Origin of the sequence: Flavobacterium sp. (genome assembly GCF_044341265.1) — a bacterium.
In the GTDB taxonomy this organism is placed as follows: domain Bacteria; phylum Bacteroidota; class Bacteroidia; order Flavobacteriales; family Flavobacteriaceae; genus Flavobacterium.
The window spans coordinates 115,343-161,730 of sequence record NZ_JBIISA010000003.1 but is presented as its reverse complement, the minus strand read 5'-3'; the positions used below and the strand labels follow the sequence as shown (position 1 = coordinate 161,730).

General features: G+C 34.0%; 39 protein-coding genes (1 of these 39 cut by a window edge). 22 read left to right on the top strand and 17 right to left on the bottom strand.

From position 1 onward, the window contains the following. The first annotated feature begins 91 nt into the window (after window positions 1–91). The 3 genes from ACIQ06_RS02525 to ACIQ06_RS02515 all read left to right on the top strand — a co-directional run bounded on the left by ACIQ06_RS02525 (window position 92) and on the right by ACIQ06_RS02515 (window position 3,717). Window positions 92–985: an LD-carboxypeptidase gene (locus tag ACIQ06_RS02525; RefSeq protein ID WP_396143730.1), complete on the top strand. Its 894-nt coding sequence runs from the start codon at window positions 92–94 to the stop codon at window positions 983–985. 91 nt (window positions 986–1,076) lie between these two features. After that, a complete protein-coding gene (locus tag ACIQ06_RS02520) occupies window positions 1,077–1,436 on the top strand; it encodes a YraN family protein (protein ID WP_344815918.1) in 360 nt (119 codons plus the stop codon). A 97-nt stretch (window positions 1,437–1,533) separates the two neighbouring features. After that, window positions 1,534–3,717, top strand: a complete 2,184-nt coding sequence (locus tag ACIQ06_RS02515) for a M12 family metallo-peptidase (protein ID WP_396143727.1) — start codon at window positions 1,534–1,536, stop codon at window positions 3,715–3,717. A 51-nt stretch (window positions 3,718–3,768) separates the two neighbouring features. Here ACIQ06_RS02515 and mfd read toward each other — a convergent pair whose 3' ends face one another. Continuing rightward, window positions 3,769–7,107: a transcription-repair coupling factor gene (mfd, locus tag ACIQ06_RS02510; protein WP_396143729.1), complete on the bottom strand. Its 3,339-nt coding sequence runs from the start codon at window positions 7,105–7,107 to the stop codon at window positions 3,769–3,771. Window positions 7,108–7,127: 20 nt separating this feature from the next. Next, window positions 7,128–7,721: a hypothetical protein gene (locus ACIQ06_RS02505; RefSeq protein WP_344815921.1), complete on the bottom strand. Its 594-nt coding sequence runs from the start codon at window positions 7,719–7,721 to the stop codon at window positions 7,128–7,130. 159 nt (window positions 7,722–7,880) lie between these two features. Between ACIQ06_RS02505 and ACIQ06_RS02500 the strand changes: the two genes are divergently transcribed. Further along, window positions 7,881–8,828: an L-threonine 3-dehydrogenase gene (locus ACIQ06_RS02500; RefSeq protein ID WP_396143726.1), complete on the top strand. Its 948-nt coding sequence runs from the start codon at window positions 7,881–7,883 to the stop codon at window positions 8,826–8,828. Between the two features lie 59 nt (window positions 8,829–8,887). Here ACIQ06_RS02500 and ACIQ06_RS02495 read toward each other — a convergent pair whose 3' ends face one another. The 3 genes from ACIQ06_RS02495 to ACIQ06_RS02485 all read right to left on the bottom strand — a co-directional run bounded on the left by ACIQ06_RS02495 (window position 8,888) and on the right by ACIQ06_RS02485 (window position 10,496). Further along, window positions 8,888–9,478 carry a hypothetical protein gene (locus tag ACIQ06_RS02495; RefSeq protein WP_396143725.1) on the bottom strand — a complete coding sequence of 197 codons (591 nt, stop codon included), beginning with the start codon at window positions 9,476–9,478 and terminating at the stop codon, window positions 8,888–8,890. A 22-nt stretch (window positions 9,479–9,500) separates the two neighbouring features. Then, window positions 9,501–9,926: a hypothetical protein gene (locus tag ACIQ06_RS02490; protein ID WP_396143724.1), complete on the bottom strand. Its 426-nt coding sequence runs from the start codon at window positions 9,924–9,926 to the stop codon at window positions 9,501–9,503. A gap of 78 nt (window positions 9,927–10,004) precedes the next feature. Continuing rightward, window positions 10,005–10,496: a nuclear transport factor 2 family protein gene (locus ACIQ06_RS02485; RefSeq protein WP_396143723.1), complete on the bottom strand. Its 492-nt coding sequence runs from the start codon at window positions 10,494–10,496 to the stop codon at window positions 10,005–10,007. Between the two features lie 429 nt (window positions 10,497–10,925). Here ACIQ06_RS02485 and ACIQ06_RS02480 point away from each other — a divergent pair, with 429 nt between their 5' ends. Beyond that, window positions 10,926–11,222 carry a GIY-YIG nuclease family protein gene (locus ACIQ06_RS02480; protein WP_396143722.1) on the top strand — a complete coding sequence of 99 codons (297 nt, stop codon included), beginning with the start codon at window positions 10,926–10,928 and terminating at the stop codon, window positions 11,220–11,222. 178 nt (window positions 11,223–11,400) lie between these two features. Here ACIQ06_RS02480 and ACIQ06_RS02475 read toward each other — a convergent pair whose 3' ends face one another. Next, a complete protein-coding gene (locus ACIQ06_RS02475; protein WP_396143721.1) occupies window positions 11,401–12,732 on the bottom strand; it encodes an ammonium transporter in 1,332 nt (443 codons plus the stop codon). A gap of 533 nt (window positions 12,733–13,265) precedes the next feature. Here ACIQ06_RS02475 and ACIQ06_RS02470 point away from each other — a divergent pair. Continuing rightward, complete coding sequence (locus ACIQ06_RS02470) at window positions 13,266–13,859, top strand: 2OG-Fe(II) oxygenase (protein ID WP_396143720.1); 594 nt, start codon at window positions 13,266–13,268, stop codon at window positions 13,857–13,859. Window positions 13,860–13,875: 16 nt separating this feature from the next. Here ACIQ06_RS02470 and ACIQ06_RS02465 read toward each other — a convergent pair whose 3' ends face one another. The 9 genes from ACIQ06_RS02465 to ACIQ06_RS02425 all read right to left on the bottom strand — a co-directional run bounded on the left by ACIQ06_RS02465 (window position 13,876) and on the right by ACIQ06_RS02425 (window position 27,826). After that, window positions 13,876–16,263, bottom strand: a complete 2,388-nt coding sequence (locus tag ACIQ06_RS02465) for an AIPR family protein (RefSeq protein ID WP_396143719.1) — start codon at window positions 16,261–16,263, stop codon at window positions 13,876–13,878. Further along, window positions 16,263–17,234 carry a PD-(D/E)XK motif protein gene (locus ACIQ06_RS02460; protein ID WP_396143718.1) on the bottom strand — a complete coding sequence of 324 codons (972 nt, stop codon included), beginning with the start codon at window positions 17,232–17,234 and terminating at the stop codon, window positions 16,263–16,265. Before ACIQ06_RS02460 ends, ACIQ06_RS02465 begins: the two co-directional genes overlap by 1 nt. A gap of 7 nt (window positions 17,235–17,241) precedes the next feature. Then, window positions 17,242–20,070 carry a Z1 domain-containing protein gene (locus ACIQ06_RS02455; protein WP_396143717.1) on the bottom strand — a complete coding sequence of 943 codons (2,829 nt, stop codon included), beginning with the start codon at window positions 20,068–20,070 and terminating at the stop codon, window positions 17,242–17,244. Next, complete coding sequence (locus ACIQ06_RS02450) at window positions 20,067–21,536, bottom strand: ATP-binding protein (protein ID WP_396143716.1); 1,470 nt, start codon at window positions 21,534–21,536, stop codon at window positions 20,067–20,069. Before ACIQ06_RS02450 ends, ACIQ06_RS02455 begins: the two co-directional genes overlap by 4 nt. A gap of 1 nt (window position 21,537) precedes the next feature. Next, window positions 21,538–22,050 carry a hypothetical protein gene (locus ACIQ06_RS02445; protein WP_396143715.1) on the bottom strand — a complete coding sequence of 171 codons (513 nt, stop codon included), beginning with the start codon at window positions 22,048–22,050 and terminating at the stop codon, window positions 21,538–21,540. Then, the gene (locus tag ACIQ06_RS02440; RefSeq protein ID WP_396143714.1) at window positions 22,047–23,282 is read right to left on the bottom strand and encodes a DNA cytosine methyltransferase; all 1,236 of its coding nucleotides are present in this window, start codon (window positions 23,280–23,282) and stop codon (window positions 22,047–22,049) included. Before ACIQ06_RS02440 ends, ACIQ06_RS02445 begins: the two co-directional genes overlap by 4 nt. Then, window positions 23,275–23,484 (bottom strand): helix-turn-helix domain-containing protein, encoded by a 210-nt coding sequence (locus ACIQ06_RS02435; protein ID WP_396143713.1) that lies wholly within the window; start codon window positions 23,482–23,484, stop codon window positions 23,275–23,277. Before ACIQ06_RS02435 ends, ACIQ06_RS02440 begins: the two co-directional genes overlap by 8 nt. Window positions 23,485–23,609: 125 nt before the next feature. Then, entirely contained in the window at window positions 23,610–26,648 is a 3,039-nt protein-coding gene (locus ACIQ06_RS02430; RefSeq protein ID WP_396143712.1) for a choice-of-anchor I family protein, read from the bottom strand. A 167-nt stretch (window positions 26,649–26,815) separates the two neighbouring features. Beyond that, entirely contained in the window at window positions 26,816–27,826 is a 1,011-nt protein-coding gene (locus ACIQ06_RS02425; RefSeq protein WP_396143711.1) for a hypothetical protein, read from the bottom strand. A gap of 135 nt (window positions 27,827–27,961) precedes the next feature. On the opposite strand from ACIQ06_RS02425, the gene ACIQ06_RS02420 reads away from it, so the two are divergent. Next, the gene (locus tag ACIQ06_RS02420; protein ID WP_396143710.1) at window positions 27,962–28,504 is read left to right on the top strand and encodes a hypothetical protein; all 543 of its coding nucleotides are present in this window, start codon (window positions 27,962–27,964) and stop codon (window positions 28,502–28,504) included. Window positions 28,505–28,782: 278 nt separating this feature from the next. Here ACIQ06_RS02420 and ACIQ06_RS02415 read toward each other — a convergent pair whose 3' ends face one another. After that, a complete protein-coding gene (locus ACIQ06_RS02415) occupies window positions 28,783–30,885 on the bottom strand; it encodes a prolyl oligopeptidase family protein (protein WP_396143709.1) in 2,103 nt (700 codons plus the stop codon). 141 nt (window positions 30,886–31,026) lie between these two features. Beyond that, the gene (locus tag ACIQ06_RS02410) at window positions 31,027–33,045 is read right to left on the bottom strand and encodes a M13 family metallopeptidase (RefSeq protein WP_396143707.1); all 2,019 of its coding nucleotides are present in this window, start codon (window positions 33,043–33,045) and stop codon (window positions 31,027–31,029) included. A 352-nt stretch (window positions 33,046–33,397) separates the two neighbouring features. On the opposite strand from ACIQ06_RS02410, the gene hisG reads away from it, so the two are divergent. The 15 genes from hisG to trpA form a co-directional block, all read left to right on the top strand. Beyond that, window positions 33,398–34,255: an ATP phosphoribosyltransferase gene (hisG, locus tag ACIQ06_RS02405; RefSeq protein ID WP_396143705.1), complete on the top strand. Its 858-nt coding sequence runs from the start codon at window positions 33,398–33,400 to the stop codon at window positions 34,253–34,255. A gap of 15 nt (window positions 34,256–34,270) precedes the next feature. After that, the gene (gene hisD / locus ACIQ06_RS02400; protein ID WP_396143703.1) at window positions 34,271–35,560 is read left to right on the top strand and encodes a histidinol dehydrogenase; all 1,290 of its coding nucleotides are present in this window, start codon (window positions 34,271–34,273) and stop codon (window positions 35,558–35,560) included. Then, window positions 35,553–36,566, top strand: a complete 1,014-nt coding sequence (hisC, locus tag ACIQ06_RS02395) for a histidinol-phosphate transaminase (protein WP_396143701.1) — start codon at window positions 35,553–35,555, stop codon at window positions 36,564–36,566. The genes hisD and hisC overlap by 8 nt, the downstream gene beginning before the upstream one ends. After that, window positions 36,563–37,654 carry a bifunctional histidinol-phosphatase/imidazoleglycerol-phosphate dehydratase HisB gene (hisB, locus tag ACIQ06_RS02390; RefSeq protein WP_396143699.1) on the top strand — a complete coding sequence of 364 codons (1,092 nt, stop codon included), beginning with the start codon at window positions 36,563–36,565 and terminating at the stop codon, window positions 37,652–37,654. Before hisC ends, hisB begins: the two co-directional genes overlap by 4 nt. Beyond that, a complete protein-coding gene (gene hisH, locus ACIQ06_RS02385; protein ID WP_396143697.1) occupies window positions 37,651–38,229 on the top strand; it encodes an imidazole glycerol phosphate synthase subunit HisH in 579 nt (192 codons plus the stop codon). The genes hisB and hisH overlap by 4 nt, the downstream gene beginning before the upstream one ends. A gap of 109 nt (window positions 38,230–38,338) precedes the next feature. Next, on the top strand, window positions 38,339–39,052 hold the full coding sequence (gene hisA / locus ACIQ06_RS02380) for a 1-(5-phosphoribosyl)-5-[(5-phosphoribosylamino)methylideneamino]imidazole-4-carboxamide isomerase (protein ID WP_396143695.1): 714 nt from the start codon (window positions 38,339–38,341) through the stop codon (window positions 39,050–39,052). Continuing rightward, a complete protein-coding gene (gene hisF / locus ACIQ06_RS02375) occupies window positions 39,046–39,798 on the top strand; it encodes an imidazole glycerol phosphate synthase subunit HisF (RefSeq protein WP_396143693.1) in 753 nt (250 codons plus the stop codon). The genes hisA and hisF overlap by 7 nt, the downstream gene beginning before the upstream one ends. Next, window positions 39,795–40,385, top strand: coding sequence for a bifunctional phosphoribosyl-AMP cyclohydrolase/phosphoribosyl-ATP diphosphatase HisIE (hisIE, locus tag ACIQ06_RS02370; protein WP_396143691.1), 591 nt, complete (start codon window positions 39,795–39,797; stop codon window positions 40,383–40,385). The genes hisF and hisIE overlap by 4 nt, the downstream gene beginning before the upstream one ends. Window positions 40,386–40,618: 233 nt before the next feature. Then, window positions 40,619–42,010, top strand: coding sequence for an anthranilate synthase component I family protein (locus ACIQ06_RS02365; protein ID WP_396143689.1), 1,392 nt, complete (start codon window positions 40,619–40,621; stop codon window positions 42,008–42,010). Between the two features lie 3 nt (window positions 42,011–42,013). Further along, window positions 42,014–42,577, top strand: coding sequence for an anthranilate synthase component II (locus ACIQ06_RS02360; protein WP_396143687.1), 564 nt, complete (start codon window positions 42,014–42,016; stop codon window positions 42,575–42,577). Between the two features lies 1 nt (window position 42,578). After that, window positions 42,579–43,571, top strand: a complete 993-nt coding sequence (trpD, locus tag ACIQ06_RS02355; protein ID WP_396143684.1) for an anthranilate phosphoribosyltransferase — start codon at window positions 42,579–42,581, stop codon at window positions 43,569–43,571. Then, complete coding sequence (locus tag ACIQ06_RS02350; RefSeq protein ID WP_396143682.1) at window positions 43,568–44,353, top strand: indole-3-glycerol-phosphate synthase; 786 nt, start codon at window positions 43,568–43,570, stop codon at window positions 44,351–44,353. Before trpD ends, ACIQ06_RS02350 begins: the two co-directional genes overlap by 4 nt. Next, window positions 44,350–44,976 (top strand): phosphoribosylanthranilate isomerase, encoded by a 627-nt coding sequence (locus tag ACIQ06_RS02345; protein ID WP_396143680.1) that lies wholly within the window; start codon window positions 44,350–44,352, stop codon window positions 44,974–44,976. Before ACIQ06_RS02350 ends, ACIQ06_RS02345 begins: the two co-directional genes overlap by 4 nt. Next, entirely contained in the window at window positions 44,973–46,166 is a 1,194-nt protein-coding gene (trpB, locus tag ACIQ06_RS02340; RefSeq protein ID WP_396143678.1) for a tryptophan synthase subunit beta, read from the top strand. Before ACIQ06_RS02345 ends, trpB begins: the two co-directional genes overlap by 4 nt. Then, on the top strand, window positions 46,156–46,388 hold the 5' portion of the coding sequence (gene trpA, locus ACIQ06_RS02335) for a tryptophan synthase subunit alpha (protein ID WP_396143676.1). 541 nt of this gene lie beyond the right edge of the window; only the first 233 of its 774 coding nucleotides appear in the window; the start codon lies at window positions 46,156–46,158; the stop codon falls past the right edge of the window. The genes trpB and trpA overlap by 11 nt, the downstream gene beginning before the upstream one ends.

Below are 46,388 nucleotides of genomic sequence, written 5' to 3'. Positions count from 1 at the left end.
TGCCTAAAGATTTTAAACTTTAATGAAGAAAGTAATTAGTATTTTAATCGTTACAATTTTATTTGTTTCAAACATTCAAGCTCAAAAAAAGATGATATTTCCACCTAATTTAAAAAAAGGCGATACGGTTGCAATTGTAGCAACAGCTCGTAAAAACATTGAAGACAATCTAAAACCAGCCATTTCGTGGTTGAAAAATTGGGGTTTAGAAGTGGTTGTTGGCTCTACAATTGGTTTAGACAATAACCAATTAGCTGGAACTGATGAGCAAAGAGCGGCCGATTTTCAAGAACAATTAGACAATCCAAACATCAAAGCCATTTGGTGTGTTCGTGGCGGTTATGGAACTGTGAGAATGATCGATTTATTAGATTTCACAAAATTTAAGCAATCTCCAAAATGGATAGTTGGCTTTAGTGATGTTACCGTTTTACACAGTCATTTGAATACTATGGGTTATGCATCAATTCACGGAATTATGCCTGTAAGTTCTAAAGCGAGTGAAGAAGCAAAAGAGACTTTAAGAAAAGCTTTGTTTGGTGAACCTATTGAATATACTGTCCCATGTGAATTTATGAATAAATACGGAACAGCCAAAGGTGAATTAGTTGGAGGAAATCTATCTATTTTATACAGTTTATTTGGTTCGCCATCGGCTATAGATTGTTCTGATAAAATTCTTTTTATTGAAGATTTAGATGAATATTTATATCATATCGATAGAATGATGATGAATTTAAAACGCAATGGTTGTTTAGAAAGTTTGAAAGGAATCATTGTTGGCGGAATGACTAAAATGAAAGACAACGAAATTCCTTGGGGAAAAAATGCACTAGAAATTATTCAGGATGTGACTAAAAATTACAATATTCCTGTCATTTATAATTTTCCTGCTGGCCACATGGCAGATAATCGTGCTCTGATTTTTGGAAAGCAAGTTACAATGGAAGTGAACGATATAGAGAGTAAAGTGGTTTTTGAATAGATGGTTAGATTTTTGGATTATTAGATTTTTAGAAAAAGCATTCAAAGAAATTCAACAATCCAATAGTCTAAAAAATCCAACAATCTGAAAAATGGCAGAACACAACGATTTAGGAAAACTAGGAGAAGAATTAGCTGTAGACTTTCTGCAACAGAATGGCTACGATATTCTTGAAACTAATTGGACGTTCCAAAAAGCCGAAATCGACATCATTGCTCAAAAAGAAAACACCCTTGCCATTGTTGAGGTTAAAACACGCTCGTCTCTAGAATTTGGTTTGCCTCAAGATTTTGTGAAGCCTAAAAAAATCCAACTTTTGGTCAAAGCCGTAAATGAATATTTGATTTCCAATGATTTAGATTTAGAAGTTCGATTTGATATTATTTCGGTTTATAAAGAAGACAACGAGTTGAAGATAGAACATTTGGAAGACGCTTTTTTTTACTTCTAAGATTAAACAATTTATAAAAAACACATATTTATTTTGTCGTAATTAGATACTAATTACATTTTTATTAACTTTACCATATGACTTTACCATAAATACTATGAAAAAAATCTTTACAATTGCCTCATTGTTTAGTTTTGTTTTCTTGTTTGCACAGAATGAAGTTGCAAAAAAGATTCAAGAATTAGAAGCATCTAGAGTTGTTTTTAGACCTTTTACGGTTTTAACAGCCTCAAATGACAAGCCAGATGGAAACATAAATAAAGTTGTCACGGATGCCACATTAGCAACAATTAAAACTACTGTTGTTAACGATATTGTTGCTAATAAATATGAATTTATAGAATTGTCTTTTCCTTACAATGGGTCAATTGTAAAATTAGATTTATACAAAGTAAATTTATTTGCAGAAGGTTTTCATGTTGATACCGATAAAGCAAAAAATATAGCTTATGAAAAAGGAGTTCACTATCGTGGAATTGTCAAAGGTGATTACAATTCTGTTGCATCTTTCAATTTCTTTCCCAATGAACTAAATGGAGTTGCATCCAATATTGAATTAAATAATTTAGTAATTGGAAAACTAGACAAAATTAATAATGTTAATGACTATATCGTTTATTCCGATTCCAAAATGCAGATAGGGAGTGGTTTTGAATGTTCCTATAAAGATGATGAATCACTTCATAACGATGAACCAACAATTGCAAATAGAGAAGTAAATAGTTTAAAATGTGTTACCATGTATTTTGAAATTGATTACAATTTATTTCAGTTAAATGGTAGTGATACTGCAACAACTACTAATTGGATGACTTCGGTTTTTAATAATGTTCAATCGTTGTATAATGCAGATGACATTACAATATCATTGAAATCAATGTTTATTTGGACAACTCAAGATCCTTATGAAGGAATAGGTACATCCTCAGTGGATTATTTGTATAAGTTTAATGAAGTTCGGCCAGTTTTTGATGGAGATTTAGGACAATTATTAGGAAATGACCCAGGTGGTTTAGGTGGAGTTGCAGTTGGCATAAATGGGTTATGTTCTCAAAATAATTTTAGTTATTCAGATATAGATACTATTACTGTTGAGAATATTCCAACTTACTCTTGGACCATTCAAGTAATTAGTCATGAGTTTGGTCACTTATTAGGTTCAAGACATACCCATGCTTGCGCATGGAATGGAAATAATACAGCTATCGACGGTTGCGGTCAGCAAGCAGGTTTTAGTGAAGGCAATTGTCCGCAAGCACCTATTCCATCAACAACAGTAAAAGGAACTGTAATGAGCTATTGCCATTTGATAAGTGGCGTTGGAGTAAATTTTAGTAACGGATTTGGGTTACAACCACGAAATGCTATTTTAAACGCTATAAATAATGGTCCTTGTTTAAGTACAGATTGTATAAACACTTGTATCAACACTATTTCATCTGTTTCTATTAATAATATTGGAATGGATACAGCAACAATAAGTTGGATTGATTCTGGAACTTTTACAGCCTGGAAAGTTAGAGTGTATCCTTTTGGAGCAACTCCAGGTAGTTGGATTACTGTAACCACAAATAATTATGTAGTAAATGGTTTAAACCCTAATTCATACTATGTAGCAGAAATAAGCCCAAGTTGCACAGCTGGTCTTGAAATCGGAGGAAGACGATTAATTTTTGTAACTGCTGCCAATTTCTGTAATGGAATACAATTTACAGATTCTGGCGGTCCAACAGGTAATTATACCAATATGGAAACTGTTGTTAGAACCATTATTCCAGATGTTGCTAATAACAATATAGTACTGACATTCTCAGCATTTTCACTTGAGGTAGATTATGATTATTTATATGTTTATGATGGAAATTCAACCGCGGCACCATTAATGAATCCTGGTGGTTCTACAGGAACAACTATTCCTGGTCCGTTTGTTTCTTCTGCAACAGATGGTTCTTTAACCGTTAGGTTTTATTCTGACCAAGGTGTAATTGATACAGGATTTATTGCGACAATATCTTGTTCACCAAATTTAAATACAAATAGCAACAACTATATTGATTTCAATTATTATCCAAATCCATCTAATGGAAAGGTTACAATCAATTCAAAAACAGCTATCAATCAAATTCAAGTTTATAATGTTACTGGACAATTATTGCTAGATAAAAACTTGAATGAAACTACAACTAATGTCGATATTTCAGCTTTTGCTCAAGGAACTTATTTCTTCAAGTTGAAGTTTGATGGCGATAAAGAAGCTAATTTCAAAGTACTAAGAAGATAACAATATCTTTAGAATAAATAAAAAGCCATCTAATTTAGATGGCTTTTTATTTTATATTCTATTCATTAATTCAAGTGCCTTATTTATGCTTTTTACATTTTCAAAAGTCAACAATAAACGCAGTCCGTTTTTGGTCTCTTTTTCTTTCATTTTGCATAGGCTGCTGTTCATTTGAACAAACTGAACCATTTTCATAAAACGATTTGATTGGTAGAAATCACTTTGTTGGTCGCCTACAAAATAACCTACCATTTTTCCTTGTTTCATTACTAATTTTTCGATTCCGATAGCAGTTGCTTTCCATTTAATTCGGATGCTGTTTAGTAAGGCATTAGCTTCTTTTGGCAAGGCTCCAAATCGGTCAATTAATTTTTGTTCGAATACTTGTAATGCTTCTTCGTTTTTAATCAAACTCAATTCGTTGTATAAGTTCAAACGTTCTGTAATGTTATTGATATATTCATCAGGGAAAAGCAATTCAAAATCGGTGTCGATTTGTAAATCTTTTACGTATTCTTTGGTTTCGATGTCGTTTTCTGTTGGATACAAATCTTTGAATTCGTTTTCTTTCAACTCCTCAATGGCTTCGTTCATGATTTTTTGATAGGTATCAAATCCGATGTCGTTGATGAATCCACTTTGTTCGCCACCTAATAAATCTCCAGCACCACGAATTTCTAAATCTTTCATGGCAATGTTAAATCCACTTCCTAATTCTGAAAATTGTTCTAAAGCATGAATACGTTTTCTAGCATCATCGGTCATGGCAGAATAGGGTGGCGTGATGAAATAACAAAACGCTTTTTTATTACTTCTTCCCACACGACCACGCATTTGATGCAAATCGGATAAACCAAAATTATTCGCATTATTAATGAAAATCGTATTCGCATTGGGTACATCCAATCCACTTTCTATAATCGTTGTGGCTACTAAAACATCAAATTCGCCATTCATGAAAGCCAACATTAATTCTTCTAGTTTTTTACCGTCTAATTGTCCGTGACCAATTCCAACTCTTGCATCTGGAACTAATCGCTGAATCATTCCGGCAACTTCTTTGATGTTTTCAATTCTGTTGTTGATAAAGAACACTTGACCGTTTCTTTGAATTTCATACGAAATAGCATCGCGAATTAACTCTTCGTGAAAACGAACCACATGCGTTTCAATAGGATATCTGTTTGGTGGAGGCGTTGTAATGACCGATAAATCACGAGCAGCCATCAATGAAAACTGCAACGTTCTCGGAATTGGAGTCGCCGTTAAAGTCAACGTATCCACATTGGCCGAAATCGTTTTGAGTTTATCTTTTACGTTTACTCCAAATTTTTGTTCTTCGTCAATAATCAGTAATCCTAAATCTTTGAATTTTACATCTTTGTTTACCAATTGATGTGTTCCAATGATGATGTCAACTCTTCCTTCACCTAGATTTTTAATGGTTTCGGTTCTTTCTTTGGCGGTTCTAAAACGATTTAAATAATTTACAGAAACCGGCATGTCTTTCAATCGTTCAGAAAAAGTTCTATAATGTTGGTAAGCCAAAATTGTTGTTGGAACCAAAACAGCCACTTGTTTTCCGTTGTCAACCGCCTTAAATGCAGCTCTAATGGCAACTTCAGTTTTACCAAAACCAACATCACCACAGACTAATCTATCCATTGGTCTGTCGGTTTCCATGTCGGCTTTTACGTCTTGAGTTGCTGTAATTTGGTCGGGTGTATCTTCATAAATGAACGAACTTTCCAACTCTTTTTGTAAATAACTATCTGGTGCGCAAGCAAATCCTTTTTCTAATCTTCGCTTTGCATAAAGCTGAATTAAATTGAAGGCAATATGTTTTACTCGTGCTTTTGTTTTTTGTTTTAAGGCTTTCCAAGCGCCACTTCCTAGTTTGTAAATCTTTGGTGGTGCGCCGTCTTTTCCGTTGTATTTAGAGATTTTATGCAGCGAATGAATACTTACATAAACGATGTCATTATCGGCGTAAACTAATTTTATAGCTTCTTGTGTTTTACCTTCTACCTGAATTTTTTGCAATCCACCAAACTTTCCAATTCCGTGATCGATGTGCGTTACATAATCGCCTACCGTCAAGGAAGTCAGTTCTTTTAGAGTTATGGTTTGCTTTTTAGAATAACCATTTTTAATATTGAATTTGTGGTAACGTTCAAATATTTGATGGTCGGTGTAACATGCTATTTGGTTTTCTTCATCAATAAATCCTTGAAATAATGGAAAAACAACGGTTTTGTATTGCTTGCGAACGCTTTCATGATTTTCTTCATCAATGTCTTCAAAAATATCATGAAAACGATTGGCTTGATTTTCATTGGAACAAAACAAATAATTCTTAATTCCGTTGAAATGATTTTCTGCCAAGTTGTTCATCAATAAATCAAATTGCTTATTGAAGGAAGGTTGCGGTTGAATATGGAATTCAATCGTTTTATCAATTTTATACGTTGGCGCATTGCTCAATTCTACTACAGAAAAGTTCAAAGCTTTCTTTAAAAATTGCTCTTGATTAAGAAATAAATCTTTAGGTTCAAGATGTTTTATGGTTGCATCTAATTTGGCAAATACTTCTGTTGCTTTCGCAAAAAGTTTGTCTAATTGATGGCAAAGCAAATCAGTATTCTGAATGAAAAGCACCGTTTTCTGGTCGATGTAGTCTAAGAAACTTTCTCTGTTTTCTTCGAAGAATTTGTTTTCTACATTGGGAATAATGGAGATTTTCTTCAGTTTTTCAATAGACAATTGTGTTTCAACATCAAAACTTCTGATGGAATCTACTTCGTTTCCGAAAAACTCTATTCTGTACGGATTATCATTTGAAAAAGAAAAAACATCTACAATTCCACCACGAACAGAGAATTCTCCTGGTTCTGTGACAAAATCTACTCTTTTGAAATTGTATTCAAAAAGTACTTCATTAATGAAATCAATTGCAATTTTATCGTTTACCGAAATTTTTAAGGTGTTTTTATCAAGGTCTTTTTTGGTAACTACTTTTTCAAAAATGGCTTCGGCGTAGGAAACAATTATAGCTGGTTTTTTACGCGAATTGATTCTGTTTAAAACTTCAGCTCTAAGCAGAATATTGGCATTATCAGTTTCGTCAATTTGATAAGGACGACGATAAGAACCTGGATAAAACAAAACATCTCGATCGTTGATGAGTTGCTCTAAATCGTTGAGGTAATAAGCCGCTTCTTCTTTATCACTAAATAACAAAAGAAAAGGTAATTCTGCTTTTTCAAAAGTAGATTGAATTACAAAAGACAACGCCGAACCCAATAAACCTTTTGCGTTTATTTTGGAATCACGTTGCTCTAAAGCATTAGATAAAAGTTGGACTTTTGCCGACTTTTGATAGACAGAAATGACGTTATTTTTACTCAAAATTATTCTAAATCGGGATCAATGTTTGTCGATGGAACAGCTCTTGTTGAGTCTTTCATACTCAAAATATCTGGTTCGCCATCTTCTCTTGGTATAAGACTTCTTTTTACAATTTCTTCCATTTGTAATTGAAGGTATTCTACTTCCATATTTATTTCACCAACAAGCTTTACAACTTTTGCGTCTGGAATTTGGTTTAGGTGAATGAATAAATCCAACGATTTTATTTTGGTTGTTACAACTGCGATTCTGGCTTTAACTTGTGGCTTATTGAATTCTAATGGAATATTGTTGTTTAAGTCCATAACTTTTACAGAAAGAGCTTTCGATTTTTTCTGAAAAGCGCCAATGGTACTTTTTGGTTTTTGATTGATTTCTGTTAGAAAGTTACGCCATTCCATCCAACTATTGATGCGGCTTTGCGTTATAGGTTCTACAGGTGCAATATTGAAAACCCATCCGCGGTTGATGTTGTTGAAAATAACTTCTTTTTTCTTAGCTTCTTTCTGTTGTTCAATAATTAGTGTAGTGTTATCGTTTTGACACGATGCCAATACTAACATAAAGAAAACTAGATATATCGATGATAACTTCATTAGAAGAATAATGGGTTTGATTACAAAAGTACAAAAGTAGGAGTTTTGTTTTAGAGATTTTGTGAAAGGTTTTATAAATGTTTAGTAATTGTTTTTCAAATAAAATGTTATTCATGATTCTAACGAAAACGTTATCTTTGTAGTACAAACAAACAAACTATGACTACTAAAATATTAATAATCGGCGCTTGTGGACAAATAGGTACCGAGTTAACCACCAAATTAAGAAGTATTTACGGAAATGACAACGTGATTGCTTCGGATATTCGAAAATTGAATAATGATATTGTCAACAATGGCATTTTTGAAGTTGTTAATGCTTTAGATTATAATCAGATTGAGCATTTGATTGAGCAATATCAGATTACCGATGTTTATTTAATGGCGGCTTTACTTTCTGCTACAGCTGAGAAGAATCCTGCTTTTGCTTGGGATTTGAATATGAACTCACTATTTCACGTATTGAATTTGGCGAAAGCTGGAAAAATAAAGAAGATATTTTGGCCTTCAAGTATTGCGGTTTTCGGACCAACTACTCCAAGAAATAATACGCCACAATATACCATCATGGAACCAACAACGGTTTACGGAATTTCTAAACAAACTGGCGAGCGTTGGTGTGAATATTACCACCATCAATATGGCGTTGATGTAAGAAGTATTCGTTATCCAGGATTAATAAGTTGGACAACTGAACCAGGTGGTGGAACTACAGATTATGCGGTAGATATTTATCACAAAGCCATTGAAAAAGGTTCTTTCACTTCGTTTCTTTCAGAAGATACTGCTTTGCCTATGATGTATATGGATGATGCTATTAAAGCAACTGTTAGCATTATGCAAGCCGATGCTGAAAAGATTAAAATTCGTTCTTCTTATAATTTATCGGCGATGAGTTTTACTCCAAAAGAGATTGCTGAAGAGATTAAAAAACACTATCCAAATTTTACTATAGATTACAATCCAGATTTCCGTCAGAAGATTGCTGACAGTTGGCCTGCTTCTATTGATGATACTTCTGCAAGAGAAGATTGGGGTTGGAGTAACGATTTCAACATAGAGAACATGACAGTTGAAATGTTGGAAAACTTGAAAAAGCAAAAATAATAGATAAAAAAAGCGCTACCCCAAGAACAAGGTAGCGCTCAACTCTAAACAAAAAAATCCTATTGTTGAACAATCGGAGCTCTTAGAGATTCTAATACAACAACAACATCAGCGAATAATTCTGAGTTAGCCGGCACACCGTTGGCAACGGCAGCTGCTCCTACATAACCAACAAATTTGTCGTAGTTTGCATTAGTAGATTTTACACCCATTCTTGGATTGGTTGCTGGATTATGAGCATTAACCATGTCAAGACCTGAATAAGTATTTACTGGGTTTGTTCCTCCTGTGTTGAACGAGAAGAAATCGGTTAAGTTGTCTACTAGAATGGCTAAATTAGTTGTGTTTCCTGCACCAACTTCTGTTAATACTGGAGAAAAATGCGCTCCTAAGTTACCAGAAGCACCACTTTGAACATCAGCAACGATTAGTCCAACTGTTGAATTTACCACTTTTCTGTAGCTCAAACGACCTTGCTCAATCATTTGTCCGGGATTGTCTGGATCGGCTACCATTGTTGTTCCACCTAATCTAGCGTAGATTGATGGTTTTTCTGGAGCTGCTGGTGTTTCATCATCATCACTACAAGATGTGAACACTGATGCTCCAATTACCAATGCACAAAGTGCAAGTTTTGAAAATTTAGTCATAGCATTTATATTTAAAGATTAATTAAAAAATTGATTGTACTAATTTGGTAAACTTATAACTCAAACCGTCTTTCTTGATTACTGGACACACTTGCTTGTTGGTAAGATTGGCTGGTAAAACAAAACGTTCTGCTTTATAATTTCCTTTGCTCATTAATTCGTTGTACACCTTTTCTGAGTTGGCTATGGTGTTGTCGTGAAAGTAGACCACTACATTATTTTTAACAATAATGTCACTTTTTACACCTTTAATAGCGTGTAGTTTTTCTTTTATTTCAACTGTTCCGATGGAATCAAATGGTTTGTCAAAATCGATTCGACTGATTTGGATGGTTGCATTTTCAATAGGTCTAGCATTAGCTATGTGATAGACTAATATTGCAAAAAATAATAGTCCGATTCCCAGAAGACTGAGTAGAGCGATTTTTACTTTCTTGTTAATTTTCATGACGTTCTTGATTTGTTTATAGAGTCATGTACGAGAATAAAAAAGCTTTGGTTTTGTTGGGCATAAAAAAAGTTCCAATTAAGGAACTTTAGTTTTTAGTTTTTCAATCAGCGCATCTTCTATTGGCGCCTTTGTTTTTGTGACTTCATCTGAGTTGTCGTTTGGAATCGTCATGGACAAAACATAGTGCTTTATTTTCCAAGTGTTTTTTACTTTTACTAATACACCAGAACCTCTGCAGATTTTCATTTGGGTGTTTAAAAGTTCGTCAAACCATGCCATTTTTCCATCTTTTGAGAAGTAGATGTTTCTTTCTAATGCTGTGAAACTCCAAGCGCTACCTTTATCAAAATAAGGCTTTGCGAAAGCCTGAAATTGTTTTTTATTCCAGTTTTCTGTGGCATCGGTTCCTATGTAGATGGCATCGTCAGTTAGGTAACTGAAGTAGTTGTCAAACTGAACGTCGGCCGCTGCTTTGTGCCAATTGTCTAGCATGGTGTTGATAGCTTGTTTGTCTTGTGCAAAGGACAACTGTGTTATAAGTGCTAGTGTGAAGAGTAGTTTTTTCATCGGATTTGTTTTTATAAAAATAAGAATTTTTAAACACAAAAGGCATAAAAGTTTTTTTAACCACATAGAAACATAGATTTGTTTAGAAACACTTAAACGTCTAGCTACAACTATCGTCACTTCGAGTGTTTTTTAGAAAATTGCGACTGAGCTATTTTGTAAAAAATGTATCGAGAACTTGGTTTACGTAAATCGTTTTTTCATAGGTTCTCGATACAATTTTGCTCCATTGCATTGCACAAAATCACTCGAAGTGACGGAAGTTTAAGTTAGGGATTTAGTGCTTTTGGGAATTATGAGTTTGTTTAGAAACACTTAAACTTTTAGCTACAACTATCGTCACTTCGAGTGTTTTTTAGAAAATTGCGACTGAGCTATTTTGTAAAAAATGTATCGAGAACTTAGAAGGAATTTTCATATTTTTGTTAGATGCAACAATCTTACGTTTATATATTAAAATGTTCTGATAATTCCTATTATACTGGAGTTACGAGTAAACTTGAACAAAGATTGTTTCAGCACAATACTGCTTTTTACCCTGATTGTTACACTGCGTCAAGAAGACCTTTAGAGTTGGTTTTTTATGCTGAATTTACAGATATTAATTTAGCAATTGAGAAAGAAAAACAAATTAAGAAATGGTCAAGGGCTAAAAAAGAAGCTTTGATAAATGACGATTATGAAGCTCTTCCAAATTTAGCAAAGAAAAAGTTTAGGAAGTTATAGTTTTTCATAGGTTCTCGATACAATTTTGCTCCATTTCATTGCACAAAATCACTCGAAGTGACGCAGGTTTAAGTTACGGATTTAGTGCTTATGGGAATTATGAGTTTGTTTAGAAACCCTTAAACTTCAAGATTTTAAAAATTTCTTTAATCTGTGTTGCTATCTTTTAAATATAGAATTAAAACTTCTCACCATGCTGAGACAAATCTAACCCTAAATCTTCTGATTCTTCTGTGACGCGGATTGGGATGATGAGGTTGGTTAGTTTGAAAAGTAAATAAGCTCCGCCAAAAGTGAACGCAGAAACTAAAACCAATGCCATCATGTGGTGACCAAAAACACTCCAACCGCCGTGAAGTAAGCTGGCGTTTTCTCCTTGAGCGAAGATGGCTGTTAGAATCATACCCATAATTCCGCCTACGCCGTGACAGGCGAAAACGTCTAAAGTGTCGTCTATTTGCTTTAGCTTTTTCCAATGGACCATTTTGTTGGAAACTATGGCGCCTATGAATCCGAAGAAGATGCTTTGTGGAATGGTTATGAAGCCTGCTGATGGTGTGATTACTACTAAACCAACTACTGCACCAATACAAGCTCCGAGTGCGGAAACTTTTCTTCCGTTTAGTCTGTCAAAAAATACCCACGTCATCATGGCTGATGCTGAGGCAATTGTTGTTGTTGCAAATGCCATGGCTGCTGTTGCGTTGGCTGCAAGTGCCGAACCTGCATTGAAACCAAACCAGCCAAACCATAGCAATCCTGTTCCTAGAAGAACGAAAGGAATGTTGGTTGGAATGTGTTCGCTGTTTTTTCTTTTGCCCAAAACAATGACTCCTGCTAATGCTGCGAAACCTGCGCTCATGTGCACCACTGTACCTCCTGCGAAATCCTTTACACCGAAATAGCTACCTAATAGGCCGTGAGGATGCCAAATCATGTGGCATAACGGTGCGTAAATACAAACTGTAAACAAACAAATAAACAAGAGGAAAGAGATAAAGCGAATACGCTCGGCTAAAGCGCCGGTTATGATTGCAGGCGTAATCACAGCAAATTTCATTTGAAAAAGGGCAAACAATATGAAAGGAATACTAGAACCTAAAGCCTTGTGAGGCAAAAGTTCTACTTGATCGAAGAAGGCAAAATCTAGTGGATTGCCTATAATTCCATAATACGTTCCGTTGAGGTTGATTCCTATTGGGCTTCCGAAGGAGAGACTGAATCCTATGGTTACCCATAGCAAACTTACTACTCCAAGACAGATGAAACTTTTGAGCATAGTAGAAATAACGTTTTTCTTACCTACCATACCGCCATAGAAAAAAGATAATCCTGGTGTCATTAGTAAAACCAAGCACGATGCTGTAAGCAACCAAGCTACATCGGCAAAGTTGATGGTGTTGGCGTCATTAAAATTCGTAGTTGGTGCTTGGTGTTGCCAAAACAAACCTGTTACTGCAACTACAGTAATAATTACAAAAGCCGATATCCAACGTTTTTCTAAACCCATTTTATTTATTTTTACAAAATACCCTAAAAATAATAGGGTAAAATTATAAAAATAGTAGTATTTTGAGTTTAATTTGAATGAAAAAATAGGGTTGCAGTTTGATTTTTATCAATTATGATGCTAAACCTATATTTTTTTAAAATTATGAAAATTATATTGGATTATTTTATTGATGTAGCAATAATCTTAATGGATACTTCTGAGTAACCTCTTCTATACTTCATCCATACTTCTAGCATACACTCGGCATACATAAATGATACACTCGCCATACACTACTCATACATTAAGGTATTAGTTTTGAGTGTTGGGTTTTAGAATGAATTTATAATTTTTGTGGTTTTTAATTGAACATAGGATGCGCTTCGCTTGTATAGAACGCGGATTTTACGGATGCTTTGCAACACGGATTGGGACGGATTTTTAAAATGGAGTGATATTTTAATTCTTGTACTAAACGTTAAATAAAGACTTTACTGGTTTTTATAGCACTACCTTTCGGCATCTTGTCTAATCAAGTGTGGGAATGTAGTATGGATGCGAATTTTGAAACCTTGATTGCGAGTTATATGGAACATAAAGTGGGCATTGCCGACCATTTTTTGAGTGACGATTTGTGTTATCATTTAAAAGCGAATATGCTTGCTTTGAACAACGACCAACAGTTGATTACTGGCGGCGTTGGCAATGACGGCATTATGGTTTTTGACGATTTGATTAGAAACGACAAGATTTATTGGCTAGACAAAGCCCACAACAACCGCCACGAAACAGAATTTCTAGAAAAGATTGAAGCGTTTATTGAGTACCTAAACGAGACGTGTTTTACCAACATAAAAAGCTATGAGTTTCACTACTCATTGTATGAAATTGGAAGTTTTTACCGAGCGCATTTAGATCAATTTGAAGACGACAACAAACGCCAATTCTCGATGGTGAGTTACCTAAACCCACATTGGAACACCCAAGATGGTGGCGAACTTTTTATACACCAAAAGCCCAAAAACCAAGCCATTGCACCGATGCAAGGCAAAACCGTTTTCTTTAAAAGCGACGAACTCCAACATGAAGTTTTAGTTACCAATGAAAGAAGGTTTAGTGTGACTGGTTGGTTGAAGAGAGGTTAGATATTGATTAATTAAATCAAATGTCTACACCAAATTTAGCTAACTTTTTAATTGATTTTAATGCATTTACAACGTTAACCTCTTTTACTGTTTCACTTTTTGAAATTGACTTTTGAACAGATTTTAAATTAGCTAGTTCAAGATTATCAAATATTTTGGTTTGCTCTCCTAAGTCAAATATTTTAGACCAATCATTTTTGGAAATTAACTTTAATCTGTCATAGATGGCTTTAACATCAATAACTTCAACCTCAATTTCATTTGATAATGATTTTATGGTGTTAACATCTGTGTTATTTTGTTCTATGTAAGAGAGTAATTTATTGCCTACTGAAATATCTCTACTATTAAGATTTTTGGCTTTTTTAATTTTATTTGCAATTTCCCATATATCAGTTGAATATTCTTTAAATTCTTCAATATCCATTGACCATTTTGAAACACCATCCCAGAACTTATTACCGAAACCTAAAATTTTATTGATACTCATCAAATTGTTTTCTGATTTGTTATCAATTTCTTCTGTTTCTATTTCCCTTGCTAAGACTTGTTCTTTTGTTATGAAGCAATCAGAATATTGTTCAAAATTGAATTTATAATTTTCATCTTTTAATAACTTCCAACTTGATTCTCTTTTAGCATATTCAGAAATAAGTGAATTATTTGAAGATTTAACCAATTGATGGTAAACAAAAACAATTAATTTTTGCAATTCATTTACTATTCTTGCGTCAACTCGTTGCTCTTCATAAATTTTCCATAAATCAATTCGGTTGTCTGTCAGAAAATAAAAATACGAAAGTGTATAAGCAACTGTGAATGATTTTAAATTGGTATCACCAATGGCATCAATGTTTTTTCTACCAAAAAGTTTGTCTACCACTTTAAAAAGAATAGCATTAGCAATTAATTTTTTATAAAAATTTTCACCAGGAAATCTATTTTTCTTAACTAATTCATTAATCTTTTTGGTGTAATGAATAAAGTTTTTCTGAGCACCTTGTGATACATAATGTGGTTCTAATTCCCAAATATTTATATACTTAGCAACATCAGATTTAACAAATTTCTGATTGGTAGGATTTTGTTCCTTGAATTTTCTTTGCTGAGCTGGAGTAGTTAATTTATTTAAAGATTCTTTGTACTGACCATTAACACGTTCAAAATACCACAAGGTTGACATGTTTCTATTGACTGGATCAATAACATATTTTTTTCTTGATAGAGATTCAATTTGAACAAAATATGGATTATTAGAAGACAAATCTAATTCTGATACTTTGTTTTGACTGTTAGCAAATCTAGCAATGTTTGGAACTTCAATGTTTTTTTGTTCAACATCTTTGATTACCGTTAATTTCATCTGAACAAAAACATTACTCAAATCGGCATCTTTAAACTTCTTTTGAGTATGAAACAATGATGCAGTAGTTTGACCACCATTTACAATTTGAAAATCAAGTAGTTTTGTTAAGTATAATTGATTATCGTTAAGTATAGTTTCTACGTTTTCTGCTGTTGCAGTAATACCATTATTATACGGTAGAAACATTTGCGGTTTTTCTCTTATTGTATCTCTTATCCCTTTATTAAATTTACCAGTTTGACCTAAAAAAGCCCTAACATTACTTTCAAGTAATTCATTTGAATATTCTTTGTAAAGTTTAGATAATACTTCACCTGGTAAAATTGCCAAATAACATTCATACAACTCATTAATGTTAGGCATTTTCAAACATTGAATACCATGCTGATTATTTGATATTAATTCTTTAAAATCAATTTCAATTGGCTCTCTATTGCTTGATGATTCACTTAATTTATAAAATCTAGGAATATCCCAAACATGAACAAAAATATCCAAATCATCAAATCCTTTAATTGTGATTTTCTCTAAATCGTGATTTGAATTTCCGTTTATTAAAAAATAAATATTTATTCTATCGAAATTTGATTTCTGCTTTAAAATGATTTTTAATAACTGATTCAACTCTGTTTGAGCTGGGTCAATATAATCAATATGCCCTTTTAGAGCTGCATTTAAAAACTTCTTAATTTGATTAATACTTTTATTAAAGTCATCTTTAGTAATGTTATAATCGTAGGAAGTTTTATTGAAATAGGTTATGAATAAATCTAACGTTTCAAAGTAAACCTTGTTAAAATCGTCTTTGAATTCATCTTTAAGACAATATCCGTTTATTTTCCAGTCAACTCTTCCTTGAGAATCAGGATTTATATAAGACAATACTCTGGCGCCTTCTGACTTGCCTATGTTATCCAATATTTCAATGCAATACTCTGTAAATTTATCTTCAAAACTTGCACCTTCACCATCAGAATACACTAATGCTGAAACATCGGACTGAATGGCTTCAATATAATTTTTTAATCCTCTCTCCATTATTTTATTAATTCAAGAATTGATTCATTACTTACTAAAAATTGTTCTATTGCTGACAATTCAATATTATACTTTGTATCAAATAAACCAATAGGTAAATCTGAAGCTACTAATCTTGGAAAATCATTTATAACTTCATAGAAATTTCTCTTTCTAAATGCATATTGACGGTTGTAATTTTCAAAATCTTCATCAAAATAGCCAACTAATAAAAGTCTTTCATTGAAAAATTTTAAGGCATTCTGATTATTATTAATTTTAGTTCTGATTTGCTCAATAATAGAGTTTAGGGAAAACCCTTTGTCTTTTACTTCTTCAACAACATACAATACTAAATACAGCTTAGTTAGATTCTCATTATCTAACTGTCTTTCACTTGAAATTTTAACTTTTGGAACTTTTGATGAAGTTAACTTTACTTCAATGCCAAATGAACCAAAACGAAAGTCTTTATCATTAAAATCTGGACCAGTCCAACTTTCTAATAAAGCATCAATTGAATATTCTTCATCCAGCAATGAATTGAATAACAAAAGTTCTCCAATTAATCCTTTTTGTCTTTCAATTGTTAGCCCTTGAAAATTTATTTTATCAAATAATTTCTTCCATTTTAAAACAACATTAGAAGTTTCAACAAGTGCTTCATTCTCTGTGGTACATATTAAAACACTATCAATGATATCCTCAATAAATAAGCTGAAAACATCTTTAAGTTGATTGTCTAAAAGGTATATATTAAATTCTTTGTAAGTGCTATAGTCTAAAACTTCAATCCTTAATCCTTTAAATTTAAAGTTTTTAAATTCTGGGACTAAAGTTGAATGGGCAATTTCCATTATATAAATATGATTTCCTGTGATATGGTTTGTTGCAGCAAAACACTTGAATTGATTAACTTCATCAATTCTTGTCTTTATAATTAAACTACCATCAGGTTTTTGATTATCCCATATTGATTTAATATTAACCATAATTAATCTATTCGTTTTCTGGATTATCATCATCATCCATAGGTTCTTCATCAAAACCGTTAAATAATGTTGCAGTGTATGAAGTTTTCTTTTCGTTATCTATTTCAGGAAAGTGAATACTAAATCCTATTATAGGTTTATCAAAATCTGCATTAGGTGTTCCTCTATTATCTAAAGCATAAACTAATAGCAGCCCTTTTTTCTCTTGTTTGCGTTGGTTCTTTATCTCTTGATTGCTTTTTAAATTTTGAATTGTTAAATCAACTTGTCTATCTGTAGTATCGTCGATTTGGTTTTTAGAAATAAAATAGTGTGAATTATGTCGAGTTGATTTGGGTTGATTACGAACGCTGCATCCTAATGTAATTTTTTCTTGATTCCAATTCAAAAGATAAGTAAAAAGCTTTTCATTTTTACTTCTTTCGCCTCTTGGGGTATTTCCTTTCCAATCAATAAATACCTTATCATCAGTATTAGAAACAAGAACTACATTCCATTCTTTTATTTCTGTTTGATTTTTAATATACTCACTAAGATTGGCATTTTTAACAGAAGGTGTTTCTGTTTTGAATTTATCCAAAAATTCACAAAGCAATTCGATATTAATGTTTCTATAAATTAAGTACCTTGGAATAATATCTGTTACTTTATGTTTTTTAATTTCTTTTGGATATCCTAATCCTACAAATAAAGATTGAAAAGCATCGAAATTATTTGATATTACATTCTCGGTTTTGGTTAATTGATAAGTTTGAGGGTTTGTACCTGAAAAAGAAACAGTAATATTCTCTGCCCAATTTAATTTTGCGACACTTGTTATTGTTAATAAACCATGATGGTTTCTGACTTTTAATCTAAAATCTTTTGGTTTCTGAAAGGTTGCTGTAAGAATATCAAAATCGTTACGCATTTCCTCTGTAGCCATCGTTATATGATTAAACCATTCAAAGATTGTATCAGTTGTAAACAATCTGCATAAATCTACATAACCAGGTCTATATCCAAACCATCTACCCATCTGCATAAGAGAATCATACATTTTAGTAGTTCTTAAATAATAACTTATTGAGAGTCCTTCTAATGTAATTCCTCTAGCTAATCTACTACCTCCTACAGCTATAATAGATAGTCCATTTTCATATCTACCATAGTCAATTTCTTCAATGTTATGATATTCAAGATTTGTTGTAGAACGAGTTCCGTGTACAGACCTAACATCAATCTTACCTACAGCATTTTTAAGTTCAGTCCTAACTTCATCCCAAGAGTGTACTTTTATTCTTATATCTGTGTAATCTAGATTTTCAAGTACATTTTCAGTTGTTGGTGCAAAATCATTTAAATAAATATCTTTTAACTCCTCAATGAATTTAGTATCATTTCCAATTATGTAATTTTTGTATTCTCTAATCTTATCATTTACTAAATAAGCAACTCTATCAATCCATTTCACATATAATGCAACATGAATTAACATAGAATTATGCTTCTTTTCATGACCTCTTAATCTTCTTATAGTACAAGTAAGTATAAAAGTTTTTAACGCTAATTCTAGACTTTTAGGTAAATACTCGGGTAATTCATCTTTATTATTTTTGTTAATTGTTCTAAAAAAAGGAGGATCATAATCGCTAATGGATCTAAAAATATCTAATGGTTCATTGCTTTCTCCTGTGATAGGATTTTCAAGTCCAAATATTTTTGAAGCACCAATATAATTAGATGGAGCTTTAATGTTTACAATAAAATCTCTTGGAAATAAGTCTTCACCGATAAAATAATCCTTTCCTTTGACCGTTGTCTTTTGGTCTTTATTAAAGTCTTGTGAAATAAATAAATTTGCATAAGGTGTTGCTGTGTAACCAATAAATGTATTTTGGTCAAAAACATTTAATAATGTTCTTATTAGCCTATTTATTGTTTTTATTTCTTCAATGTCTCTTGATGCATTTACTGACGCTGCATCAGCTTCATCATCAATTATTAATGCTGGTACATCAAATAATTTTGGTTGTCCGTCTTTAAATACAATATTAGTGTCTTTAGATAACCAATCAATTAAGTTTTCAAGAATACTTTTATTTTTCTTAATTACAAATACAATAGGGTTTTTTCCAATAGGTATATTGAGCCTATTAGCAATGGCCTGATTAAAATCTCCTTCATCACCAGTTTTATAATATGATGAAGTTAAAGAATAAATATCTGTTTCAACTTTTTGATGACCAACTCCTATTATTTTATTTTCACCTCTGTTATTAATGTAAGCAGAACTACTTCTCCCTATAAATCCCTCATCAATTCTTTCTTGTGTCTGTCTTCTTAATGAGCTAATTGTTCCAGCAATAACAATTATAATTTTATATCCAGCATCAGAAGCCTTGTTAATAAGACCTACATAATTTGATGTTTTGCCTGACTGAACATGACCTACTACCATTCCTCTTCTATCCCAAGAACCATTTTGATTAGGATTGACACATTTGTCAAGGATTTTGTTAGTAAAATCATCTAAATCATTAATTGGGAAAGACGGGTCTTTTTGTTGCAAGAAAGATTTATATCTTTTCCAAAGTTCCCATTTGTTTTCAAAGTTATATAGCCAGGGGTCAATATCGTCAGTTAGCATTGATATTGAACCCTTTCCTATACTTAAATCCGCTTTTAATATTTCAAATAGCTCATTCTTGTCTAATACTTGTCCCGGAATTATATCAATCGCAGAAACTTTTTCAATAACTTCCAATAAAGTATCTTCCGTTATTTCTCCAATGGATTTATAGTAATTTAGAAAAGAGTGCGCAAAATTACGCGCTAGTTCAATTATTTGGCTCATACTAAGTAGTTGTTAATTAACGGAAATAAATTAAATGGTGTTGAATTCATTATTTGTTGTTTAGCCAAGTTTTCAGGCACACCTTGAATAATATAAATTTTATATAATTCTAATGCTAGATTGATTAAATCATCACTAGGGATTTCAGGAATGCTTTCTAATTCATGAAAAGATGGATTCTCATTTTGATTGTATAAGATTAATTCTAAAGGGATATTTTCTTCAATAAGTTTTAAAGCTTTTGAAAAAAGTTTGTTTTCTTTTTCAGAATCAAGCAATTGCTTAATAATAGGATGCTTCTTATTTATTTTATATTTTTTTATTCCTTCTCTGTTTGTTTCATCTTTCCATAAACTCTCAAAAGATTGACTATTATAATCTGAAGACACTGTTTTTTGTCCTCTCCAATTATATATTTTTGCAGACTTCATTACAGCCATCTTAGCTATTCTGGCTAATTCTTTTCTTATTTCAATTGGTGGTGTTGCCGTTGATTTTTTTATATCAAGATTCCAATCAAAATCGTTTGCATTAGGAAAATTAATAGCTATCCTAGCTAACTTTGAGTACTCTCTCTTCTTTTCAATCCCTAACCAATCACCAGATACTAATAATCTGTCACCACGATATATATAAAAACCTTGTTGTTGATACCATCCTAAAGGTCCACCTGATTTTTCATAATCTTCATTACTAATTTTTGACATATGAGGCAAAATAAAATATGTTACTTCAACATTGTTGATTAACACTTCTAATTGTCCCATTTCAGGCTTCGGAGTAAGATTTAAAAGGAAAGGATTCCATGGTTCAATTTCATAGGTATTTGTAAAAAGTTTAATTTTTTTACTTTCAATAAAACGATGAAAAACTAAACTTAAATGCTCATTTACGGTAGTCATTTCTTGATAGAAGGCATTTTTAACAGCTTCATTTTCAACCTCAGAATTACCTACGATACGGTCTAATAATTCCCAAACAATAAAAGTTCCGCTTTTTAATTTATCAACTTTATCTAAGTAAGATTCATCAGAAACATAATCTAATAAAGTCCATTCTTCTTCACTGTTAATAAAATCAATATCCCAACAACGTTTGATAGTTGCAAAACCTTCTTTCTTTGTAATAACTGTAAGCCTTTTACATTGCGAAAAAGAAGCCGTTTTTAGTCCCATACCAAATCTACCCAAGTCTTTCTCATCTCTAGTATCTTCAGGGTTTTTACTTCCAGGAGTCATAGCTATAATTAACTCATCTAAATTCATTCCTTTCCCATCATCAAGAATGGAAATAACAGAATCTTTACCTTTCCATAAAAAATCAATTTCAATAGTATTTGCGTTAGCAGAAATACTATTATCAATAATATCTGCAATTGCAGTTGAAAGGTTATAACCAAAACTACGATAAGAATTTATTGTTGATTTTGGATTTGGCTTGGCATTTTCGGCTTTGTATTGTTGCATATTAATATCCAATTATTAATATTCCTTCAAGTGGTAATCTTAATCTGCCTGATGAGTATAGTGTGTCAAAAAAAGTAATTACCTTTTTAAAATCTTGACTCTTTTTATAGGTTTTCCTTACAGCAATTACTAAGTAATCAACTTCATGCATCATACATGCTTGAAACAGATCTTTTAAGAATTGATAGTTTGTAACTCCTCTTCCTGCTTCGACTTCAATTACAGTTTTAGATTTTTCATTATAACCATCTGCATCAAAGTATTTTTCTAGTTTTCCGTTAGGACCAAATAAAACAGGAACTTTTATTTTATCATTACTTTTTTTACTCTTTTCAACTTTGTAATTAATTTTTTCAAGAGGTAAAGCAACTTTTTCAAGAACCTCATTACTTGAATAGGTAAATAAATCAGAACTTATTTCGTTTGAATTGTTTTCAAAAACTTCTAAAACATCTTTAAGATGTTCTGGGATAATTTTACTTTTCGGAAAGAATTGCCATTGAATTTCATTCATATCATTTCCTTTATTTTTTTTGCAATTCCTTCAGCCATCAATACAGGGACAGCATTACCAATTTGCTTAAAAGCAGTTGTTCTGCTAGATTCAAAGAAATAATCGTCAGGAAATGATTGAATTCTTGCGGCCTCTCTAACAGTTATTGAACGATTTTGATTAATGTCTGGGTGAATATAATAATGTCCATCTGCGCAAATGTGAGCAACTACGGTATGAGCAAGACCTTTATGGTTTACAACTTGAAATCTATTGGTAAAAGACTTAGTATTATTGTGTTTTATTAATCTTTCTGGCAATTCAGCATAGTTTAACCTTTTACCCTCATTTACCCATTTGTCAACAGCTATGCGATAAATCTCTAAATCATTTTCGTTGTTTTTTCTTGAAATATGTTGAGTAGTAAAATCTATTCCATTTCTTATTCCAGTGGATTCAAGATAATTGTTTGTTTTCTTGGAGTATTTTGTTGATTTCCATTCACCTTGTCCGCTTTTGATTTTTGGCAAGTCAGAAAATAAATCTTTTAAAACTTCATATTGATTAACTTTATCTTGAAAATCAGGATATTTCAAATTTAATTCTTGCTTCCATCCAATTATAATTACTCTTTTTCTGTCCTGAAGAACTCCAAAGTTTTTTGCATTTAGGACTTTTTTATCCAAGTCATAACCAGCATCTTTTACAGCTTTAAAAATCAATTCTAAATATTGACCATTATTAGCTGAAAGTATACCAGGAACATTTTCAAATACAAACATGTTTGGTTTATATCTTTCTAGAAATTCAACATAATATTTATATAAATGATTTCTTGGGTCATCTGTCATGCCTTTAGGATCTCTTGCTCTTCCTGCAATAGAATAAGCTTGGCAAGGTGGTCCGCCAATAACTAAATCCACGTTTTCTTTCCCAAGCTCATTGTCAATTATTTCAAAAATTGATGGTAAGGTTTCAGGAGAAATTTCTTTATTTATTACGGACTTAATTAGGTGAGTAGGTACTTTTCCCCACAATTCGTCTCTATTTATTTTGCCTTTTAAATAATCGTAGTATTCTTTAATTCTATTGTTTTCTTTAAGAAAATGGTAAGCAGTTCTTGTTTTTAAAGTATCACAAGCATCCTTATTCATTTCAACGTGAGCAATAGGGTTAAATCCAGCTCTTATAAAACCTTCAGAGAGACCACCTGCACCAGCAAATAAATCTATAAAGTTTAGTTTACTATTCATAATCAAATAAATCTTGAATTCTTGCATTTAGAGCTTTAGCAAGTTTTTCAATTATTAGTAATGAAACATTTCTTGTTCCTTTTTCAATGTCAGAAATATAGGTTCTGTCTATGTTTGCAATGTTGGCTAAGTATTCTATAGAGTAATTTTTTTCTTCTCTAAGAGATTTAATTTTCTTTCCAAATTTTTCTTTCAAATCCATATCTTGTAAATTTAGCTTTGTGAGGACAATTGACCTGATGACAATCGTCCTTTTTTTAGATTAAATCAAACAAAAAAAAACCTCCAACTTTCGTTAGAGGTCTTTTACAAATAAAAAAAACTACACTACTTTACTATTAATTTTTTAACGATGCCTTCGCTGGTTTTTACTAAGTAAATTCCGGTAGACAAGGTTTTTGTGTTTAGGGTTTGAGCGTCTTTTTGAGAGAACAATAATTTTCCAGAAAGGTCATACAGTTCGATGTCGGCTGCGCGGTTAAAGTAAACTATGCCATCTGCATTAGATGGGTTTGGGAAAAGTGTAAATGTTTTGGTTGTGTTAGCAAACTCATTGTTGGCTAAGGTATTCGTATCAACTTCAAAGATTGTAATCGTTCCGCTTATTTCGTTGGCTACTAAAATATAAGGCGTTCCTGTTGGGCTGTTGGCTGCGCTTACATAAGTTATGCCTTCTGGTCCGTGGTCGCCTGCGAAAGCTGAAGTGCTTCGGCTGTTTTTGTAATCTACAAATACGGCGTTGTTTGGGTTGGTAATGTTGTATACCATAACGCCACCAACACGCTCTAATGAAACGAAAGCAAAAGTTTCCGTTCCTATTTGCGCTACAGTTACGCCTTCTGGCTCTGGACCTTTAGCACGACTTCTTCCTTTAGGAGTATTGCTCTCGTGGTCGGCATTGAAAATCGTAGGATAATTGGCAGCTGTATATCTTTCGAAAGCATCGCCACTATCATAAACAATTTGTTTTGTAGTAGTATTGAAGATAGAAAACGAACGTGTTCCAACAGCATTGATGGTTTCAAATTCGGCATCGGCATCGGTATTTCCGTTTAAGTTGGTTACTCTAAAACGTCCCATGTTGTAAGATTGTTTCAAAACACTAGCATTTGGAAAATTGGTTGCATCCAAAGTGTAAGTTGAAGCTCCAACGGTAGTTCTTTCGGTAAAACCAGTGTATTCTTTTTCGTCACCTTCATTGGCAGTAACGATGTAATTGGTTCCGGCAACGTTATAATTTGCCACAGCATCAGGAATATAAAACGCTTGAATTGGCCAGTTGGCAATCAATACTTGTCCGTTATTATCTGAAATGTCCATTCCGTTTCCTGGTTGGCTAACGTCTTTAGTACCCAATGCCCAAATATCTGCAATGGTAGTTGTTGCCAAATTGATTTCGACAATAGCATTATTTTCTTGAAGTGTTACCCAAGCTTTTTGAGAATCGGCACTTATAGTAATGTATTCTGGTTCAAAATCTTGCGACATTGTGCTTGTAGCTTTCAATTTACGAACACCAGAAGCGATTAAAGTAGCTTCTTGCGAATTGTAAGCAGTGAACAATAAAGTAGTTACGTTAGCTTGAGTTAGCGAAGCAATTCCACCAGCAATATTAATTACACTTACTGAACCTTCTGGGTCGATAGAATAGTCAGAATTTGGTTGACCTTCATTAGCAGTCATTACTTTAGTTCCGTCTGGCGAAAACGTAATCATATCAGGTAACGCACCAACGGTTACCTGATTTAGGTATGTTCCGTTGGTATCGAAAAATACTACTGAACCGTTTAAAGTTTCGTCATTATTTGGAGAAGCTACGGCTACAATTCCGTTTTTAACCGCTACAGAAGTAACACCACCATAAGGATTCATGTTCACCGAACTGATAACGGTTGGCGCTGTAGGATTAGAGAAATTAATAATATCTAGAAATCCTGCTACTGCACTTGTAGTAAATAAACGTTGTGATGCTGGATCGTGAACCACAATTTCGCAAGTACTTGTGTTGGTTCCAGAAGGATCAAAACTACCGATGTAATTTAGTTCGATTTGATTGTTTGGAATTGGAGCCACATTGTCGTTATCGATGATATAAATTGTAGCTGTTGAAGTTCCTGTAATTGATAAACCTACAGGATTTTCTAAACTTAATACGAAATATTCTGCTTGTTGTTCAGCAGTAGCATCATCAATAATAGGAATGGTGATGGTTTGTGTCAAAGCACTTGAAGAAGTGAAGTTTAATGTTTGAGTAGCAAGTGTAAAATCGCTTGCATTTGCTGTACTAAAAGGAGCTGTCTTAACCACTAAATTAACCGAACTCGTTGCAGGATTTGTCAAATTGATAGTAAATGAAAGTGTTCCAACAGCTTCATTAACTGTAACAAAATTGGAAGCCAAACTCGCCGTTGGATTTCCGGTTGTAAAACTTGCTGATGTTGTTGTAGTAATAGCATTGTTGCTTGCATCTTCAACAACATTTGGAAGTAAAGCCACATAATAAACTTGACTGATTGCCAAAGTAGCATTTGGAACAATTGAAATAATATTTCCAGAAATGGTAGCGTCAAATGGCACTAGAGTTCCTGAAGCGTTGTTTAAACGTAATTCTACTAATGCATCAACATTGGTATTAGTAATTGCCGAATCATCAATCAATCGAATAGCTTCGTTGAAAGCGATAGTTGGATTGATAGTAACTGATACATTAGTTGCTCCATTTGCAGGAGTTATTGTAGTCACTGGAGCAACAGTATCGCCACCACCAGCAGTTGTTCCTTGAACCGTAAAATTATCGAATCGGTTGTTACCTTCAATTCCACCTGAACCTTGAGTGAATTCCACTTTTAATTTAAAATTTGGATTGTTAGTAACACCTGCAGTTGATGAAAAATCTAAAGTTACTAAGGCTGGATCGCCGTTATTAGGAAGTACTGTTGTAAATAAAGTATAAGTTGTACCGTCGATAGAGTAGGACCAAGTTTGTGAACCAGCACCATTGTTCGAGCGACGTGTGGCAAATTTTACAATAATATTTTCGTAACCTGAGGTTGGAAGTGCAAATTCTAAAGCACCACCAATAGGATTGTCAAAACGTAAATGGGTTCCAGATACATCGCTATTTTGCGCATTCAGGTTAAGGACATTAAAATTCTGACCCGTTCCGCTAGCAAAATTAATGGTGCTACTTCCACCAGGAATGGCATTTAATGCAGCGCCACCAAGTGTTTGAGCTGGAGATGTGATTGATGCAACAGAAGCATTGTTGTTGAAGTTCCAATAGTGCAATAGCGTTTGTCCCCAAGAAAAGGAAGAAGCAAAAAGCATCAGAACAAATAGGGTTTTTGTAGTGTAATTTTTTGACATATTCGTGTAGTTTTAATTGTGCTACAAAACTCTATCGAACGTGTTAAAGTAGTATTAATCTAAAAATAAAGAATTGTCAAAAGTTGAGGTTGGAATCTTTAGTAAAGGTTATGAATAGGTTGGTTTGGGTTTGGGAGTTTACAATTTGTTTATTTTGGAGGTGAGTGTTATTGATATTGAATATAAATCGGTTTTGGTGTGAATTGAAGTAACTCTTGTGGTGTGTACATTGTTGCGTTGCCTTCATTGTCGTTTTTGTAGAAGAGTTTGAAGCCAGTGAATTGTACTGGTTCTGGGTAGATGGTTCGCATCCAAGTGGCTTTTTTTAGTTCTTTGCTTCCAAAGCCGTCCATGTCAATTACTACTTGTACTTGTGCAGTTGGTTTTATTTGGTTGTAGTCGGTTATCATTTTTTTGGTAAAGCGGTGTACTACCAATACTTTTGGTGGTAGGTTGTTTTCTGTAACCAAAGTAGTAAGAAAATCTATAGCATCATTGATATCAGTTGCCGACATGGTTCCAATCTTGGCACCAGGAACTTCGCCACCTTTCATAGAAAATTCAGGATCAATACCTAAGTGAACGTTGGGAAGTTTTAAATAATCGGTTAGTGTTGCAATTTCTTCTTTTACGGTGCTGTGTCCCACTTGAACATCTAGAAAAACTAAGGCGTCAATTTCTTTTGCCCAAGCCATCACGGTATCAATTTGTTTGAATGGCATTCTTAGTCGGTAGTTGCTACCGCTACCATTTTTGCCTTGAGCGGTAACAGCAATATAATGCAACGCAGGTACAGTTTCTATAGTAGAATCGGCTGCTTTCCAAAGCGCTACTTCTTCTTTTAGTTTGTTGAGCATTTCTGTTTTAGGAAGTTCGCCTAATATTCCCATTCGTTTAGAATAGAGGTTTCCGTAAAAAGCGATGATGCGTTTGTAAGGCAAAAGTGCTCCAGGCAAAGGATGTACGGTTTTTACTGGCCATTTTCCTGTGGTGTCGCCATTGCTTAATGCTACCATTCTTTTTTGATAATCGACGGTATCTAAAGTGATGACTTTGGCTACTTTGACAGTATCTACTTTGACTTTTGATGGCTTATTTTCCTTAGATTGCGATTGGTTGCAACTTGAGGTAAGTACAAGTAATGACAAAAGCAGCAGCGTATATTTGGCGACAGACATAGTATTATTTTAAGTGGTATAAATGTAGTGATTTTTTAGTTGGAGTAACGATTAGAATTTTTTAAAATGACAGCTAGTTTGTTGTTTTGTTTTATAAAACTTGTATATTTGATGTTATCAAAAAAAAGAATTGTTATGAAGAAGTTAATATCATGTATAGTTTTAGTGGCTTTAGGATTTGTTTCTTGTAAGCAGGAAGAGGAAACTAATGTAGTTTCAACTAATCCAGAAACCTCTGCCTTTTCGGATGATTTTAAAGGACCAACTGCCGAGCCTACAACGCCATCAACTGCTGCTGCACAACCTGGTGCGCCTATGATGACTACACCAAATGGCATGGTAGCGCCAACAACGGCTCAACCTGTAAAAGTTGGAAAAGGAATGAATCCGGCGCATGGTCAGCCAGGACATCGTTGTGATGTTGCTGTTGGTGCTCCATTGAATTCGGCTCCTGCCAAAACTACAACAGCTTCAACGCAATCGGCAACTATTACTTCGGCAGGTTCAACACCTGGTACAGTAACTCAAAATGGTGCTACAATTACAACTACAAATAATAACATACCTGCAACCATTGCAGCTCCTGTAGAAACGGCTCCAGGAATGAATCCACCACACGGTCAAGAAGGACATGTTTGTTCTGTTGCTGTTGGCGCGCCTTTGCCTAAGAAGGAGTAGGGTTTAGTGTTCAGTGTTCAGTGTTCAGTGTTCAGTGTTGAGTGTTGAGTGTTGAGTGTTCAGTGTTCAGTGTTCAGTGTTCAGTGTTCAGTGTTGAGCACTAAGTTAGTGTAATTAATTTCATTTTTAGTGCTTTATCTAAGAAAATCAAAAGCCACCTCGGCTTTCAGCCACTCCTCCAGAGGAGGAGAATTCTAAAAAAGACATTTAGTTTTATCAGTGCTCAGTGTTCAGTATTTATGTTAACTGAACACTGAGCACTGATTACTGAATACTAACTACGGAAGTTTTGTTATTCCCATATTGTATAGTGTGAAGGCCATAATATCTACACTTTCTTGAATGGATGCTGCTACTGATTTTCCAGCTCCGTGTCCTGCATTTATGTCTATTCTTATTAATGTTGGGTTGTCACCAGCTTGTTTTTCTTGTAATTCGGCAGCAAATTTGAAACTGTGTGCCGGAACTACTCTGTCATCATGGTCACCAGTGGTTACCATAGTTGCAGGATATTTGGTGTTTGGTTTTACGTTGTGTACTGGTGAATAGCCTTTAATGTATTCGAACATTTCTTTACTGTCTTCTGCTGTTCCATAATCGTATGCCCAACCTGCTCCTGCAGTAAAAGTATGGTAACGAAGCATGTCCATTACACCAACTGCTGGTAGTGCTACTTTCATTAAATCTGGTCTTTGCGTCATGGTTGCGCCTACTAGCAATCCGCCATTAGAACCACCACGAATGGCAAGGAAATCAGAAGAAGTATATTTTTCAGCAATTAGATATTCTGCAGCAGCAATGAAATCGTTGAATACATTTTGTTTTTGCATTTTAGTTCCGGCAACATGCCATTTTTTTCCGTATTCGCCACCACCACGAAGGTTGGCTACCGCATAAATACCACCGTTTTCCATCCAAACGGCATTTGAAATACTAAAACTTGGTGTCAAACTCACATTAAATCCACCATATCCATAAAGAATAGTTGGGTTTTTACCATCCAATTTCAATCCTTTTTTGTGGGTAATAATCATTGGGATTTTAGTACCATCTTTGGAAGTATAAAACACTTGTTTAGATTCGTAATCGTTGGAATTGAAATCAATTTTAGGTGTTTGATATACTTTAGAATCACCAGATTTTGGGTCAAAGGAATACGTTGAACCTGGCGTAGTATAATTTGTAAAAGAATAATATAAGACTTTTTCAGTTTTTTTACCGCCAAAACCACCAGCGGTTCCAATTCCTGGCAATTGGATGTTTCTTACTAATTTTCCAGAATAATCATATTGTTTGATAGCCGAAACTGCATCAATCATGTAGTTGGCAAAAAGATAACCACTTCCTGTTGAAACATTAAGAACGTTTTCGGTTTCTGGAATAAGGTCTTTCCAATTTTCAGGCTTCGGATTGCTTACATCAACAGTTACAACGCGTGTGTTTGGTGCATTTAAGTCGGTTGTAATAAACAGTTTAGAACCTTGATTGTCGATGATAGAATTATCGCTATTGAAATTATCTACAATAGTTACAATTGGACTGTTTGGTTTGGTTAAATCCTGAATGTACAATTCATTTCCGTAGGTAGAGGTTGAAGCTGTAATCACTAAATAATGATTGTCTTCTGTTACATAACCACCAACATATCTTCTTTTTTGGTCTAAGCCAAAAATCACTTTATCGTCTTTTTGACGTGTTCCTACTTTGTGGTAATACAATTTGTGTTGGTCGGTTTTTGCCGAAAGTTCGCTACCATCAGGTTTGTCGTAACTTGAATAATAGAAGCCATCGTTTCCTTTCCAAGACACGCCACTGAATTTTATATCTTCCAAAGTTGGTTCTAATATTTTTTTGGTAACGGCATCCATAACGATTACTTTTCTCCAATCGCTACCGCCTTCAGAAATAGAGTAAGCTACTTTAGAACCATCTTCAGAAAAATTTACACCACCAAGTGATGAGGTACCATCTTTAGAAAAAGTATTTGGGTCAAGAAATACGCTTTCTTCGCCTTTAGCATCTTTTCTGTAAAGCACTGATTGGTTTTGAAGTCCGTTGTTTTTATAGTAATACGTAAAGTTACCTTCTTTGAAAGGTGCACTTATTTTTTCGTAGTTCCATAGTTTTTCAAGTCTTGATTTTAGGGCATCACGATATGGAATTTTACTAAGATAATCGTAAGTAAGACGGTTTTGTTCTTTCACCCACGAGCCAGTTTCTTCTGATCTATCGTCTTCAAGCCAACGGTAAGGATCGGCTACTTTGGTATCGAAATAAGTATCGGTTACTTGACCTTTTTTGGTGGTTGGATATTGCATTTTGTTTTGACTCATTAGTGTAATTGGGAGCGCCAAAGCCATTATTAAAATTGATTTTTTCATTTTTTGATTGTGTTGAAGTGTTTGCAAAACAAAAATAGTGAATTTATTTGTTACCATTTTTTAAATTTCCTTATCAGAAATTAAAGCTAAAAAAACCCAACATTGCTGCTGGGTTTTAATTAATATTGGATTTGAATTAGATTACCAAATTTTAACTCTTTTTTCTGGAGCTAAATAAAGCGAATCCGTTGGTTTTACATTGAATGCTTCGTAGAATTCTGGGATGTTTCTAACCACACCATTAATTCTAAATTTAGCAGGCGAATGTGGGTCACTAGCTACTTGATTTCTCAAGGCTTCTTCACGAGTTTTGTCTAACCAAACTTGTCCCCAACCAAGGAATACTCTTTGAATTCCGGTGTAACCATCCATTTTAGGAGCTTCTTTTCCGTTTAGTGACATTTTGTAAGCTTTTAGAGCGATGCTCAATCCACCTAAGTCACCAATGTTTTCACCAAGAGTAAAACTTCCGTTAAGGTTTAAATCTGGAAATGCTTTAAAGCTGTTGTATTGTTCAACAAGCGCTTTTGTTCTGGTTTGAAAAGCTGTTAAATCTTGTGGAGTCCACCAATTTCTCATTACACCTTCACCATCAAAAGTACTTCCTTGATCGTCGAATCCATGACCGATTTCGTGTCCGATTACGGCACCAATTCCACCATAATTTACTGCATCATCAGCCGCTAAATTAAAGAAAGGTGGTTGAAGAATTGCCGCTGGAAAAACAATTTCGTTAAGCGTAGGGTTGTAATAAGCATTCACCGTTTGAGGTGTCATTCCCCATTCTGCTCTATCCACTGGTTTTCCTAATTTGTTTAGCATACGGTTGTATTCAAATTCTGTAGCTCTAGTTGCATTTCCGTACAAATCGTTTTTAGCAACTTTTAAAGCTGAGTAGTCTCTCCATTTGTCTGGATATCCAATTTTAATCATGAATTTATCTACTTTAGCAAGAGCTTCTTTCTTAGTATTAGCACTCATCCAATCTAATTCTTTGATGCTTGCTGCGTAAGCTTTAAGTAGGTTTTTTACCATAGCCGTCATGCGTTCTTTAGCTTCTGGAGTAAAGTGTTTTTTTACATATACTTTACCAACAATTTCTCCCAAACCACCATTTACAGCGCTAACCGCTCTTTTCCAATCTTCTTCTTGTTGCTCGGTTCCGTATAATGTTTTTCCGTAGAATTCGAAGTTTTGTTTGTCTAAAGCAGTGTTTAAGTAACCAGCAGTGTTGTTAATTAAACTCCATTTTAAATACGTTTTCCAAGTATCAATAGGCGTATTTTTGATGATATTGTTTAAGCTTTTTGTGTAAGCAACTTGAGCAATCACAATATTTTTTTCGTTTGCAACACCTGCATTTTTTAACATAGCCGTCCAATCAAAATCTGGCATTAACGATTTTAATTCGGTTAAAGCATATTTGTTGTAAAGCGCTGCTGTGTTACGAGTGTCTTCTTTTTTCATGTGGTTGGTTGCCAAAGTAGTTTCTAAAGCCATAACTTTAGCTGCACTTTCAGCGCCATTTGGTAATCCAACTAGTTGCCACATTTTTTCGATATGCGCTACATATTTCTTACGAATGTCCGACATTTTGGCATCGTTCTGTAGGTAGTATTCTCTTTCAGGAAGTCCTAAACCACCTTGCCAAGTCATTAAAGTGTATTTTTTTGGATCTTTAAAATCTTCAGTAACAGCAACTGAAAAAGGAATTGATACTCCAGTTCTATTAGCTTTTCCGAAATAGGTTGCTAAGTCAGTATAATTCGCAATAGCATCAATAGCTTTTAATTCCGATTGAATAGGTGTAACGCCTTTAGCATCACGGTCTTTACGATTTGTATAAGAGCTGTAGTAATCTCCAATTTTTTGCTCGTCTGAACCTTCAGAAAAACTACCTTTAGAAGCTTCTTCAATGATAGCTTTAACGTCTTTTTGCGATTTGTCATACAGCATATCAAAAGCACCATAAGATGCTTTATCTGCAGGAATTTTGTTGTTTTTAGCCCAAGTTCCATTAACGAAACGGTCGAAGTTATCGCCTGGTTTTACTAAGGTATCCATATTCTTTTTGGTAATACCTGATACCAATTCTTCTTTTTTGCTACAAGATGCCAAAAGCACGGTTGCTGCAAGAAGAGAGATTTTGATGTTTTTCATATTTTAGTTTAATTTGTTAAAAAGCTAATTTACGGAATTTTAATTATTACTATTGGTTGTCTTTTCATAAAATTTGTTACAGTTATCTTGTTAGAATTCGTTTGAACATTTGTTAAATTTTATAAAATGTAGTTTTCAATCCAAAAGTTATCTCTAGTTTTGTCCTATCAAAATAAAACAATGAACACGATTATTTCACAATTACATCATCATCATTCTTGCAACCAGGCGAGTTAATGATGTATTGTAGCTAATCAAATAACACAATTAAAAACCCGTCTGAGTATATCAAGACGGGTTTTTTGTATTTATACACTTCGTGATATACTCAGATTTTATTTCAAATTAAAAAATGAGTACTTTAAAAATTGCGGTTCAAAAAAGTGGCCGACTGAGTGAAAAATCACTACAACTTCTAGAAGAATGTGGCATCAAAATTTCTAATGGCGAACGAAAACTGAAAGCTGTTGCCCAAAACTTTCCTATCGAAATTTTATTCTTACGCGATGACGATATTCCACAATATGTAGAACAAGGCGTTGCCGATATCGGAATTCTTGGTGAAAATGAAGTTTGGGAAAAAGACAAAGAAGTAAAAATAATTCAGCAATTAGGTTTTGCAGGTTGTAGAATGTCATTGGCAATTCCAAAAGATGAAGTTTACACCGATTTAAACTATTTCCAAGGCAAGCGAATTGCAACAAGTTATCCTAAAATTCTAACTGACTTTTTTACAAAAAACAACATTACCGTTTTCATAGAAGAAATTAGTGGAAGCGTTGAAATTGCCACTAGTATTGGTCTTGCGGATGCCGTTTTCGATATTGTAAGTACAGGAAGTACACTTTTAATGAACGGATTGAAAGAAGTGGCAACCGTTACCAAAAGTGAAGCCGTTTTAATTTCAAATCCAAATCTAACGCCAGAAAATCAAGCCATTTTAGATAAATTATTGTTCCGAATGCAAGCCGTTCGCGAAGGAAAACAGAATAAATATATTTTGTTGAACGCACCAAATTCAGCAATCGAACGTATTTGTTCGTTGTTACCCGGAATGAAATCACCAACTATTTTACCGCTAGTAAACAAAGATTGGAGCAGTTTGCACTCGGTTATAAAAGAAGACGATTATTGGGAAATTATTGAACAACTCAAAAATCTCGGCGCCGAAGGAATTTTAATTATTCCAATAGAAAAAATGATTCGATAATTCAACGTTACAATTATGAAAACTTACATAAATCCAAATGCAGAACAATGGAACGAATTGGCAAAACGCAAAACCGTTGCCACTGCCGATTTAAACGAAACCGTGAAAGCTGTTTTTAATGACATCCAAAAAAACGGAAGCAAAGCTGTAAAAAAATACACAAGTTATTTTGATGGCGTATCGATAGAAAATTTCGCAGTAACTCCATCAGAAATTGAAAATGCGGTTGCTCAAATTCCATCTGATTTAAAAAATGCCATTCAAGTTGCAGCCGATAATATTTCGAAATTTCACAGTTCTCAAAAAGAAATTCCGACTAAAATTGAAACCACTTCGGGAGTTTTTTGTTGGAGAGAAAGTCGTGCCATCGATACTATCGGAATTTACATTCCAGGCGGAACAGCTCCGCTTTTTTCAACAGTTTTGATGTTGGCAATTCCGGCAAAATTGGCAGGTTGCAAAAACATAATTTTGTGTTCGCCACCAGATAAAAACGGCAACATCAATCCAGCGATTTTGTATGCCGCACAACTGACAGGCGTAACGCAAATGTATAAAGTTGGAGGTATTCAAGCAATTGCAGCATTAACTTTTGGAACCGATGAAATTCCGAAAGTTTCTAAAATATTCGGACCTGGAAATCAATACGTAACTGCTGCAAAACAATATGCGCAACAATTAGGTTTAGCTATCGATATGCCTGCTGGACCAAGTGAATTATTAGTAATTGCCGATGCAAGTTGTGATCCAGAATTCGTGGCATCCGATTTGCTTTCGCAAGCGGAACATGGTGGTGATAGTCAAGTGATTTTGGCTACAAATTCAGAAGAAATTGTTTCAAAAGTGACATTGGCTATCGAAAATCAGAAAGCCATTTTACCAAGACAAGCAACGGTAGAAAAAGCATTAGAAAACAGTCGAGCTTTGATATTTCAAGACATTAAAACAGCCATTGAATTCAGTAATTTTTACGCTCCAGAACATTTGATTTTGGTTATTGAAGATGCTGAAAATAAAATCGAATTCATCGAAAATGCAGGTTCGATTTTCATCGGAAATTACAGTTGCGAAAGTGCTGGAGATTATGCTAGCGGAACGAATCACACTTTGCCAACCAATGGTTATGCTAAAAACTACAGTGGCGTTTCGTTAGACAGTTTTGTAAAGAAAATTACAATTCAAAAATTAACATCACAAGGTATTCAAAATCTTGGACCAACAATAGAAATTATGGCTGCTGCCGAACAATTAGACGCACACAAAAACGCCGTTTCCATCCGATTAAAAAAATTACAAAATGGATAATATCACTAATTTAATTCGAAAAAACATTCTCTCGCTTACGCCTTATTCGAGTGCGCGCGACGAGTACAAAAGCAATCAAGGCATCTTTTTGGACGCCAATGAAAATCCGTTTGGCAAATTAAATCGATATCCTGATCCGTACCAATGGCGCTTGAAGCAAATTTTAAGCAGTCAGAAAAAAGTCGGAATTGAAAACATCCTAATTGGTAACGGAAGTGATGAAATTATTGATTTGGTGCAACGTGTTTTTTGCGAACCGAACGAAGATAAAATCATCATTTGTCCACCAACCTATGGCATGTATGAAGTGTTTGCGAACATCAATAATTTAAATATAATTTCAATTCCATTAACCGAAGATTTTCAATTAAATGCCGAATCGATTTTAGCACAAAATGCCAAAATTTTATACTTGTGTTCGCCTAACAATCCGACAGGAAATTCATTGGAAAATCTAGAATACATCATTGAAAATTTCAAAGGAATTGTGTTTTTGGACGAAGCGTATATTGACTTTAGTGAGCAACCTTCTTTGGTTTCCAAAATCAAACAATTTCCGAATTTAATTGTATCACAAACCTTCAGTAAAGCACGAGGTTTGGCAGCTGTTCGCGTTGGAATTGCCTATGCAAATGAAACCATAATTTCAGTAATGAATAAAGTCAAACCGCCGTATAATGTGAGTCAATTGAATCAAGAAGCAGCAGTGCAATCATTAGCTAGCGATGACGAATTTAAATCGAATGTACAACTGATAAAATCGGAACGTGAGTTACTCAAACAATCACTTTTAGCATTGGATTTTGTTACTAAAATTTATCCTTCAGATGCTAATTTTTTATTGGTCGAAATGGAAAATGCAACCGCCATTTACAACAGTTTAATCGAACAACAAATTATTACACGCAACCGAAGTTCGGTCGTTGAAAACACCATTCGAATTACCATTGGAACACCACGAGAAAACCAACAATTAGTCTACGCATTACAATTAGTTACATCATGAAAAAAGTTTTATTTATAGATAGAGACGGAACGTTAATCATCGAACCGCCAATCGATTTTCAAGTCGATAGTTTGGAAAAATTGGAGTTTTATCCTCAAGTTTTTCAATATTTATCACGCATTGCAAAAGAACTCGATTATGAGTTGGTCATGGTAACCAATCAGGACGGAATGGGAACCAATTCGTTTCCAGAAAACACGTTTTGGCCAGCACAAAATAAAATGATGAAAGCGTTTGAAAACGAAGGAATTCAATTTTCGGATGTTATTATTGACGTTTCGTTTCCAGAGCAAAATTTGCCAACAAGAAAACCTGGAACAGCTTTATTGCAACAGTTCATCAAAGGTAACTACGATTTAAAAAACTCGTTCGTAATTGGTGATCGAGTAACAGATATTCAACTAGCAGAAAATTTAGGAAGTCAGGCGATTTTTATTTCTGCTACAGCAAATGAACGAGCTACTTTATCGACGACTTCTTGGGAAAATATTTATCAATTTTTAAAGGAACAACCACGTGTAGCTCAATTAATTAGAAAAACTAAAGAAACCGAAATTGCAGTAGAAATCAATTTAGATGGAAGCGGAAAAAGCAACATCAGCACCGGTTTAGGATTTTTTGATCACATGTTAGACCAAATTGCCAAACATGGAAACATCGATTTGAACATCAATGTAAAAGGCGATTTATATGTTGACGAACACCACACAATCGAAGATGTCGGAATTGCTTTGGGCGATGTTTTTGCACAAGCTTTGGGTTCTAAAAAAGGCATTACTCGTTACGGTTTTTTACTTCCGATGGACGATTGTTTGTCGCAAGTTGCCTTAGATTTTGGAGGACGTTCATGGTTAGTTTGGGATGCCAAATTCAGCAGAGAAAAAATCGGAGAAATGCCAACCGAAATGTTTTCGCACTTTTTCAAATCGTTTTGTGATGGTGCCAAATGCAATTTGAACATCAAAAGTGAAGGCGAAAACGAACACCACAAAATAGAATCCATTTTTAAAGCATTTGCAAAAGCAATAAAAATGGCAGTACAAAAAGACGGTACAAACGGCATACCAAGCACAAAAGGAATCCTATGATAGCAATAGTAAAATATAACGCTGGCAACATTACTTCGGTTAAAAATGCGGTCGAACGATTGGGTTATTCTTGCATCGTAACCGATGATGAAACGATTTTAAAACAAGCTGAAAAAGTAATTTTTCCTGGTGTTGGTGAAGCAAGTTCGGCGATGAATTATCTCAAAGAAAAAGGTTTGGATGAAGTCATAAAAAACCTCACACAACCTGTTTTGGGAATATGCCTTGGACAACAATTAATGTGTCAATTTTCGGAAGAAGGAAATACAGAATGTTTAGGAATTTTTGAAGCGACAGTAAAGAAATTTGAACCCAAATTAAAAGTGCCACACATGGGTTGGAATAACATTTCAAAGTTAAATTGTGAACTTTATAACGGAATTTCTGCCGATGAAAATTTCTATTTTGTACACAGTTTTTATGCCGAAATAAGTGAAGAAACCACGGCCGTTTGCGATTATATCGTTCCGTTTAGCGCATCGATGCAAAAGGATAATTTCTATGCGACACAATTTCATCCTGAAAAATCATCGAATGTAGGCGAACGATTATTATTAAACTTTTTGAAATTATAAATACGCAAAAAATGTTAACCATTAAGATATTAAGTTGCATTAAGATTTATACTTAATTTTCTTAATTCACTTAATGGTTTAAAAAAAAAAAATAAATGGTAAACAAATTATGAGAATCATTCCAGCAATAGACATCATCAACGGAAAATGCGTCCGTTTGACCAAAGGCGATTATGCCACGCAAAAAATATATAACGAAAATCCGTTGGAAGTCGCCAAATATTTTGAAGACAACGGAATCCAATATTTGCATTTAGTGGATTTGGATGGAGCAAAATCCAACCAAATTGTCAATCACAAAGTATTATATCAAATTGCTACAAAAACCAATTTGAAAATCGATTTTGGTGGTGGATTGAAACAGCGAAATGATTTAGAAATCGCTTTTGAAAATGGAGCCAACCAAATTACTGGTGGAAGTATTGCGGCGAAAAATCCAACTGAATTTTTAGAATGGTTGACTGAATTTGGAAGCGACAAAATCATTTTGGGTGCCGATTGTTTGAACCGAAAAATTGCAACTCATGGTTGGTTAGAAACTTCAGAATTGGATGTTGTAGATTACATTTCTGATTACGTTTCCAAAGGAATTTCGACTGTAATTTGTACCGATATTTCAAAAGACGGAATGCTGCAAGGAACTTCTAATGAATTGTATTCTAATATTTTAGAAAAAACAAAAGTCAACTTAATTGCAAGTGGTGGAGTCACAACGATTTCCGATTTAGAACTTTTAAAAACCATCGGATGCGAAGGTGCCATCATTGGAAAAGCATTGTATGAAGGCACAATAAAAATCGAAAACTTACGCGAATTATGTTAAAGAAAAGGATCATTCCGTGTTTGGATATTAAAGACGGACGCGTAGTTAAAGGCGTTCAATTTCTAGAACTAAAAGATGCTGGAAATCCAGTGGAATTGGCTTCATTCTATTCTAAAAATGGAGCAGACGAATTGGTGTTTTTAGACATCAGCGCGACATTGGAAAAGCGAAAAACATTAGCCGAAATGGTAACGCAATTGTCAAAAGAAATCAACATTCCGTTTACGGTTGGTGGCGGAATTCAATCGGTTGATGATGCGCGATTATTATTGCAATCTGGCGCTGATAAAGTGAGTATCAATTCGGCAGCCGTTTTGAATCCAGAATTGATTACGCAAATTTCTGATGCTTTTGGAAGTCAGAGTTTGGTGGTTGCGATTGACATCAAAAAGATTGAAAATGATTGGTACGTTTTCATAAAAGGCGGAACAGAATCCACAGGAATTTTAGCCATCGATTGGGCGAAAAAAGTGGAAGAATTAGGCGCTGGAGAATTACTAATAACTTCAATGAATAACGATGGTTCCAAAGATGGATTTGCATTAGAAATTACAAATGAAATTAGTAAAGTGGTTTCTATTCCGGTTATCGCTTCTGGTGGCGCAGGAAATTCGCAGCATTTTATAGATTTATTCACCAAAACTGAAGTCAGCGCCGGATTAGCAGCAAGTATTTTCCACTTTAATGAAGTGCCGATTTCCGAATTAAAAAACGTTTTAAAAACTCAAAATATTGCCATCAGATGAATGTAGATTTCTCAAAAAACAACGGATTAATTCCAGTAATTATCCAAAATAATGAAACGCAACAGGTTTTAATGTTGGGTTATATGAACGAAGAAGCTTTGCAAAAAACACAAAATGAAAATGTGGTAACGTTCTTTAGTAGAAGTAAAAATAGACTTTGGACGAAAGGTGAAACTTCTGGAAATTTTCTAAAAGTAGTTTCCATAAAAGAAGATTGCGATCAAGATGCATTGCTAATTCAAGTAATTCCAAACGGACCAACTTGCCACAACGGAACTACTTCTTGTTTTGCTAATGAACCACAAATCTCTTTTCTTAACGAATTGGAAAACGTTATTGAAAACCGCATTGCAAACCCAAGTTCAGAATCATATGTTGCGTCGCTTTTTCAAAAAGGAATCAACAAAATAGCTCAAAAAGTCGGTGAAGAAGCTGTCGAATTAGTAATTGAAGCCAAAGACGATAATCAAGATTTGTTTATTGGTGAAGCAGCCGATTTGTTATTTCATTATTTGATTTTGCTTCAAGCTAAAAATTTGAAATTAAATGATATCGAACAAGAATTAATGCGTAGAATGAAGAAATAATACCGTGCAACAAATGTTAAAATTTAAAAAATAATGTAATTGCAACAAAATAATTCAATAAGTTTGTACCCATTATGATGAATAAGATACAAAATACAAATTGGTGGCACATGACTAACTCCGTTTTTGGAATTGGTTGGTAACTGCTATTTGTACTTTTCTACAATATTGTTAAACCCACTTTTCCAAGTGGGTTTTTTTTATGTCTAATTTTTCTCAAAAAATCAATTATCATGTTATATAATTTTCAAACCAAAGTAATCAAAACCCTGAGCGACACGCATACGCCAGTTGGTTTGTATTTAAAACTTCGCGATCAGTTTTCCAATAGTTTTCTCTTGGAAAGCTCAGATTATAAAAGCAAAGAAAACAGCTATTCTTACATTTGTTTGGATCCAATTGCATCCTTTATTGCTGATGCAAATCAAACCACAATCACTTTTCCTGATAAAAAAACTGTTGTAAAAACAACTTCAGAAATTGAAATTGCAACCGAATTAAATCAGTTTTCAAAATCATTTTCGGTATCCGATTTAAACCTTGGATTTGAAACGTTGGGATTGTTTGGTTACACAAGTTATGATGCAATTCCGTTGTTTGAAGACATTACTTTTACCAACAGCGATTTCGATTTGCCTTTAATTCAATACCATTTATTTCGATATACGATTGTCTTCAATCACTTCAACAACGAACTATTTTTGTTAGAACATTTGCAAGAAAATGAAGTTTCTAATTTGGATAAAATTCAGGAAATCATCAACAATCGTTCGGTGACGCAATTCAAATTTTCACTTCAAAATGAAGAAGAATCTAATTTCACCAACGATGATTTTTTAGAAGCAATTAAAAAAGGTCAAGAACATTGTTTTGTTGGCGATGTGTTTCAAATTGTACTTTCTAGAAAATATAAACAAGCTTTTAAAGGAGACGAATTCAATGTTTACAGAGCATTGCGTTCTATCAATCCGTCACCGTATTTATTTTATTTTGATTACGGAAATTTCAAATTATTTGGTTCTTCACCCGAAGCACAACTGACTATAAACGACCAAAAAGCCATCATCAATCCGATTGCTGGAACGTTCAAACGAACTGGCGACGATGCGCAAGATGTACTTTTAGCCGAAGCACTTTTGGCCGATCCAAAGGAAAATGCCGAGCATATTATGTTAGTCGATTTGGCAAGAAACGACCTGAGTAAATCCAGTAAAAAAGTGGTAGTTGAAAGTTTTAAAAAGATCGAATATTACTCGCACGTCATTCATATGGTTTCTAAAGTTAGTGCCGAATTACAACCTGAATACAATCCGATACAAATTTTAGGCGACACTTATCCTGCCGGAACTTTATCGGGTGCGCCAAAACACAAAGCGATGCAATTAATTGACCAATACGAACCACAATCACGCGGATTTTACGGCGGAACCGTCGGCATAATCGGACTCAATGGCGGATTTAATCACGCTATTTTTATTCGTTCGTTCGTCAGCAGAAATAACCAATTAACGTACCAAGCAGGTTGCGGAATCGTAACAAAATCAAATGTTAACAGCGAATTGAATGAAGTAGAAACTAAACTTTCGGCACTTCGAAAAGCGATTCAACTAGCTCAAAATATATAAGTTATGAAAGTATTAGTAGTAGATAATTACGATTCGTTTGTGTACAATATTGTGCATTTACTATATGAAATCGGTGTTGCAGAAATTGATGTCGTAAAAAACGATCAACTCGATTTTTCGTATATCAATCAGTACGATAAAATTGTGCTTTCGCCTGGACCTGGAATTCCAAAAAATGCTGGAATGATGCCGCAATTATTATCGGAATTTGCTTCCACAAAAAGCATACTCGGAATTTGTTTAGGTCATCAAGCCATTGCCGAACATTTTGGCACCGATTTAATCAATTTATCAGAACCACTTCATGGAGTTGCTTCAGAAATTGAAATTCTAAAAGAGGATTATTTATTTGAAAATCTTCCGAAACATTTTAAGATTGGACATTATCATTCTTGGGTAGTTTCTGAAGAAATTTCAGATGATTTAGAAATTCTTGCCAAAGACGAATTGGGAAATATCATGGCAATAAAACACAAAAAACACGATGTTCGCGGATTGCAATTTCATCCTGAATCAATTCTCACAGAAAACGGAAAAACGATACTTACTAATTGGATAAATAATTAAAATGAAAACAATATTAGAACCTTTATTCAAACATAAAACCCTAACGAAAGACGAAGCCAATCAAGTGCTCACCGACATCGCTTTAGGGAAATACAACCCAAGTCAGATTGCTTCTTTTTTGACCGTTTTTATCATGCGAAATATTACTCTCGAAGAACTTTTAGGTTTCAGAGAAGCATTGTTGAATTTGTGTCACAAAATAGATTTGTCAGCTTACAATCCGATGGATGTATGTGGAACTGGCGGCGATGGAAAAAACACGTTTAACATTTCAACACTAACTTCTTTTGTAGTTGCTGGTGCAGGAATTCCGGTTGCGAAACATGGAAATTATGGCGTTTCTTCAATTTCGGGTTCGTCAAATGTTTTAGAAACTTTGGGTGTTGTTTTTCAAACCGATGAAAGAATTCTGAAACAACAAATTGAAGAAACCAACATTTGTTTTTTGCACGCTCCATTGTTTCATCCAGCCATGAAAGCCGTTGGTCCGATTCGTAAGGAATTAGGAATCAAAACTTTCTTCAATATGCTTGGACCATTAGTGAATCCGGCGTTTCCAAAAGTACAAATGACAGGCGTTTTTAGTTTAGAATTAGCGCGAATGTACCAGTATTTGTTGCAAGAAGAAAACAGTCAATACACCGTAATTTATGGTTTGGATGGTTTTGACGAAGTAACGCTGACCGACAAAACCAAGTTGATTACTAATACAGGCGAACGTTTCATAGAAGCCAAAGATTTTGGTTTGAAAAACGTTGTTTTTTCTGAATTGTATGGTGGCGAAACTTTGGAAGAAGCAGCAGCAATTTTTACTACAATTATTGACGGAAAAGGAACTGAATCACAGAATAATGTGGTTTTGATAAACGCTGCTTTGGCGATTCAAACGTATCATACAAATCTAAATTTTGAAGAAGCATTTGATCAAGCAAAAGAATCACTTTTCGGATTGAAAGCAAAGAATTCGTTTAACCGATTAAAAGAAATTCAATGAACATTTTAGATACCATAAAAGCACAAAAATTAAAAGAAGTAGCCAATTTAAAAGCGCAATTTTCTATTTCATTTTTAGAAGAGCAACCGTTGTTTAATTCGGCAACACATTCTTTGAGAAAAGCTATTGAAAGTTCGGTAACTGGCGGAATTATTGCTGAATTCAAACGAAAATCTCCGGCTAAAGGAAATATAAATTTGGATGCCAATGTGGTTGAAGTTACTCAAGGTTATGCTAACGTAGCAGTTTCTGGATTATCGGTTTTGACTGATGTAGATTTTTTTGGAGCGAGAACTAACGATTTTGAATTGGCTCGAAAAAACAACACAATTCCGATGTTGCGAAAGGATTTTATGGTCGATGAATATCAAATCATTCAATCGAAAGCGATGGGCGCGGATGTGATTTTGTTGATTGCTAAAATTTTGACCAAAAAACAAATGCAATCTTATACCAATTTAGCTCACGAATTAGGAATGGAAGTATTTCTAGAAACCCAAAATGAAGTCGAAATTTTGGAAAACATGGATTTGAATTTTGATTTAATCGGAATCAACAATCGCAATCTAAATTCGTTTGAAGTTTCCGTTGAAAACAGCATAAAATTGGCGCAATTGTTACCTAAATCGAGTATTAAAATTGCTGAAAGTGGAATCAATTCTTTAGAAACCATTCAACTTTTGCAAGCCAATGGATTTAATGGATTTTTGATGGGAGAATATTTTATGAAAGAGGAAAATCCAGCAGAAAAATGTAAAAATTTAATTCAACAATTACTATGAAAATAAAGATTTGCGGAATGAAATTTCCGAAAAACATACTTGAAGTCGGCGCCTTGCAACCCGATTATATGGGATTTATTTTTTATCCAAAATCGAAGCGTTATGTTGGTGAAGATTTTTCATCTAAATCGATAGAAAAATTACCTGAAAATATAAAAAAGGTTGCTGTTTTTGTAAATGAAGAGGTTAACCGTATTATAGAAATTCAAAAGCAATTTTCGTTTGATTTTGTTCAATTACACGGAAATGAATCGGTTGCTGATTGTGAAGTTTTAAAAGAAAATAATATCAATGTGATTAAAGTATTTTCGGTAGATCCTTATTTCAATTTTAATGAAGTGGTGGCTTATGAAAAAGTATGCGATTACTTTTTATTTGATACTAAAACGCCTAAATATGGTGGAAGTGGAAAAACATTTGATTGGGAATTATTAGAAAATTATACTTTATCCAAACCATTTATTTTAAGTGGCGGATTAAGCATTCATACTATCGGTAAGCTTAAATTTAATAAGTATCCGATGTTAGCTGGATTGGATTTCAATAGCAGATTAGAAGATTCAAATACTAAAAAAATTACTGAAGAAGTTAGTGAATTAATAGAAAAAATAAGAAGACGATGAAAACGACTTTACAACCTGATGAAAACGGATTTTATGGCGAATTTGGCGGTGCATTTGTACCCGAAATGTTGTATCCAAACGTATTGGAATTGCAACAAAATTATTTACAAATCATAGCAACAGAAGACTTTCAAAAAGAGTTCAAATTGCTGCTGAAAGATTATGTTGGTCGACCAACACCATTGTATTTTTCTAAGAATTTATCGGAACAATTCCAAGCGCAAATTTATCTGAAGAGAGAAGATTTGAATCACACTGGCGCACATAAAATTAACAATGCGATCGGACAAGTTTTATTGGCAAAACGGCTCAACAAAAAACGAATTATTGCCGAAACTGGCGCAGGTCAACACGGCGTTGCAACAGCTACTGCTTGTGCGTTATTAGGATTGGATTGTACCATTTACATGGGTGAAATTGACATTGAACGACAAAAACCAAATGTAGAACGCATGCGATTATTGGGAGCCAAAATTCAGCCTGCAACTAGTGGAAGTAAAACCTTGAAAGACGCTACAAATGAAGCTATCAGAGCTTGGATAAATGATCCAGTTGGAACACATTATATTATTGGTTCGGTTGTTGGTCCGCATCCTTATCCCGATTTGGTGGCGCAATTTCAATCGGTGATTAGTGAAGAAATCAAGCTGCAATTGAAAGAAAAAACAGGCGATGAAAACCCCAATTATGTGGTGGCTTGCCTTGGCGGCGGAAGCAATGCCATCGGTGCTTTCTATCATTTTATTGACAATGGAAAAACACAATTAATTGCTGTGGAAGCTGGAGGTTTAGGAGTTCATTCTGGAAAAACTGCAGCAACAATTGCCTTGGGTAAAAAAGGAATCATTCACGGAAGTAAAACCTATTTGATTCAAACCGATGATGGACAAATTGTTGAACCACATTCAATTTCGGCAGGTTTGGATTATCCCGGAATTGGTCCGATTCACTCGTATTTGCATGACACTAATAAAGCAGAAGTAGTTTCAATTACCGATGAAGAAGCTATGCAAGCGGCTTATGATTTGTCTCGAATAGAAGGTATCATTCCAGCCATTGAATCGGCACATGCTTTGGCTTATTTACATAAAATGAAATTGAAAACTACCGATGTTGTGGTCGTGAATTTATCAGGAAGAGGCGACAAAGATTTGGCAACATTACAAAATTACAGAACAGATGAAAAATAGAATCCAATCCTTATTCGAAACTAAAAAAGAGAACATTTTGTCGTTGTATTTTACGGCAGGATTTCCAAATTTGAACGATACGCTAACCATTTTAAAACATTTAGATGAAAGCGATGTTGATATGATTGAGATTGGATTTCCGTATTCTGATCCTTTAGCCGATGGACCAGTTATTCAAGAAAGCAGTGGTCAAGCGATTGAAAACGGAATGACTTTAAATCT

What these genes read in the sequence shown, in the direction of transcription:
- ACIQ06_RS02480 (WP_396143722.1), top strand. Translation starts at nt 10,926, where the DNA reads ATGCAACAATCTTACGTTTATATATTAAAATGTTCTGATAATTCCTAT.
- hisA (WP_396143695.1), top strand. Translation starts at nt 38,339, where the DNA reads ATGAGAATCATTCCAGCAATAGACATCATCAACGGAAAATGCGTCCGT.
- ACIQ06_RS02515 (WP_396143727.1), top strand. Translation starts at nt 1,534, where the DNA reads ATGAAAAAAATCTTTACAATTGCCTCATTGTTTAGTTTTGTTTTCTTG.
- hisB (WP_396143699.1), top strand. Translation starts at nt 36,563, where the DNA reads ATGAAAAAAGTTTTATTTATAGATAGAGACGGAACGTTAATCATCGAA.
- hisC (WP_396143701.1), top strand. Translation starts at nt 35,553, where the DNA reads ATGGATAATATCACTAATTTAATTCGAAAAAACATTCTCTCGCTTACG.
- ACIQ06_RS02505 (WP_344815921.1), bottom strand. Translation starts at nt 7,721, where the DNA reads ATGAAGTTATCATCGATATATCTAGTTTTCTTTATGTTAGTATTGGCA.
- ACIQ06_RS02345 (WP_396143680.1), top strand. Translation starts at nt 44,350, where the DNA reads ATGAAAATAAAGATTTGCGGAATGAAATTTCCGAAAAACATACTTGAA.
- ACIQ06_RS02350 (WP_396143682.1), top strand. Translation starts at nt 43,568, where the DNA reads ATGAACATTTTAGATACCATAAAAGCACAAAAATTAAAAGAAGTAGCC.
- ACIQ06_RS02490 (WP_396143724.1), bottom strand. Translation starts at nt 9,926, where the DNA reads ATGAAAATTAACAAGAAAGTAAAAATCGCTCTACTCAGTCTTCTGGGA.
- hisD (WP_396143703.1), top strand. Translation starts at nt 34,271, where the DNA reads ATGAAAACTTACATAAATCCAAATGCAGAACAATGGAACGAATTGGCA.
- ACIQ06_RS02450 (WP_396143716.1), bottom strand. Translation starts at nt 21,536, where the DNA reads ATGCAACAATACAAAGCCGAAAATGCCAAGCCAAATCCAAAATCAACA.
- ACIQ06_RS02485 (WP_396143723.1), bottom strand. Translation starts at nt 10,496, where the DNA reads ATGAAAAAACTACTCTTCACACTAGCACTTATAACACAGTTGTCCTTT.
- ACIQ06_RS02470 (WP_396143720.1), top strand. Translation starts at nt 13,266, where the DNA reads ATGGATGCGAATTTTGAAACCTTGATTGCGAGTTATATGGAACATAAA.
- ACIQ06_RS02465 (WP_396143719.1), bottom strand. Translation starts at nt 16,263, where the DNA reads ATGGAGAGAGGATTAAAAAATTATATTGAAGCCATTCAGTCCGATGTT.
- ACIQ06_RS02435 (WP_396143713.1), bottom strand. Translation starts at nt 23,484, where the DNA reads ATGGATTTGAAAGAAAAATTTGGAAAGAAAATTAAATCTCTTAGAGAA.
- ACIQ06_RS02460 (WP_396143718.1), bottom strand. Translation starts at nt 17,234, where the DNA reads ATGGTTAATATTAAATCAATATGGGATAATCAAAAACCTGATGGTAGT.
- hisH (WP_396143697.1), top strand. Translation starts at nt 37,651, where the DNA reads ATGATAGCAATAGTAAAATATAACGCTGGCAACATTACTTCGGTTAAA.
- ACIQ06_RS02440 (WP_396143714.1), bottom strand. Translation starts at nt 23,282, where the DNA reads ATGAATAGTAAACTAAACTTTATAGATTTATTTGCTGGTGCAGGTGGT.
- ACIQ06_RS02430 (WP_396143712.1), bottom strand. Translation starts at nt 26,648, where the DNA reads ATGTCAAAAAATTACACTACAAAAACCCTATTTGTTCTGATGCTTTTT.
- hisF (WP_396143693.1), top strand. Translation starts at nt 39,046, where the DNA reads ATGTTAAAGAAAAGGATCATTCCGTGTTTGGATATTAAAGACGGACGC.
- trpD (WP_396143684.1), top strand. Translation starts at nt 42,579, where the DNA reads ATGAAAACAATATTAGAACCTTTATTCAAACATAAAACCCTAACGAAA.
- ACIQ06_RS02495 (WP_396143725.1), bottom strand. Translation starts at nt 9,478, where the DNA reads ATGACTAAATTTTCAAAACTTGCACTTTGTGCATTGGTAATTGGAGCA.
- hisG (WP_396143705.1), top strand. Translation starts at nt 33,398, where the DNA reads ATGAGTACTTTAAAAATTGCGGTTCAAAAAAGTGGCCGACTGAGTGAA.
- ACIQ06_RS02455 (WP_396143717.1), bottom strand. Translation starts at nt 20,070, where the DNA reads ATGAGCCAAATAATTGAACTAGCGCGTAATTTTGCGCACTCTTTTCTA.
- ACIQ06_RS02525 (WP_396143730.1), top strand. Translation starts at nt 92, where the DNA reads ATGATATTTCCACCTAATTTAAAAAAAGGCGATACGGTTGCAATTGTA.
- ACIQ06_RS02520 (WP_344815918.1), top strand. Translation starts at nt 1,077, where the DNA reads ATGGCAGAACACAACGATTTAGGAAAACTAGGAGAAGAATTAGCTGTA.
- ACIQ06_RS02425 (WP_396143711.1), bottom strand. Translation starts at nt 27,826, where the DNA reads ATGTCTGTCGCCAAATATACGCTGCTGCTTTTGTCATTACTTGTACTT.
- trpB (WP_396143678.1), top strand. Translation starts at nt 44,973, where the DNA reads ATGAAAACGACTTTACAACCTGATGAAAACGGATTTTATGGCGAATTT.
- hisIE (WP_396143691.1), top strand. Translation starts at nt 39,795, where the DNA reads ATGAATGTAGATTTCTCAAAAAACAACGGATTAATTCCAGTAATTATC.
- ACIQ06_RS02360 (WP_396143687.1), top strand. Translation starts at nt 42,014, where the DNA reads ATGAAAGTATTAGTAGTAGATAATTACGATTCGTTTGTGTACAATATT.
- ACIQ06_RS02410 (WP_396143707.1), bottom strand. Translation starts at nt 33,045, where the DNA reads ATGAAAAACATCAAAATCTCTCTTCTTGCAGCAACCGTGCTTTTGGCA.
- ACIQ06_RS02500 (WP_396143726.1), top strand. Translation starts at nt 7,881, where the DNA reads ATGACTACTAAAATATTAATAATCGGCGCTTGTGGACAAATAGGTACC.
- ACIQ06_RS02365 (WP_396143689.1), top strand. Translation starts at nt 40,619, where the DNA reads ATGTTATATAATTTTCAAACCAAAGTAATCAAAACCCTGAGCGACACG.
- ACIQ06_RS02445 (WP_396143715.1), bottom strand. Translation starts at nt 22,050, where the DNA reads ATGAATGAAATTCAATGGCAATTCTTTCCGAAAAGTAAAATTATCCCA.
- ACIQ06_RS02475 (WP_396143721.1), bottom strand. Translation starts at nt 12,732, where the DNA reads ATGGGTTTAGAAAAACGTTGGATATCGGCTTTTGTAATTATTACTGTA.
- ACIQ06_RS02420 (WP_396143710.1), top strand. Translation starts at nt 27,962, where the DNA reads ATGAAGAAGTTAATATCATGTATAGTTTTAGTGGCTTTAGGATTTGTT.
- ACIQ06_RS02415 (WP_396143709.1), bottom strand. Translation starts at nt 30,885, where the DNA reads ATGAAAAAATCAATTTTAATAATGGCTTTGGCGCTCCCAATTACACTA.